This is a genomic window from Mycolicibacterium vulneris (assembly GCF_002104765.1).
GTDB classification, from domain to species: domain Bacteria; phylum Actinomycetota; class Actinomycetes; order Mycobacteriales; family Mycobacteriaceae; genus Mycobacterium; species Mycobacterium vulneris.
Map to the genome: position 1 here is coordinate 57,672 of NZ_NCXM01000005.1, position 57,671 is coordinate 115,342.

A 57,671-nucleotide genomic window follows, 5' to 3' on the forward strand; every position below is an offset into this window, starting at 1 on the left:
CTCGTTGTCGCTCCGACTTTTCGGCAATATCTTCGCCGGCGGCATCCTGGTCGCGCTGATCGCGATGTTCCCGCCGTACATCATGTGGGCGCCGAACGCGATCTGGAAGGCCTTCGACCTGTTCGTCGGCGCGATCCAGGCGTTCATCTTCTCGATCCTGACCATCTTGTACTTCAGCCAAGCCATGGAGATCGAGGATCACCATGACTGAGACCGCCACGAAGTGTTCTGTCCCACGCACCATTACAAAGGCCTGGTAGACCCCTACCAGATATCAAGGAGGAAAAGAATGGCAGCCCTGGACCCTCAAATCGCTGCCGCCGCTCTCATCGGCGGTGGCCTGATCATGGGTGGCGGCGCGATCGGCGCCGGCATCGGTGACGGTATCGCCGGTAATGCGCTGGTTTCGGGTATCGCCCGGCAACCCGAGGCGCAGGGCCGGCTGTTCACGCCGTTCTTCATCACGGTCGGTCTGGTCGAGGCGGCCTACTTCATCAACCTCGCATTCATGGCGTTGTTCGTCTTCGCTACCCCGGTCAAGTAATTCGCTGCAATGGGTGACGCGAACCTGAGCATTCTGGCATCCAGCCAGGTCGTGGCCGAGGGAGGCAACAACTTCCTCGTGCCCAACGGCACCTTCTTCTTCGTGCTGGCCATCTTCCTGATCGTGCTAGCCGTCATCGGCACATTCGTTGTGCCGCCGATCATGAAAGTGTTGCATGAGCGCGACGCCATGGTCGCCAAGACGGCTGCCGACAACAAGAAGGCGGCCGAGCAGTTCGACGCGGCCAAGGCCGACTACGAAGAAGCGCTGACCGAGGCGCGGGTTCAGGCGTCATCGTTGCGTGACAACGCCCGCGCCGAAGGTCGTAAGGTGGTCGAAGACGCGCGCGCCCGTGCCGAACAACAGGTGATGTCGACGTTGCAAATGGCATCCGAGCAATTGAAGCGGGAGAGGGACGCCGTGGAACTGGATCTGCGTGCCAACGTGGCGTCCATGTCAGCGACGTTGGCCAGTCGAATCCTCGGCGTCGACGTCGCCCCCGCCGCCGCGACCTCATCCGCAACCAAGACATCCGGACGGTAATTACGTATGTCGACTTTCATCGGCCAGTTGGTGGGCTTTGCGGCCATCGTGTTCCTGGTGGTGCGTTATGTGGTGCCGCCAGTGCGTCGGCTGATGGCCGCGCGGCAAGACGCCGTGCGCCAGCTGCTGAAAGATGCTGCGACGGCGAGTGCTCGGCTGACCGAGTCGACCACGGCGCACAGCAAAGCCGTGGAAGCCGCGAAGACGGAGGGCGAACGGATCGTCGAGGAGGCTCAGACTGACGCGCGTCGCATCGTCGAGCAGATGCGGGCCCAGGCGGATGTCGAGTCCGAACGCATCAACGTACAGGGCAGCCGCCAGGTCGACCTCTTGCTTACCCAACTGAGTCGACAGCTGCGTCTGGAACTCGGCCACGAAGCGGTGCGTCAGGCGGGGGAGCTGGTGCGCAACTACGTCGCCGACTCCGCACAGCAGTCGGCCACCGTCGACCGGTTCCTCGACGAGCTCGACGAGATGGCGCCCGCGTCGGCCGACGTGCAGTACCCGTTGATGACCAAGATGCGCTCGTCGAGTCGCGTCGCACTGGGTAACCTTTTGGACAAGTTCAGTACGATAGCCAAAGACCTTGACAACAAGGGCCTTTTGGCTCTTTCCAGTGAGCTGGTAGATGTGGCCCAGATGCTGGATCGTGAGATCGTGGTCACGAGGTATCTGACCGTCCCGGCCGAGGACGCGGCGCCCCGGGTCCGGCTGATCGAGCGGCTGGTCTCCGGCAAGGTCGGTGACGCCACGCTCGAGGTGCTGCGCTCGGCGGTCTCGGAACGGTGGTCGGCCAACTCCGACCTGATCGACGCCATCGAACACGTGTCGCGGCAGGCGTTGCTCGAAGTCGCCGAACGCGAGGACAAAGTCGACGAGGTCGAAGAACAGCTGTTCCTGTTCTCCCGCATCCTCGACGCGCAGCCGCAGCTTTCCATCCTGCTAAGCGACTACGCCGTTCCGGTCGAAGGCCGAGTCGCGTTGTTGCGCAAGGTGCTTGACAGTGCAAGCGGCAAGGTCCACCCGATCGTGGCTGCGCTCCTGACCCAGACGGTCGAACTGCTCAGAGGTCAACCGGCCCAGGACGCCGTTCAGTTCCTGACGGAAGTCGCCGTGGCGCGCCGCGGCGAGATCGTCGCCGCGGTCAGTGCGGCGGCCGAACTCAGCGACGGCCAGCGGTCTCGTCTCACCGACGTGCTCGGCCGCATATACGGTCACGCGGTGGCGGTGCAGCTGCAGATCGATGCCGAACTACTGGGCGGCCTGCTCATCTCCGTGGCCGATGAAGTGATCGACGGGACACTCGCTTCTCGCCTTGCCGCGGCCGAGGCTCAATTGCCCGACTGACACCAACCATTCATCACAATCGCACGCGAACCAAGATCAAGTAGGAAGACGAAAAGCCATGGCCGAGTTGACAATCTCCGCTGATGACATCCAGAGCGCCATCGAGGAGTACGTAGGCTCTTTTACGTCCGACACCTCCCGGGAAGAGGTCGGTACCGTCGTCGACGCTGGGGACGGCATCGCGCACGTCGAAGGTCTGCCCTCGGTCATGACCCAGGAGCTGCTCGAGTTCCCCGGCGGGGTCCTCGGCGTCGCGCTCAACCTCGACGAGCACAGCGTCGGTGCGGTGATCCTGGGTGACTTCGAGAAGATCGAAGAGGGTCAGCAAGTCAAGCGCACCGGCGAAGTCCTGTCGGTCCCCGTCGGCGATGGGTTCCTGGGGCGCGTCGTCAATCCGCTCGGCCAGCCGATCGACGGCCGCGGCGACATCGACACCGATATTCGTCGCGCGCTGGAGATCCAGGCGCCGTCGGTGGTGCAGCGGCAGAGCGTGAGCGAGCCGCTGCAGACCGGTATCAAGGCCATCGACGCCATGACCCCGATCGGTCGTGGCCAGCGGCAGCTGATCATCGGCGACCGCAAGACAGGTAAGACCGCGGTGTGCGTGGACACCATCCTGAACCAGCGGGAGAACTGGGAGAGCGGCGACGAGCGCAAGCAGGTGCGCTGCGTGTACGTGGCGATCGGCCAGAAGGGCACCACGATCGCCTCCGTCCGGCGCGCGCTGGAAGAGGGCGGCGCGATGGATTACACCACCATCGTCGCGGCGCCGGCATCCGACTCCGCCGGCTTCAAATGGCTTGCGCCGTACACGGGTTCGGCGATCGCACAGCACTGGATGTACGACGGCAAGCACGTGCTGATCGTCTTCGACGACCTGAGCAAGCAGGCTGAGGCGTACCGGGCGATCTCTCTCCTGCTGCGCCGTCCGCCGGGTCGCGAGGCGTACCCGGGTGACGTGTTCTACCTGCACTCGCGGCTGTTGGAGCGCTGCGCGAAGCTGTCCGACGAACTCGGTGGTGGCTCGCTGACCGGCCTTCCGATCATCGAGACCAAGGCCAACGACATCTCCGCCTACATCCCGACCAACGTCATCTCCATCACCGACGGGCAGTGCTTCCTGGAGTCCGACCTGTTCAACCAGGGTGTGCGGCCCGCCATCAACGTCGGTGTGTCGGTCTCCCGCGTGGGTGGTGCGGCACAGATCAAGGCCATGAAGGAAGTCGCCGGCTCGCTGCGACTGGACCTGTCGCAGTACCGCGAACTGGAGTCGTTCGCCGCCTTCGCCTCGGACCTGGACGCGACGTCCAAGGCCCAGCTGGAGCGCGGTGAACGCCTGGTCGAACTGCTCAAGCAGCCGCAGTACCAGCCCATGCCGGTTGAGGAGCAGGTGGTTTCGATCTTCCTGGGCACCGGCGGTCATCTGGACTCGGTGCCCGTCGAGGACGTCCGGCGTTTCGAGACCGAGCTGCTGGACCACATGCGGGCCTCGGAAGAGAAGTTCCTGACCGGTGTGCGCGACAGCGGAAAGCTTTCGGAAGAGGGCGAGAACCAGCTCATCGAGATCATCAACAACTTCAAGAAGGGCTTCGCGGCCACCGGCGGTGGATCGGTCGTGCCCGACGAGCACGTCGAGGCCCTGGACGAAGGGGACTTGGAGAAGGAGTCCGTACAGGTCAAGAAGGACAAGCCGAAGGACAAGAAGGAATCCAAGGATTCCAAGGCCTCCGGCAAGGACAAGAAGTAGCGACGGATGGCTGCCACACTTCGCGAATTACGCGGCCGGATTCGTTCGGCCGGGTCGATCAAGAAGATCACCAAGGCTCAGGAGATGATCGCGACCTCGCGCATCGGCAAGGCGCAGGCCCGGTTGGAATCCGCACGACCATACGCGTTCCAGATCACCTCGATGCTGACCACGCTCTCCTCGGAAGCCGCGTTGGACCACCCCTTGCTGGTCGAACGAGACGAGCCGAAGCGGGCCGGCGTCCTGGTGGTGTCCTCGGACCGTGGTTTGTGCGGCGCGTACAACTCGAGCATCTTCCGTCGCTCCGAGGAGCTGTTCTCCCTGCTGAGGCAGGAAGGCAAGACGCCGGTTGTCTACACGGTAGGCCGAAAGGCGCTGAACTACTTCAAGTTCCGCAACTGGGACATCACGGAGTCGTGGACGGGCTTCTCCGAGCAACCCTCATACGAAAGCGCGGCGGAGATCGCGTCCACCTTGGTCGACACCTTCATGGCCGGCACGGGTGACGACGAGTCGCAGGACGGCCAGGGCGTCGACGAGCTGCACATCGTCTACTCGGAGTTCAAGTCGATGATGTCGCAGGCCGCGGTTGCCCACCGCATCGCGCCGCTGGTGGTGGAATACGTCGAGGACACCGACGAACTCCACACCTTGTACTCGTTCGAGCCCGACGCGACAACGCTTTTCGAGGCGCTACTGCCGCGGTACGTGACCACCCGGGTTTACGCGGCGCTACTCGAATCGGCGGCATCGGAGCTCGCGTCGCGGCAGCGAGCGATGAAGTCGGCGACCGACAACGCGGACGACCTGATCAAAGAGCTCACGCTGATGGCGAACCGCGAGCGGCAGGCTCAGATCACCCAAGAGATCAGCGAAATCGTCGGCGGCGCAAACGCGCTGGCCGACGCTAAGTAGCACACGAGGAAGAAGAAAATGACTGCTACTGACGAAAAGACCACCAACTCCGAGACCAGCGGCCGCGTGGTGCGAATCACTGGCCCGGTGGTCGACATCGAGTTCCCGCGCGGGTCCGTGCCGGAGTTGTTCAACGCGCTCAACGCCGAGATCACGTTCGAGGAACTCAAGAAGACCCTGACGCTGGAGGTCGCGCAACACCTCGGCGACAACCTCGTGCGCACCATCTCGATGCAGCCCACCGACGGTCTGGTGCGGGGGGTCGAGGTGACGGACAGTGGCAAGCCGATCTCGGTGCCGGTCGGCCAAGAGGTCAAGGGCCACGTCTTCAACGCGCTGGGTGACTGCCTGGACAAGCCCGGTTACGGAGAAGAGTTCGAGCACTGGTCGATTCACCGCAAGCCGCCGCCGTTCGAGGAGCTCGAGCCCCGCACCGAGATGCTCGAGACGGGTCTGAAGGTTGTCGACCTGCTCACTCCGTACGTGCGTGGTGGCAAGATCGCGCTGTTCGGCGGTGCCGGCGTCGGCAAGACGGTGCTGATCCAGGAGATGATCAACCGTATTGCCCGAAACTTCGGTGGCACTTCGGTTTTCGCTGGCGTCGGTGAGCGCACCCGCGAGGGCAACGACCTGTGGGTCGAGCTCAAGGAAGCCGACGTGCTCAAGGACACCGCGCTGGTCTTCGGTCAGATGGACGAGCCGCCCGGCACCCGTATGCGGGTGGCCCTGTCCGCACTGACCATGGCCGAGTGGTTCCGTGACGAGGCCGGCCAGGACGTGCTGCTGTTCATCGACAACATCTTCCGGTTCACCCAGGCCGGATCCGAAGTGTCGACCCTGCTCGGTCGTATGCCGTCGGCCGTCGGTTACCAGCCCACCCTGGCCGACGAGATGGGCGAGCTGCAGGAGCGCATCACCTCGACGCGAGGCAAATCAATTACCTCCATGCAGGCCGTGTACGTGCCCGCCGACGACTACACCGACCCGGCGCCGGCGACGACGTTCGCCCACCTCGACGCCACCACCGAGCTGTCGCGTTCGGTGTTCTCCAAGGGCATCTTCCCCGCGGTGGACCCGCTGGCATCAAGCTCGACCATCCTCGACCCGAGCGTCGTCGGTGACGAGCACTACCGGGTGGCGCAGGAAGTCATCCGAATCTTGCAGCGGTACAAGGACCTGCAGGACATCATCGCGATCCTCGGTATCGACGAGTTGTCCGAAGAGGACAAGCAGCTGGTTCAGCGCGCACGACGGATCGAGCGGTTCCTGTCGCAGAACATGATGGCGGCCGAGCAGTTCACCGGTCAGCCTGGGTCGACGGTGCCGCTGAAGGAGACCATCGAGGCGTTCGACCGCCTGACCAAGGGCGATTTCGACCACATCCCGGAGCAGGCGTTCTTCTTGATCGGTGGCCTCGACGACCTGGCGAAGAAGGCCGAAGGTTTTGGCGCCAAACTGGAATCCTGAGGCGTGAGCGAAAAGGCCCTGAAAGGCTCTTGGCATGGCTGAATTGAACGTTGAGATAGTCGCCGTCGACCGCAAGATCTGGTCGGGTGAAGCAACGTTTCTGTTCACCCGCACCACCGTCGGTGAGATCGGCATCATGCCGCGGCACATCCCGCTGGTGGGGCAGTTGGTCGACGACGCAATGGTGCGCGTCGAACGAGAGGGCGAAGACGATCTGCGGATCGCGGTCGACGGCGGATTCCTGTCCGTCACCGAGGAATCGGTGACGATCCTCGCCGAATCCGCCGAGTTCGAGTCGGAGATCGACGAGAGCGCCGCCAGAGAGGCTGCTGAGTCTGACGATCCGCGTATCGCCGCCAGAGGGCGCGCGAGATTGCGCGCCGTCGGCGCGATCGACTAACCGCCGATGAGCGCGCCCATGGTCGGCATGGTCGTGCTCGTCGTCGTGCTGGCGAGCGCCGTCATCGGGCTGAGTTATCGGCTGTGGAAGCTGCGTCAGGGCGGCACGGCCGGGATCATGCGAGACATTCCCGCGGTCGGAGGCCACGGCTGGCGGCACGGCGTAATCCGTTACCGCGGTGGTGAAGCCGCGTTCTACCGGCTCTCCAGCCTGCGACTGTGGCCGGACCGGCGGCTGAGCCGGCGCGGCGTGGAGATCGTGTCCCGGCGCGCGCCGCGCGGCGATGAGTTCGACATCATGACCGACGAGATCGTCGTCATCGAGCTGCGCGACACGACCCAGGACCGCAGGACTGGCTACGAGATCGCCTTCGACAAGGGCGCGTTGACCGCGTTCCTGTCCTGGCTGGAATCGCGTCCGTCACCCCGCTCCCGTCGCCGCAGCCTGTAGTCGAGCAGGACTGCCGGCTGACTACGTGCCGGCGTTCTCGCCGCCGGGTTTCCACAGCACGTCACCGTCGGGGTTGGCCACCCGCGACAGGATGAACAGCAGATCCGACAGGCGGTTCAGATATTTCGCCGGCAGGACGTTGACCTGTCCCGGCGCGGCGTCGATGGCAGCCCACGCCGACCGCTCGGCTCGACGTACCACGGTGCGTGCGACGTGCAGCAACGCCGAAAACGGCGAACCACCGGGCAGCACAAACGAATTCAGTTTCGGCAGCGGCTCGTTATATGTGTCACACCACTTTTCGAGCCGATCGATGTAGGGCTGGGTGACCCGCAGCGGCGGATATTCGGGGTTTTCGACCACGGGAGTCGACAGATCCGCGCCGGCATCGAACAAATCGTTCTGGATCTGCCGCAACACACCCGTGAGCGTCTCGTCCGGCTGACCCACGGCGACGGCGACGCCGATCGCCGAGTTGGCTTCGTCACAATCGGCATACGCCACCAGGCGAGGGTCGTTCTTGGAGACACGCGAGAAATCACTCAATCCCGTGGTGCCGTCATCGCCGGTTCGTGTGTAGATGCGAGTCAGGTGTACAGCCATGAGCAAACCGTACTCGGGTGTGGGTTGGCCGACTGACAAGCCGATACCGCTTCACTAGACTGACGCGGGTGGCTGAGCGATTCGTGGTGACCGGCGGCAACCGCTTGTCAGGCGAAGTCGCTGTAGGGGGCGCAAAGAACAGCGTGCTCAAGCTGATGGCCGCGACGCTGTTGGCCGAAGGCACCAGCACGATCACCAACTGCCCCGACATCCTGGACGTGCCGCTGATGGCGGAGGTGCTGCGCGGCCTGGGTGCGACCGTCGAACTGGACGGCGACGTCGCACGAATCACCTCTCCGGATGAGCCGAAGTACGACGCCGACTTCGCCGCGGTGCGACAGTTCCGCGCGTCGGTGTGTGTGCTGGGACCGCTGGTCGGGCGATGCAAGCGCGCCCGTGTCGCGCTGCCGGGCGGCGACGCGATCGGATCGCGCCCGCTCGATATGCATCAGGCCGGACTGCGCCAACTCGGTGCGCAGTGCAACATCGAGCACGGATGCGTGGTGGCCCAAGCCGATACGTTGCGCGGCGCGGAGATTCAGCTGGAGTTCCCCTCGGTGGGAGCCACCGAGAACATCCTGATGGCCGCGGTCGTGGCCGAGGGCGTGACCACCATCCACAACGCGGCGCGCGAGCCCGACGTCGTGGATCTGTGCACGATGCTGAACCAGATGGGCGCGCAGATCGAGGGCGCGGGTTCGCCGACGATGACCATCACCGGCGTCCCCAAGCTGCACCCGACCGAGCACCGAGTCATCGGGGATCGCATCGTCGCCGCCACCTGGGGGATCGCCGCTGCGATAACCCGCGGAGACATCACGGTGACGGGCATTGACCCGGCGCACCTGCAGGTGGTGCTGCACAAGCTGCACGACGCCGGCGCCACCGTCACCCAAACCGACGACAGCTTCCGGGTGGCGCAATACGAACGACCGAAGGCCGTGAACGTGGCGACCCTGCCGTTCCCCGGATTCCCGACGGACCTGCAGCCGATGGCGATCGCGCTGGCTTCGATCGCCGACGGCACGTCGATGATCACCGAGAACGTATTCGAGGCGCGCTTTCGATTCGTCGAAGAAATGATCCGCCTTGGCGCCGACGCCCGAACCGACGGGCATCACGCCGTCGTTCGGGGGTTGCCGCAATTGTCGAGCGCACCGGTGTGGTGTTCGGACATTCGGGCCGGCGCCGGCCTGGTGTTGGCCGGACTTGTCGCCGACGGAGACACCGAGGTCCACGACGTCTTCCACATCGATCGCGGCTACCCGTTGTTCGTGGAAAACCTGGCGATTTTGGGAGCGGAGATCGAGCGGGTACAGTAACCAAAGTCAGTGCCCCACAAGCGCGGTCACCAACGCGAAGGTGGACGAGAGCGGGGCCCTTGACTCCCTCGCTGGATTGGTACTAACCTGGCACGGCTGCTCCTGAGACGGTCTCTAGAAGATCAAAATTGGGAGTTGACTTACCTGCCGGATCTGTATTAAGCTGGCAGGGTTGCCCCAAAACGGGCGAAACAAGTGTTGTTTGAGAACTCAATAGTGTGTTTGGTCTTTTTATTTGTTGTTGTTTTTTGGCCATACCTAAACACTCCCCGTGTGTCGGTATGGCCGTATTTTGATGCCAGTTTTTGGTGTCTTTTTGTTAGGTCAGATTTTCTCTGATTTGAATTCACCTCGTCCTGCGAGGAGTTTTTGTTTGGAGAGTTTGATCCTGGCTCAGGACGAACGCTGGCGGCGTGCTTAACACATGCAAGTCGAACGGAAAGGCCTCTTCGGAGGTACTCGAGTGGCGAACGGGTGAGTAACACGTGGGCAATCTGCCCTGCACTTCGGGATAAGCCTGGGAAACTGGGTCTAATACCGGATAGGACCTTTAGACGCATGTCTTTTGGTGGAAAGCTTTTGCGGTGTGGGATGGGCCCGCGGCCTATCAGCTTGTTGGTGGGGTGACGGCCTACCAAGGCGACGACGGGTAGCCGGCCTGAGAGGGTGTCCGGCCACACTGGGACTGAGATACGGCCCAGACTCCTACGGGAGGCAGCAGTGGGGAATATTGCACAATGGGCGCAAGCCTGATGCAGCGACGCCGCGTGGGGGATGACGGCCTTCGGGTTGTAAACCTCTTTCACCATCGACGAAGGTTCGGGTTTTCTCGGATTGACGGTAGGTGGAGAAGAAGCACCGGCCAACTACGTGCCAGCAGCCGCGGTAATACGTAGGGTGCGAGCGTTGTCCGGAATTACTGGGCGTAAAGAGCTCGTAGGTGGTTTGTCGCGTTGTTCGTGAAATCTCACGGCTTAACTGTGAGCGTGCGGGCGATACGGGCAGACTAGAGTACTGCAGGGGAGACTGGAATTCCTGGTGTAGCGGTGGAATGCGCAGATATCAGGAGGAACACCGGTGGCGAAGGCGGGTCTCTGGGCAGTAACTGACGCTGAGGAGCGAAAGCGTGGGGAGCGAACAGGATTAGATACCCTGGTAGTCCACGCCGTAAACGGTGGGTACTAGGTGTGGGTTTCCTTCCTTGGGATCCGTGCCGTAGCTAACGCATTAAGTACCCCGCCTGGGGAGTACGGCCGCAAGGCTAAAACTCAAAGGAATTGACGGGGGCCCGCACAAGCGGCGGAGCATGTGGATTAATTCGATGCAACGCGAAGAACCTTACCTGGGTTTGACATGCACAGGACGCGTCTAGAGATAGGCGTTCCCTTGTGGCCTGTGTGCAGGTGGTGCATGGCTGTCGTCAGCTCGTGTCGTGAGATGTTGGGTTAAGTCCCGCAACGAGCGCAACCCTTGTCTCATGTTGCCAGCGGGTAATGCCGGGGACTCGTGAGAGACTGCCGGGGTCAACTCGGAGGAAGGTGGGGATGACGTCAAGTCATCATGCCCCTTATGTCCAGGGCTTCACACATGCTACAATGGCCGGTACAAAGGGCTGCGATGCCGCAAGGTTAAGCGAATCCTTTTAAAGCCGGTCTCAGTTCGGATTGGGGTCTGCAACTCGACCCCATGAAGTCGGAGTCGCTAGTAATCGCAGATCAGCAACGCTGCGGTGAATACGTTCCCGGGCCTTGTACACACCGCCCGTCACGTCATGAAAGTCGGTAACACCCGAAGCCAGTGGCCTAACCTTTTGGAGGGAGCTGTCGAAGGTGGGATCGGCGATTGGGACGAAGTCGTAACAAGGTAGCCGTACCGGAAGGTGCGGCTGGATCACCTCCTTTCTAAGGAGCACCACGAAAAGCACTTCAATTGGTGGAGTGCGAGCCGTGAGGGGTTCTCGTCTGTAGTGGACGAAAACCGGGTGCACAACAGCAAATAATTGCCAGACACACTATTGGGCCCTGAGACAACACTCGGTCGAACCGTGTGGAGTCCCTCCATCTTGGTGGTGGGGTGTGGTGTTTGAGTATTGGATAGTGGTTGCGAGCATCTAGATGAACGCGTGGTCCTTCGTGGCCGGCGTGTTCATCGAAATGTGTAATTTCTTCTTTGGTTTTTGTGTGTAAGTAAGTGTTTAAGGGCGCATGGTGGATGCCTTGGCATCGAGAGCCGATGAAGGACGTGGGAGGCTGCGATATGCCTCGGGGAGCTGTCAACCGAGCATTGATCCGAGGATTTCCGAATGGGGAAACCCAGCACGAGTGATGTCGTGTTACCCGTATCTGAATATATAGGGTGCGGGAGGTAACGCGGGGAAGTGAAACATCTCAGTACCCGTAGGAGAAGAAAACAATTGTGATTCCGTCAGTAGTGGCGAGCGAACGCGGAACAGGCTAAACCGCACGCATGTATAACCGGGTAGGGGTTGTGTGCGCGGTGTTGTGGGATTGATATGTCTCAGCTCTACCTGGCTGAGGGGTAGTCAGAAAGTGTCGTGGTTAGCAGAAATGGCCTGGGATGGCCTGCCGTAGACGGTGAGAGCCCGGTACGCGAAAACCCGTCACCTACCTTGTATCAACTCCCGAGTAGCAGCGGGCCCGTGGAATCTGCTGTGAATCTGCCGGGACCACCCGGTAAGCCTAAATACTTCTCGATGACCGATAGCGGATTAGTACCGTGAGGGAATGGTGAAAAGTACCCCGGGAGGGGAGTGAAATAGTACCTGAAACCGTGTGCCTACAATCCGTCAAAGCCTCTTCGTGGGGTGATGGCGTGCCTTTTGAAGAATGAGCCTGCGAGTCAGGGACACGTCGCGAGGTTAACCCGTGCGGGGTAGCCGCAGCGAAAGCGAGTCTGAATAGGGCGCATCCCCTTTGGGGTGTAGTGGCGTGTTCTGGACCCGAAGCGGAGTGATCTACCCATGGCCAGGGTGAAGCGCGGGTAAGACCGCGTGGAGGCCCGAACCCACTTAGGTTGAAGACTGAGGGGATGAGCTGTGGGTAGGGGTGAAAGGCCAATCAAACTCCGTGATAGCTGGTTCTCCCCGAAATGCATTTAGGTGCAGCGTTGCGTGGTTCACCACGGAGGTAGAGCTACTGGATGGCCGATGGGCCCTACTAGGTTACTGACGTCAGCCAAACTCCGAATGCCGTGGTGTAAAGCGTGGCAGTGAGACGGCGGGGGATAAGCTCCGTACGTCGAAAGGGAAACAGCCCAGATCGCCGGCTAAGGCCCCTAAGCGTGTGCTAAGTGGAAAAGGATGTGTAGTCGCAGAGACAACCAGGAGGTTGGCTTAGAAGCAGCCACCCTTGAAAGAGTGCGTAATAGCTCACTGGTCAAGTGATTATGCGCCGATAATGTAGCGGGGCTCAAGCACACCGCCGAAGCCGCGGCACATTCACCGTACGGTGAATGTGGGTAGGGGAGCGTCCCTCATTCAGCGAAGCCATCGGGTGACCGGTGGTGGAGGATGGGGGAGTGAGAATGCAGGCATGAGTAGCGATAAGGCAAGTGAGAACCTTGCCCGCCGTAAGACCAAGGGTTCCTGGGCCAGGCCAGTCCGCCCAGGGTGAGTCGGGACCTAAGGCGAGGCCGACAGGCGTAGTCGATGGACAACGGGTTGATATTCCCGTACCCGTGTATAGGCGTCCCTGATGAATCAGCGGTACTAACCACCCAAAACCGGATCGACCATTCCCCTTCGGGGGTATGGAGTTTCGGGGCTGCGTGGGACCTTCGCTGGTAGTAGTCAAGCGATGGGGTGACGCAGGAAGGTAGCCGTACCAGTCAGTGGTAATACTGGGGCAAGCCTGTAGGGAGAGCGATAGGTAAATCCGTCGCTCATTAATCCCGAGAGGTGATGCATAGCCGATTGAGGCGAATTCGGTGATCCTCTGCTGCCAAGAAAAGCCTCTAGCGAGCACATACACGGCCCGTACCCCAAACCAACACAGGTGGTCAGGTAGAGAATACCAAGGCGTACGAGATAACTATGGTTAAGGAACTCGGCAAAATGCCCCCGTAACTTCGGGAGAAGGGGGGCCGGAATACCGTGAACACCCTTGCGGTGGGAGCGGGATTCGGCCGCAGAAACCAGTGGGTAGCGACTGTTTACTAAAAACACAGGTCCGTGCGAAGTCGCAAGACGATGTATACGGACTGACGCCTGCCCGGTGCTGGAAGGTTAAGAGGACCCGTTAACCGTAAGGTGAAGCGGAGAATTTAAGCCCCAGTAAACGGCGGTGGTAACTATAACCATCCTAAGGTAGCGAAATTCCTTGTCGGGTAAGTTCCGACCTGCACGAATGGCGTAACGACTTCCCAACTGTCTCAACCATAGACTCGGCGAAATTGCACTACGAGTAAAGATGCTCGTTACGCGCGGCAGGACGAAAAGACCCCGGGACCTTCACTACAACTTGGTATTGGTGTTCGGTACGGTTTGTGTAGGATAGGTGGGAGACTGTGAAGTACAGACGCCAGTTTGTATGGAGTCGTTGTTGAAATACCACTCTGATCGTATTGGACACCTAACGTCGAACCCTTATCGGGTTCACGGACAGTGCCTGGCGGGTAGTTTAACTGGGGCGGTTGCCTCCTAAAATGTAACGGAGGCGCCCAAAGGTTCCCTCAACCTGGACGGCAATCAGGTGTTGAGTGTAAGTGCACAAGGGAGCTTGACTGCGAGACTTACAAGTCAAGCAGGGACGAAAGTCGGGACTAGTGATCCGGCACCTCTGAGTGGAAGGGGTGTCGCTCAACGGATAAAAGGTACCCCGGGGATAACAGGCTGATCTTCCCCAAGAGTCCATATCGACGGGATGGTTTGGCACCTCGATGTCGGCTCGTCGCATCCTGGGGCTGGAGCAGGTCCCAAGGGTTGGGCTGTTCGCCCATTAAAGCGGCACGCGAGCTGGGTTTAGAACGTCGTGAGACAGTTCGGTCTCTATCCGCCGCGCGCGTCAGAAACTTGAGGAAACCTGTCCCTAGTACGAGAGGACCGGGACGGACGAACCTCTGGTATACCAGTTGTCCCACCAGGGGCACGGCTGGATAGCCACGTTCGGACAGGATAACCGCTGAAAGCATCTAAGCGGGAAACCTTCTCCAAGATCAGGTTTCTCACCCTTTTAGAGGGATAAGGCCCCCCGCAGACTACGGGTTCGATAGGCCAGACCTGGAAGCCCAGTAATGGGTGCAGGGAACTGGCACTAACCGGCCGAAAACTTACCAACACACAATCGCAACCACAGTCCAATTCACGGCAGTAATGCCGCGGAATGCCACACCCCCCACCAAACAAATTTAAATAGAGTTACGGCGGCCACAGCGACAGGGAAACGCCCGGTCCCATTCCGAACCCGGAAGCTAAGCCTGTCAGCGCCGATGATACTGCCCATACGGGTGGAAAAGTAGGACACCGCCGAACATACACAAAAACACCCCCGGCAACGGGGGTGTTTTTGCATTTGCAATTAATCGAATAGTGTCAAATTCTCCCGTTGTTTTTCCAACTCGAGCAATGTGCGCTTTCGGCCGAGCCCACCGCCGAAGCCGGTGAGACTTCCATTGGCCCCGATGACGCGATGGCAGGGAACGACGATCGCGATCGGGTTGTGGCCGTTGGCCCACCCGACGGCGCGGGCGGCGCCCGGCGCTGCGATCTGCTCGGCGATTTCGCCGTACGAGCGGGTTTCGCCGTACGGAATGGTCAGCAGCGCCCGCCATACTCGGCGCTGAAATTCGGTGCCTCCCAGGTCGAGCTCGACATCGAAATCCGTCAGCTCGCCGGCGAAATACGCGCCGAGTTGTTCGACGGCTTCGCCGAACGCCCGCGGGTTCGGCGACCAACCGGTGCGGCTCGGTTCGTAGGTCTGGTCGACCATTCGGAGATTCGTCAGCACCGAGCCGTGACCGGCCAGGGTCAGCAGCCCGATCGGGCTGTCGATGGTGCGGTACTCGGTCATGCGACCTCCTGTGGCGGCCAATGGTTTACCGGATGCTCGAGGGTGGTCCAAAGGTATTGGGTGGCGTAGGAACGCCAAGGCCGCCACTGCGCACTGCGCGCGATGAGAGAGCGCTCGTCGGACGGGAAGCCCAGCTGTTCGGCGGCTAGGCGCAGGCCCAGATCGGTGGCGGGGAACGCGTCGGGATCGCCAAGGCCGCGCATTGCGATCACCTCCGCGGTCCAGGGGCCCACGCCGGGCAAGGCGAGTAATTGCATTCGGGCACTTTCCCAGTCGCAGCCGGCGCTCAGCACGACACTGCCGTCGGCGAGGCCGGCGACCAGAGCGCTCAGCGTCCGTTGCCGGGACTTGGGTACCGCCAAATGGATGGGGTCGATGACCGCGAGCTGCTCAACGGACGGGAAGGTGTGCGTCAGAGTTCCGTCGGGATCGTTGATCGGCTGCCCATAGGCGGCGACCAGGCGGCCGGCGTGGGTGCTCGCTGCCTTGGTGGACACCTGCTGGCCCAGCACCGCGCGCACCGCGAGTTCGGCTTCATCGACGGTGCGGGGAATTCGCTGCCCCGGCGCCTTGGCCACGACGGCGCAGAACTCCGCGTCCCCACCCAGCGCCTCGTCGACCGCTTCCGGATCGGCATCGAGGTCCAGCAGCCGACGGCAGCGCGCGATAGCCGTTGTCAGATCACGGAAGTCGTCGAGCACGAGCACACACCGGACGTGATCGACAGCGGGGGTCAGGCTGACGATCGCGTTGCCGAACGGGAGGCGCAGGCTGCGCCGGTACGCGCCGTCGCGGACCTCCTCGCAACCGGGCACCGTGCCCGCCGCCAGGTGACCGAACACGCCGGCATAGGCGAACGGCGTGCGCACCGGGAGTCGAAGACACACGGTGCCAGGTGAATTCGGGGCCGATGCGGAACGTGTCGCCGCGCATTGGCGCAGCGCGCTCGGCGTGTTCTCGAATACCGAGCGAACGGTGTCGTTGAACTGGCGGATGCTGGCAAAGCCGGCGGCGAATGCGACGTCGCCGAATGGCAGATCCGTGGTCTCAATCAACACCCGGGCGGTCTGTGCCCGTTGCGCGCGGGCCAGTGCGAGTGGGCCGGCGCCGACTTCGGCCTGTAACAGCCGCTCCAGCTGCCGGGTCGTGTAACCGAGGCGGGCGGCCAGGCCACCGACACCTTCACGATCCACGGTCCCGTCGGCGATCAGGCGCATCGTTCGCGCCACGACGTCGCCGCGCACATTCCATTCCGGGGATCCCGGGCTTGCGTCGGGGCGGCACCGCTTGCAGGCTCGAAAACCGGCCCGCTGAGCGGCGGCCGCGGTCGGGTAGAACCGCACGTTACGGGCGAACGGTGGCCGCACCGGACAGCTGGGCCGGCAGTAGATGCGGGTGGTCAGCACCGCGGTGACGAACCAGCCGTCAAACCGCGCGTCCTTGGACTGGACGGCGCGGTAGCAGCGTTCGAAGTCGTCGTGCACGGTTCCAGACTTACACCTGTCCACCGACAAAACTGGCGGAAAAGCGACATCGTCGTGGGAAGGGACTGAGGCGAGGAATCGGCCATGGCGGGGGCTCGCCATCCGGCGCGGATTTCTCGTCGATTCCAGATTTTTACCGCGCTCAATAGTATTAACTGTGATCCGGCTCGCAGACTCTGGTGGTGTGACTCGACGGGGTGAGCGAGTTCGGGGAAAGGCGAACGAACGACGTGGCTGGCGACGTGGTGGAGCCAAGACGACCATTTCGACTGGCTGACAGGCTATTTGCAGGCCCACGGGCTCAGCACCGCCAGCCGCAGGGTTCTGGCCGTGGTGGCGGCCTCCCTGGTGCTGGTGCCGGTCAACGTGTTGTACGGACCCGTCCCGATGTATCCGCTTGTGGCCCTGACGGTTTCGGTCGTCGCCGCAATCCTGGGCCTGGGCATGGCGGCGCTGTGGTTGAGCGGGTGGCCCACCCGGCGGCAGTCCGTTTTCTACATCATGACCGGCGCCGTATCCATCGGCGGCGGTTGCCTGTGGCAACCCCAGCCGCTCGTCGGGCTGATGGCGTGTTCGGCGATGGCGGTGACGGGTGGCTACATCGCGTTCTTCCACACGCCCAGGCTCATGGCAGGGACTTCTTCATGGCCTGCGCGATCGCGGCCTGGCAATCGGTGCGCCTGGCCGCTACCGGACAAGCGGTGCTGGCCTTCACCGGTTACTTCCTGGTGCTGGAACTCAACGTGGTCGTCCCGCTCGCCATCCAGGTCGTGGTGCGCGCACTGTGGCTCGACCTCCTACGCGCCAACCGCGACCCACTGACGGGGCTGCTGAATCGGAGGGCCTGCGACCGGGCGATCGTGGGCCGGATGCTCGCCGGCGCCCATCACATGCATCTGGCGGTGGCCATGGTTGATCTGGACCGCTTCAAAGAGCTCAACGACACCCGCGGGCACGCTGCCGGCGATGAGGCGCTCATCGCGGTGGCGGGCACCCTGACCACTGCATGCGGCGAGACCTCCGTCGTCGGACGCGTCGGCGGGGAGGAATTCCTGGTCGCTGACATCGTGACGACCGAACAGCTGCTGTCCTGGGGCCGACAGCTCTGTGACGCCGTGGCCGCGGTGAACGCGGCCGTGACCGCCAGCGTCGGAATCGCCACCCTGGCGCTGGGCAGCGTCGTCTCGGAATATGCCGAGCACGCGTTTCACCAGCTGGTCGCCCACGCCGACACCGCGATGTACGAAGCTAAGCGGTGTGGGGGTAACCGGACCCGCCACCACGAGATGGCCGTCTGAGCCGAAACGGCGCCGGTTCTGCTGGTCGCCGCGTTGCCGATCACCGTGACCGGCCTGCTGCTCACCGTCCCGCATGCACTGGTCGTGATCGTCATCGGTGTGGGCGTGTTCACCGGTGGATTCTTTGCCGCGCACACCGTTGCCAGTGGCTGGGTGGGCGCGGTGGCGTGCCGGGATCGCGCCGAGGCGTCCGCGCTGTACCTGATCAGTTGCTACCAGGGCGCGTCGGTGGCCGGCGCGCTCGGAGGTCTCGTCTTCGGCGTTGGCGGCTGGCCGGCGACGGCGTGGTTCGTCGGCGGGCTGCTTGTGGCCGGCTCGTTGCTCGTCGCACTATTGGTGCGGGAGAACGGATCCCGCACCAATAGCTTCGCCGGATCGATGCCACCGCTCAGTGACTCACCCGGTGCACTAGCCCCGGAATCAGCCGGGAGGCGTCCCCACGCACACGCCGCCGGCACATGCACCCGCGCCGCCCGGGCCGGCGGAAGCCCCAGCGCCCGGCACGCCCGCGCTGGCCCCACCGGGTCCGGCACCGGCGCCCGATCCGCCCGGGCCGGCGGTGGTGGCGCCACCCGGTCCGACATCGGGACCGCCACCCGGACCGCCGGGTGCCGGTGCCGCCGGCGCGGTGGTCGTGACGCTCGCCGGCGTCGTGACGGTGGTCGTGACGGTCGAAGTGCTGGGGCTCTTGTTGTTGTTGCTCGAGCATCCCGCGGACAACGAACTCAGGGCGATCGCCACGGCGATTCCCGCGGCGACCGAAACACGGCGGGCGGTCCCACTACCGGTCATGTCAAAGCCAATCTCTGAGGGGTCAAGTTCTTTGCAGCTGTACCCATTTCGACTCGAGATCAATCATTCAGCGGGTCGACCGGCGACGCCAGCCGGGTGGGACGCTCGTGCCCGCGCAGGGTCACGGTGTCGCCCAAAGACCAACGCGCCCGCTCGTTTTCACTTGCACGCTCGATGGCGTCGGCCGTCGCGAGCAGCCGGCTCGAGTGCGACTTGGCCAGCTCGCACAGTCGGGCCGCCTCGTTGACCGGTTCACCGATCACCGTGTACTCGAAACGCTCCCTGGCGCCGACGTTTCCGGCGACGGCTTGACCAGCCGCCACACCGATGCCGGCCGAGAGCTCGGACATTTCATTGGCCAGTCGGTCGGTAATGCAGCGGGCGGCGGCCAGCGCCTCGTCCTCCGGAGAATCTAGACGGTTCGGCGCGCCGAAGATGGCCAGCGACGCATCGCCTTCGAACTTGTTGACCAGTCCGTGATGTCGATCCACTTCCTCGACGACGATGGCGAAGAACTGGTTGAGCACACTGACGACTTCGGCCGGGGGTTTGTTGGTCACCAACTGCGTGGACCCGACGATGTCGATGAATACGACGGCCACATGGCGTTCCTCGCCACCCAGCTTCGGCATCTCGCGTTCGGCGGCCAGCGCCACCTCGCGGCCGACATGGCGGCCGAACAGATCCCGTACCCGTTCGCGCTCCCGCAGGCCGTCGACCATGGCGTTGAAACCGCGTTGCAGTTCACCGAGTTCGGTGCCGTCGAATACCACCAAGTCGCCGCGCAGGTCGCCCTTCTCGACTCGCTGAAGCGCCGCCCGGACCACTCGCACCGGTGTCGCCGTCAGCCAGGCCAGGATCCACATCAGGATGCACCCGAAAATCAGTGCGGCCGACGACACGATCAGCACACCGACGGCGAACTGGGTTTCGGTGAGATTGTTCAGCCATATCTCGAAAAACGCCAGGAGCGCGATGCCGATGACGGGAACACCCGAACCGAGAAACCACACCGTCATGGTTCGGCCCATGATCCCGGACGCCAGGCGCTTGGGCGGCGGGCCCGCCTCGAGCGCCTGGGCCGCCACCGGACGCAATGCGAACTCGGCGAGCAGATAACTGCCGGTGGCCACCAGAACACCGCAAAAGCTCACTCCGACCAGGAAACGTGGGATGAAGATCGTGTTGACCTGGCCGTAGAGCACCGTGAAAAACACCGCTCCGGTTCCCCACAAGACGAGGTCGACCAAGGCGATCCGCCACGGGGCGATGAACGTGTTGCGCTCGTCCTCCGGAGTCGGAGTGCGCTCCTCGATCGCCCAGCGCAACGCGAGGACAGTTCTGCGGGTGATCCAAAAGGTGCCCAGCGTCAGCGCCAGGACGATGTAGGCCGGAGCGGCCCCGAAGGTGATCCACGCCGGGGCGTCATCGAAAATGCTCGGTGCCGGGATGGCGACTGTCACCAACACCAGCCCCGCGCCGATCCCGAGCAGGTTCGCTCCCAGGACCAGAACGGTCATGATGATCTGGATGCGTACCCGGCGACGACCTTGGCTCTCCGATACCCGGCCGAGCAGCAGGGAGCCGTATGCGGGCGTCGCCGGCAGACGGCCGCTCTGACGGGTGACCCGCTCGAGCACCCGGCCTATTCGCTGTGCCACGGAACGGTCGGCCGACATGGTGGCGTCAGCCTATGTCGTCGGCCACGCTCTAAGGTGAATCGGGTGCGCCTAGTGATCGCTCAATGCACCGTTGACTATGTCGGCCGGCTCACCGCGCATCTGCCCTCCGCCCGCAGGTTGCTGCTGTTTAAGGCCGATGGATCGGTCAGTGTGCACGCCGACGACCGCGCCTACAAGCCGCTGAACTGGATGAGCCCACCGTGCTGGCTGACCGAGGAGGCCGGTGCTCAGGCCCCGGTGTGGGTGGTCGAGAACAAGGCCGGCGAACAGCTGCGCATCACCGTCGAGGAGATCGAACACGACTCCAGCCACGAGCTCGGCGTCGATCCCGGGCTGGTCAAGGACGGCGTCGAGGCGCACCTGCAGGCGCTGCTCGCCGAACACGTGCAGCTGCTCGGTGAGGGATACACGCTGGTTCGCCGCGAGTACATGACCGCCATCGGGCCCGTCGACCTGCTCTGCCGTGACGAACGAGGTGGCTCGGTGGCGGTGGAGATCAAGCGCCGCGGCGAGATCGACGGCGTCGAACAGCTCACCCGGTATCTGGAGCTGCTCAACCGCGACACCGTGCTCGCGCCGGTAAAAGGTGTGTTCGCCGCGCAACAGATCAAACCGCAGGCCCGCACGCTGGCCATCGATCGCGGGATCCGTTGTCTGACATTGGATTACGACAAGATGCGCGGGATGGACAGCGACGAATACCGGCTGTTCTGACGGTCCGCCACTAAGCTGATCGCATGGCTCCGCGCCGTATCCCGCCACGCCGGCCGCGGCCCTTGGCACCATCGCCGGCACTGCGCCGGGTGGAGCGCGGGCCCGATGGTCACGAGTACGAAGTCCGGGCGGTCCCGGCGGCCCGCGCGGTCAAGACCTATCGGTGCCCTGGCTGCGATCACGAAATACGTTCCGGCTCAGCACATCTGGTGGTGTGGCCGATCGATTCGACGCTCGCGGGAGGGCCCGGTCAGATCGAGGACCGCCGGCATTGGCATACGCCGTGCTGGACGCACCGCGCTACCCGCGGTCCGACCAGGAAGTGGTCGTGAATTACCGGTCTCAGGCGGCCGGTTCGACGAGTTCGATCAGAACTCCGCCGCCGTCCTTGGGGTGGATGAAGTTGATCCGGGAGTTTGCCGTGCCGCGACGGGGTGCGTCGTAGATCAGGCGCACACCCTGCTCGCGGAGTTGCTCGACCAAGCCGTCGAGGTCACTCACCCGAACGGCCATCTGCTGGATGCCCGGACCGCGCTTGTCGAGGAACTTCGCGATCGTCGAGGACTCGTCGATCGGGGCCATCAACTGGATCTGTGCGGTGCCCGCCGGGGCGCCGCGCACGGCCAGCATGGCTTCGCGGATTCCCTGCTCCTGGTTGACTTCCTCGTGCACCAGGATCATGCCGAGGGTGTCGTGGTACCAGGCGATGGCGGCGTCCAGGTCGGCGACTGCAATGCCGACGTGATCGATCGCCGTCACCAGTGAGGTGGCCAGGATCTGACGGGCGTCAACTTGATCGGTCGTCATCACATAACGGTAACCTGGCGGCAAAGATTGCGCTTCCCCGGGAGGCCGGACCGGCCGTCGGCGCAGGGTTAGGAGATAGTCATGACGACGTCGGTGATCGTTGCTGGAGCACGAACCCCCATCGGCAAGCTGATGGGTTCGCTGAAGGACTTTTCCGCCAGCGATCTGGGGGCCATCGCGATCGCGGGCGCGCTGGAGAAGGCCAACGTGCCGGCCGCCGCGGTCGACTACGTGATCATGGGCCAGGTGCTGACCGCCGGGGCCGGCCAGATGCCGGCGCGCCAGGCGGCCGTCGCGGCCGGCATCGGCTGGGACGTTCCGGCACTGACCATCAACAAGATGTGTCTGTCCGGCATTGACTCCATCGCGCTGGCTGACCAGCTCATTCGCGCCGGGGAGTTCGACGTGGTGGTGGCCGGCGGCCAGGAATCCATGACCAAGGCGCCGCACCTGCTGATGGACAGCCGCTCGGGCTACAAGTACGGGGACGTGACGGTGCTGGACCACATGGCCTACGACGGCCTGCACGACGTGTTCACCGACCAGCCGATGGGCGCGCTCACCGAGCAGCGCAACGACGTCGACAAATTCACCCGGCAAGAGCAGGACGAGTTCGCTGCGCGGTCCCACCAGAAGGCGGCCGCGGCCTGGAAGGACGGCGTCTTCACCGACGAAGTGGTGCCGGTCAACATCCCGCAGCGCAAAGGTGATCCGCTGCAGTTCGCCGAGGACGAGGGCATCCGGGCCAACACCACCGCCGAGTCGCTGGCCGGCCTCAAGCCGGCATTCCGCCGCGACGGCACCATCACCGCCGGTTCGGCCTCCCAGATCTCCGATGGCGCGGCCGCCGTCGTGGTGATGAGCAAGGCCAAGGCGCAGGAAATGGGGCTGACCTGGCTGGCCGAGATCGGCGCGCACGGCGTGGTGGCCGGGCCGGACTCCACCCTGCAGTCGCAGCCGGCGAACGCGATCAAGAAGGCGCTCGGCCGTGAGGGCATCTCCGTCGACCAGCTCGACGTCATCGAGATCAACGAGGCGTTTTCCGCGGTGGCGCTGGCGTCGACGCGCGAACTGGGCGTGAACCCCGACCTCGTCAACGTCAACGGCGGCGCGATCGCCGTCGGGCACCCCATCGGGATGTCGGGGGCGCGGATCACGCTGCATGCCGCCCTGGAGTTGTCGCGACGTGGCTCCGGGTACGCCGTGGCCGCGCTCTGCGGGGCCGGCGGGCAGGGCGACGCCCTGATTCTGCGCGCGGGTTAGGCCCGAGTTCGAGTCTGTCGCCGACGTTGCTGGCGCGGCGCGTCTATGACGAATTGTGATCTTCGTCATATTTGCCGATCATGACCCCTTTCCGTTGCGCTTTGTCGCCGGGCGGAGTCGCCGTCTGAGCGCCGCCGCGACCGGGTGGATGAGTAGCCCATCCGCATGACAAACTTGACGGCGTGACACGTCCGCGACCTTCTATCGGCCCCGCCCTGGCTGGTGCGGTCGACCTCTCCGCTCTCAAGCAGCGGCCCCAGCCCGCGGGCCCTCCCGGAGGGTCCGCGCCGTCGGCGGCCGAGGGTGACGCCGGAATCATCGCGGTCACCGAGGCCAACTTCGAGGCCGAGGTGCTGCTGCGGTCCGAGGAAGTGCCCGTCGTCGTGCTGCTGTGGTCGCCGCGCAGCGACGCGTGTGTCCAGCTGCTCGACACGTTCGCCGGCCTGGCCGCCCAGGACAACGGCAAGTGGTCGTTGACGACGGTCAACGTCGATGTCGCACCCAGGGTCGCGCAGATCTTCGGCGTCGACGCGGTCCCGACCGTGGTGGCGCTGGCCGCCGGTCAGCCGATATCGAGTTTCCAGGGAATGCAGCCGGCTGAGCAGCTGCGCGGCTGGCTGGATCAGATCCTCTCGGCGACCGCCGGAAAGCTCAGGGGCGCAACGGGTTCCGTTGAGCCCGAGGAGGTCGATCCTGAGCTGGCGGCGGCCCGTCAACAGCTGGAAGACGGCGACTTCGAGGCGGCCAAGGTGTCATACCAGTCGATCCTGGACGCCAACCCGGCCAACGCCGAAGCCAAGGGCGCGATTCGCCAGATCGAATTCCTCACGCGCGCAACCGGGCAACGCCCGGACGCCGTCGCCGTCGCCGACGCCGCGCCCGGTGATATCCAAGCCGCCCTGGCGGCGGCCGACGTGCAGATCCTCAATCAGGATGTCGGGGCCGCCTTCGATCGCCTGATTGCCTTGGTGCGCAACACATCCGGGGACGACCGCACTTTGGTGCGCACCCGGCTGGTCGACCTCTTCGAGCTGTTCGATCCGGCCGATCCCGAGGTTGTCGCCGGACGGCGCAACCTCGCCAACGCGCTGTACTGACCCGGCGTTACTCGGGCTCGAGCCACAGCGCCGACGTGGGCGGCAGCACCAGCAGCGCCGAGGCCGGCCGGCCGTGCCACGGGTCCTCGGTGGCGTCCACGCCGCCCATGTTGCCGATCCCCGAACCGTTGTAGGCGGTCGCGTCGGTGTTGAGCACCTCGCGCCAGCGACCGGCCGACGGCAGTCCCAGTCGGTATCCGTCGTGCTCGGCGCCGGCGAAGTTGAACACGCACGCCATCACCGAGCCGTCCTTGCCGTAGCGCAGGAAGCTCAACACGTTGTTGCCCGAGTCGTTGGCGTCGATCCAGGAGTATCCGTCGGGCACGGTGTCCTGGCTCCACAGCGCCGGGTGACTGCGATAGATGTCGTTGATGTCGCGGACCAGGCGCAGGACCCCGTTGGAGAACCCCTGCTCGTCGAGCTGCCACCAATCCAGTCCGCGTTCCTCGGACCACTCGGCACGCTGCCCGAATTCCTGTCCCATGAACAGCAATTGCTTGCCCGGGTGCGCCCACTGGTAGGCGAGCAGGCTGCGCAGACCGGCCGCCTTGACGTGATTGTTGCCCGGCATCCGGCCCCACAGCGTGCCCTTGCCGTGCACCACCTCGTCATGGCTGATCGGCAGCACGTAGTTCTCGCTGAACGCGTAGAGCATCGAGAACGTCATCTCGTGGTGGTGGTAACTGCGATGAATCGGATCGCGGCTGATGTAGTCGAGCGTGTCGTGCATCCAGCCCATGTTCCACTTCATCGAAAAGCCCAGGCCGCCAAGGTTGGTCGGCCGCGTCACCCCGGGCCACGAGGTCGACTCCTCGGCGATGGTGACGATGCCCGGTGCGGTCTTGTGCACCGTCGCGTTCATCTCTTGCAGGAACTGCACCGCCTCCAGGTTCTCCCGGCCGCCGTAGATGTTGGGGGTCCAGCCGCCTTCGGGGCGTGAGTAATCCAGGTAGAGCATCGAGGCGACCGCGTCGACCCGCAGGCCGTCGATGTGGAACTCTTCGAGCCAGAACAGCGCGTTGGCCACCAGGAAGTTACGGACCTCCCGGCGACCGAAGTCGAATACGTAGGTGCCCCAATCGAGTTGCTCTCCGCGCTTCGGGTCGGAGTGCTCGTAGAGCGGCGTGCCGTCGAACCGGCCCAGCGCCCATGCGTCCTTGGGGAAGTGCGCCGGCACCCAGTCCACCAGCACGCCGATGCCGGCCTGGTGCAAGGCGTCGACCAGGGCGCGGAACTCGTCCGGTGTACCGAACCGGGACGTCGGCGCGTAGTACGACGTCACCTGATAGCCCCACGATCCGGCGAACGGGTGCTCGGCGACCGGCAGCAGCTCGACGTGGGTGAAGCCGTGTTCCACCACGTAATCCGTCAGTTCACGGGCCAACTGCCGGTAGTTGAGCCCGGGGCGCCAGGAACCCAGGTGAACCTCGTAGGTGCTCATCGGCTCGAACACCGGGTTGCGCTGCGCGCGTTCGGTCATCCACGCGGCGTCTTCCCAGGTGTACCTGCTGTGCGTGACCCGCGAGGCGGTGTGCGGCGGCACCTCGGTGGCGAACGCCATCGGGTCGGCCCGCTCGGTCACCACGCCGTCGGCGCCGTGCACGCGGAACTTGTACAGCCCGTCAAGGGGGAATCCCGGCCAGAACAGCTCCCAGACACCCGATGACCCCAGGGCCCGCATCGGGGCTTCGCTGCCGGTCCAGCCGTTGAACTCACCGATCAGGTTGATGCCCTTGGCGTTTGGCGCCCACACCGCAAATGACACGCCGGTGACCACACCGTCGGCCGTGGTGAACGAGCGGGGATGTGCGCCAAGGACTTCCCAGAGCCGCTCGTGGCGTCCCTCCCCGAACAGGTGCAGGTCGACCTCGCCCAGCGTCGGCAGGAAGCGGTATGCGTCGGCGACGACGTACGGCTCGGCACCCTCGTAGGTGATCTGCAGCCGGTAGTCGATCAGATTGACGAACGGCAACACGACGCCGAAGAGGCCGGATTCGAGGTGCTGCATCGGAAATCGGTCCTCACCGACCAGCGCGACGACTTCGGCCGCATGCGGCCGGTACGCCCGAATCACCGTGTGACCGCCATATTCGTGGGCGCCCAGAATGCTGTGCGGGTTGTAGTGGGTGCCAGCGACCAGGCGCGACAGGTCGGCCGGATCGGGCGCCAAGTGCGTCCGAGCGAGTTGGTCGGCTTGGCTCATGTCCATTTCACCTCCGGTCCGTTTCATCGCCTGCGTAGCAGTGTCATTCGTGATTCGTGCGGTATGAGTGGCATGTTGATGATGTGTGCGACCGCCTGCCCGGGGTCGAGCCGGACGTAATTGGCCTGGCCCCATTGGAATTCCTGGCCGGTGATCTCGTCGCGCACCCAAAAACGCTCGTAGGGCTCCATACCCAAAGCCTCCATATCTAAAAACAGCGTCGCTTCCTCGACGCCGTACGCGTTGAGCGTCACCACCACCAACACGCAGTCGCCGGTCGCCGGGTCGAACTTGGAGTAGGCGATCAAGGCATCGTTGTCCACGTTGTGGAAATGGATCGTGCGCAGCTGCTCCAGCGCGGGGTGCAGTCGGCGAATTGCGTTGAGCTGGGTGATGAAAGGCTCGAGCGACCGGCCCTCGGCAAGCGCACCGACGAAGTCGCGGGGCCGCAACTCATACTTCTCGGAGTCCAGGTACTCCTCGCTGCCCTCCCGGATCGCGCGATGCTCGAACAATTCGTAGCCGGAATACACGCCCCACGCCGGCCCCATGGTCGCTGCCAGCACCGCGCGGATGGCGAACATCCCGGGCCCGTTGTGCTGCAAGATGGCGTGCAGGATGTCGGGGGTGTTGACGAACAGGTTGGGGCGGCGGAAGTCGGCGAGGTTGGCGATGTCATTGCCGAACTCGGTCAGCTCCCACTTCGCCGTCCGCCAGGTGAAGTAGCTGTAGGACTGGGTGAACCCCAGTTTGGCCAGGCCGTACTGCCGGACCGGCGGCGTGAACGCCTCGGACAGGAACAGCACGTCGGGATCGATGGCCTTGACCGTGGCGATCAGCCAGGCCCAGAAATCCGGCGGCTTGGTGTGCGGGTTGTCGACGCGAAAGAACTTGACGCCGTGGTCCATCCAGTGCCGGACCACCCGAAGCACCTCGTCGTAGAGGCCGGCCGGGTCCTTGTCGAAATTGATCGGATAGATGTCCTGGTATTTCTTCGGCGGGTTTTCCGCGTAAGCGATGGTGCCGTCGGGTAATTCGGTGAACCAGTTGCGATGGTCGCGCGCCCAGGGGTGATCGGGCGCGCACTGCAGCGCCAGGTCCAGCGCCACCTCCATGCCCAGCTCACGCGTCGCGGCGACGAAGGCGTCGAAGTCGTCGATGGTGCCCAGATCCGGGTGCACCGCGTCATGGCCGCCCTCGTCGCTGCCGATCGCCCAGGGGGATCCCACATCTCCGGGGGCGGCGGTCGGAGAGTTGTTGCGGCCCTTGCGATGTACCTTGCCGATCGGGTGGATTGGCGGCAGGTAGACGACGTCGAATCCCATGGCCGCGATGCGCGGAAGCTGTGCGGCGGCCGTGGCGAAGGTGCCGTGCACGGGGTTGCCCTCGGCGTCCCACCCGCCGGTCGAGCGGGGGAACATCTCGTACCAGGAGCCGAACCGGGCCAGTGGCCGGTCCACCCAGACGCCGTACTGCTCGCCGCGGGTGACCAGGTCACGCAATGGGTAGTCCGCCAGGGTTTCCTCGATCCCCGGATCGAGCGCCAGCGCGGTCCGGGTCACCGGGTCGCCGGGCTTGCGCAATGCGGTGGCGGCGGCCAGCAGCGGTTCGCGCAGTGCGCGCGGCACGCCCGTCGCCGCGCGCTCGAACAGCCCCGCACCGACCAGAAGATCGTTGGACAGTTCGGTCTCGCCCTGACCGGCGTCCAATTTGGCGACCACCCCGTGGCGCCACGAGTGAATCGGGTCGCCCCACCCGTCGACCCGAAATGTCCACAACCCGACCTGATCGGGGGTGAACTGACCGTGGAAAACGTAGGGCTCCAGGCCCATGGTCATCGGCAACAGCAGCGGTTTGATCCGTTGCTGGTCCACCTTGCCGTCGCGTTCGGCCACCGGTTTTTCCGGGGCCTGAACCGCCTTGACCCGACGGGTCTCGGCTACCTGCGGATAGCCGGGCCCGAGGTAGCGCACGACCAGGGTCGCCGCGACGGCCTCGTGGCCTTCCCGCCATACCGCGGCGCTGACCGGCACGACCTCGCCAACCACGGCTTTGGCGGGATACTTGCCACAGGAAACGACTGGCTGGACGTTATCGATCTCGACACGACCGGGCACCACCACTCCGTTCCGATTGTGTGCGGCCGATCCCGCGGTGTGCTGCGTGCGGAATGCCGCTCGTCGGGAAACTTCCTGTCGTGGGGAAATTTTCTGTGCGGGGAGGCATCGTTGCGCCCCCGGTAACTACCCGATACCCACCCTAGTCTTCGGTCACACGCCGACGCGGAAAAGCGACCCTTCCCGCCGCAGTGCGCGGGCCGGGAACCTCAGTAAGGTAGGAACGCGTGAAAGCCCTCCGCCGGTTTACCGTCCGTGCTCACCTTCCGGAGCGCCTGACCGCGCTGGACCAGCTGTCGACCAACCTGCGTTGGTCGTGGGACAAACCCACCCAGGAGCTCTTCGCGACCATCGACCCCGAGCTCTGGGAGCGGTGCGCGAGCGATCCGGTGGCGTTGCTGGGCGCGGTGAACCCCGCGCGGCTCGACGAGCTGGCGATCGATGAGGCGTTCCTGGGCCGGCTCGACGCGCTGACCGCCGATCTGAACGATTACCTGACCCGCCCGCTCTGGTACCAGCGGCGGCAGGAGCAGGGCGCCGAAATGCCGGCCGCGATCGCTTACTTCTCGATGGAGTTCGGCATCGCCGAAGTGTTGCCCAACTACTCCGGTGGCTTGGGAATCCTTGCCGGTGACCACCTGAAGTCCGCGTCGGATCTGGGCGTGCCGCTGGTGGCGGTGGGGCTCTACTACCGATCCGGCTACTTCCGTCAGTCGCTGACCGCCGACGGCTGGCAGAACGAGACCTACCCGTCGCTGGACCCGCAGGGTCTGCCGTTGCGCCTGTTGACCGATGCGACGGGCGAGCCGGCCCTGGTCGAGCTGATGCTGCCCGACTCCGCGCAGCTGCGCGCCCGGATCTGGGTCGCCCAGGTGGGCCGGGTTCCGCTGTTGTTGCTGGATTCCGACGTCCCGGAGAACGAGCACGACCTGCGCAGCGTCACCGACCGCCTGTACGGGGGTGACCAGGAACACCGGATGAGGCAGGAAATCCTGGCCGGCATCGGCGGGGTGCGAGCGATCCGTGCCTTCACCGACATTCACGGCCTGCCCGCACCCGAGGTGTTCCACATGAACGAGGGCCACGCGGGTTTCCTCGGAGCGGAACGCATCCGCGAGCTGATGACCGGTCCGGGATTGGACTTCGACACCGCGCTGACCGTGGTGCGCTCCAGCACCGTGTTCACCACCCACACCCCGGTGCCGGCCGGCATCGACCGGTTCCCCATCGAGATGGTGCGGCTTTACTTCGACGACCACGCCGGCGACGAGGGGGAACCCCGCGAGAAGGCTGCGACATTCGATGGCGCGCCCGTGTTGCTGCCCGGGGTGCCGACGGCGCGCATCCTGGCGCTCGGCGCCGAAGAAGACCCCACCAAGTTCAACATGGCGCATATGGGTCTGCGGCTGGCCCAGCGCGCCAACGGTGTGTCGTCGCTGCACGGCCGGGTGAGTCGGTCGATGTTCAACGAACTGTGGCGCGGCTTCGACGCGAGCGAGGTGCCGATCGGCTCGATTACCAACGGAGTTCACGCGCGCACGTGGGCGGCGCCGCAGTGGCTGCAGCTGGGTCATGAGCTGGCCGGGTCGGATTCGTTCAGCGATCCGGGGGTTTGGCTGCGCCTCAAGCAGGTTGACGCGGGCCACCTGTGGTGGATCCGCTCGCAGCTGAGGTCCCTGCTCGTGGACGACGTCCGGCGGCGGCTACGTCGCTCCTGGCTGGAACGGGGTGCATCGGACGCCGAATTGGGTTGGATCGCAACGGCATTCGACCCAGAGGTGCTGACCATCGGGTTCGCTCGGCGGGTGCCGACCTACAAGCGGCTGACGCTGATGTTGCGTGATCCGGATCGGCTGGAACAGCTGCTACTCGACTCGGAACGGCCGATCCAGTTGATCGTGGCGGGCAAGTCGCACCCGGCAGACGACGGCGGCAAGGCGCTGATCCAGCAGGTGGTGCGCTTCGCCGACCGGCCCGAGGTGCGCCACCGCATCGCGTTTCTGCCCGACTACGACATGTCCATGGCGCGGCTGCTGTATTGGGGCTGCGACGTCTGGCTGAACAATCCGCTGCGGCCGTTGGAGGCTTGTGGCACTTCGGGAATGAAGAGCGCACTCAACGGTGGGCTGAACCTGTCCATCCGCGATGGCTGGTGGGACGAATGGTACGACGGCGAAAACGGTTGGGAGATACCGTCTGCCGACGGCGTGGCCGACGAGGACCGGCGCGACGACCTGGAGTCCAGCGGGCTCTACACGTTGCTGGAAGAGGCTGTGGCGCCGAAATTCTACGAACGCGACGAACACGGCGTGCCGCCCCGCTGGATCGAAATGGTGCGCCACACGGTGCAGACGCTCGGTCCGAAAGTATTGGCGTCGCGCATGGTGCGCGATTACGTCGAGCAGTACTACACGCCCGCCGCGCAGTCGCTGCGCAAGACAATCGCGCCTGCCGACGACGCGGCGGGCGGCGGCGAGTTCGGCGCGGCCCGTGAGCTGGCCGCCTACCGTCGGCGCGCCCAGCAGGCCTGGCCGAAGATCGTCATCACCGACGTGGACAGCACCGGCCTACCGGACAGCCCTGTGCTCGGCTCCAAGCTGACCTTGACCGCCACCGTGCAGCTCGCCGGCCTGGCGCCTGACGAGGTCACCGTCCAGGCGGTGGTGGGCCGCGTCGACTCCAGCGACGCGCTGCTGGAGCCGATCACCGTCGAGATGTCCTACACCGGCACCGCCGAGGGCGGTAACCAGGTCTTCTCGACGACGACCCCGTTGCCGCTGGCGGGATCGGTCGGCTACACCGTGCGCGTGCTGCCACATAACCCGATGCTGGCGGCCAGCAACGAGCTCGGCCTGGTCACGCTGGCCTAGGTGCTCGACAACGAGCCAAAACGGGTGAAGCGCTGTCAACGTAATGTATTGAACTCGCGCGCAATGGTTTTCGCGGCCAGCCCGCGGCCCGCGCTGTTCGGCGGCTTGGAAGCGACGTGAGGTAGCCAGTGGTGCCGGCCGGACCGTTGCCGTGCTCAGCCACGGATCGGGAGCCGCTCGCTAATTTTCACAACAGTAATTAGTAGGTTTTTGAACCCAGCACGGGCGGTTGAGCGACAATTGCGACGCGGTCAGAGTCGCAACAGCCCCACAGCGGAGGTGCGCCATGACGCACAGAATAGCTGTCACAGCCCGGACTACCCCGAGGCGCGCAGCCGAGCGCGCGACGACGAACGGGCATGGCCGGGCCAGCAGGGTCGTCGACGGAGACACGGGCTTGAGCGGCAGACGCCTCCGGACGGGCCGGCCCCCCGCCCCGCTTACGCGACGCCGACAGCCCTCCCCGACGGCGGTGTTGCTGGTCGCGGCTTTCGGCGCCTTTCTCGCATTCCTCGACTCCACGATCGTCAACATCGCCTTCCCGGCCATCCAGCGGTACTTCCACAGCAGCGACATCAGCAGCCTGTCGTGGGTGCTCAACGCGTACAACATCGCCTTCGCTGCGTTCCTGGTGGCCGGCGGCAGGATTGCTGACCTGCTTGGCCGCAAGCGGATGTTTATCTGCGGCGTGGTGTTGTTCACCGTCGCGTCAGCCTTGTGCGCGGCCGCCGACACCGTCGGCCAGCTCGTCGCATTCCGGGTACTGCAAGGCATCGGCGCGGCGGTCCTGGTTCCGGCGTCCCTGGCGCTCGTAGTCGAAAGCTTCGACGAAGCGCGCCGCGCACATGGCGTCGGCCTCTGGGGCGCGGCGGCGGCCATCGCATCGGGTCTCGGGCCGCCAATCGGTGGTGCTCTCGTGGAGGCGTCGAGTTGGCGCTGGGTTTTCTTGGTCAATCTGCCGCTCGGCGTTGTGGCCGTCGTGGTGGCTCGACGAGGACTGGTCGAGAGCCGTGCCTCGGGACGACGGCGCGTGCCCGACCTACGCGGCGCGGCGTTGCTGGCTATCGGGCTCGGGTGCTTGACTCTCGGCTTGGTCAAGGGGCCGGACTGGAGCTGGGTCAGCCCGGCGACCATCGGGTCATTCCTGGCCGCAGTGGTGGCGATGCTCGGATTCGCGATGAGTTCGCGGAGGCATCCGACCCCGTTGATAGAGCCTGCGTTTCTGCGCATCCGGTCGTTCACGGCGGGCAATACCCTGACGCTGATCGCCAGCGCCGGGTTCTACGCCTACCTGCTGACCCACGTTCTGTTCCTCAACTACGTGTGGGGTTACAACTTGTTGCGCGCGGGCCTGGCGGTGGCACCCGCAGCATTCGTCGCGGCTGTCGTCGCCGCAGTACTGGGCCGCGTCGCCGACCGGCATGGTTATCGCCTCATCATCATCGCCGGCGCGCTGATCTGGACAGGCAGCCTGGTGTGGTACATCGAGCGTGTCGGGTCCAAACCTGATTTCCTCGGGCAGTGGCTGCCCGGGCAAATTCTGCAGGGCATCGGGGTCGGGGCAACGCTGCCCATGCTCGGCAGCGCCGCGCTGGCCGGGCTGGCCGCAGGTGGCAGTTATGCCACCGCATCGGCGGTGGTCAGCAGCACCCGCCAGCTCGGTGCCGTAATCGGCATCGCGTTGCTTGTGATTGTGGTCGGAACGCCGGCGCACGGCGCCACCGAAGGGTCGCTGCGGCGGGGTTGGGTCCTGGCAGCGGTCTGCTTTGCGTTGGTGGCTATCGCCGGAGTGTTGCTCGGCCGCACTCGTCACATTGCTGCGACGGCAGGGGAGTCAGAACTGCCCCCGCCACTGGACTTGCCGGGATCGCGGTCGGCGCCGGGGCTTGTGTCACTGTCCGCCGAGTCCCGGCCGGCCTCGGACGGCGAGATCGATCCGCTCGGTGGTCTGCCGCTGTTTGCCGGGCTGGATTCTGTAACCCGGGCAGAGCTGCGAGATCATGCCGAGCAGGTTGACCTGGAGGCGGGGTCGTATCTTTTTCACGCGGGCGATGCGCCGGATTCTTTGTACGTCGTGCGAAACGGCCGCCTGCAGGTGCTCCAGAATGACGTCGTAATAACGGAATTGGGCCGCGGCGAGGTCGTCGGCGAGCTCGGACTGCTGATCGATGCGCCCCGTTCCGCGTCGATTCGCGCGGTGCGGGACTCGACGCTGGTGCGGCTCACCAAAACCCAATTTCAAAGCATTGCCGATTCAGGCGTCCTGGGAGCGATGGTCCGGGTGCTGGCCACGCGGCTACACCAGGCTCCGCCGCCCGCGGTGCCGCGGGCGGCGACGCCGGAGGCGGTCATTGCGATCGTCGGCGTCGACGCCGGTGCGCCCGTGTCGCTGGTGGCCGCCGAATTGGTCACCGCACTATCGGGCCGGCTACAGGTGGCGAACCCGGGCCGTGTGGACCGCGACGGATTGGACCGCGCTGAGCGGGTGGCGGACAAGGTGGTGTTGCACGCGGCAGCCAATGATGCGGACTGGCGCGACTTCTGCTTGCGGTCGGCCGATCGCGTCGTGCTGGTGGTGTCGCATCCGGCACCGCCGGTGGCACCGCTGCCGGCGCGTGCGGTGGGAGCCGACCTAGTCCTCGCAGGAGCACCCGCGGCCCGGGAACACCGGCACCTGTGGGAGGAATTGATCACGCCGCGCTCGGTACACACGGTCCGCGCCGGGCACGCGACCGCCGATCTGCGACCGCTTGCCGCGCGGATCGCGGGACGCTCCGTCGGGCTGGTCCTCAGCGGCGGGGCCGCGCGAGCTTTTGCGCACCTTGGGGTGCTGGACGAGCTGGAAGCGGCCGGGGTGGCCGTCGACCGTTATGCCGGAACCAGCATGGGGGCGATCATTGCGGCACTCGCAGCAACCGGTAAGGATGCGGCTGCCGTCGACGCGAACATCTATGAGTACTTCATCCGCAGCAACCCGACAAGCGATTACACCCTGCCGAGCAAGGGACTTATCCGGGGGCGGCGCACCTTAGGCGCCCTGGACAGCGTCTTCGGGGGACAGCTAGTCGAGGAATTGCCGAAGGAATTCCGCTGTGTCAGCGTCGATCTGCTGGCACGCCGAGCCGTCGTGCACCGAAGAGGTCCGCTCGCCGACGTCGTCGGTTGTTCCCTACGGGTCCCGGGTTTGTATGCACCGATCGTCTACGACGGTGCGCTACACGTCGACGGCGGTGTGCTCGACAACCTGCCGGTAACGACGCTGGCGCGCCACGAGGGCCCACTGATCGCAGTGAGCATCGGCACCGGTCAGCAAGCAACCCCCGCCTCCGCTACGAGACTGCCGCACTCGCCCCGGGTGCCCAACGTCGTCGACACGCTCATGCGCACGATGACGATCGGTAGCGCCATGGCATCAACGGCGGTTCTGGAGCGGGCCGATCTGGCGATCCACCCCGACACCAGCAGTATCGGTTTCCTCGAGTGGCATCAGATCGACCGCGCCCGCGAGGCGGGCCGGATCGCGACGCGCGAAGCCTTGCCGCGGATCATGGAGGTGGTTTGTGGCTGACGTCGCGGTGGTTACCGACAGCACCGCCTGCCTGCCGCGGGCGCTCGCAGCCACTTTGGACATCACCGTCGTTTCGCTCTACTACGACCTGGGTGGCGGCTGGCTGCGCGAGTCGGAATTCGATGGGGATTTCGGGACGTTCTTCGCGGAACTCGACGCGTCGAAAAGCGTCGCGAAAACGTCGCCGCCGCGCGTCGAGGATTTCGTCGCGGTCTTTGAGCGGCTGCTGCAGCAGCACAGCGCTATTGTCGCCGTCCTGATCTCGTCGGGCCTTTCCGAGACCTGCTCGATGACTCGGCAGGCGGCCGCACGGCTGGAATCCGAAGGCCGCGGTGGCGAGCGGGTGATGGTGATCGACTCCGCCGGTGCGGCCGGCCAGTTGGGTCTTCAGGCGCTCGCAGCCGCGCGGGCGGCCGCCGCCGGGGAAAACGCCACGGGGGTCACCGCGGTGACGCGCCGGGCGCGCCAGGAGGTCAGGCAGTGGGTGGTTCTGGACACGCTCGAGTATCTGCGCCGCGGCGGCCGGATCGGCGGCGGCGCCGCATGGCTCGGATCGGCGCTCGACCTCAAGCCGATCTTGGTGCTCGAATCACAATTCAGGGCTGTCGAACGCGTGCGCACGCGCAAACGCGCTGTCGAACGGTTGGTCGAGTTGATGCGACAGCGGCGCGGGGTGGGCGCCGATCGATGGTTCGTCCAGCACGCGGACGCGCGTGAAGATGCCGAGCGGTTGGCCGAGCGACTCGCCGAAATGTTCGGCACCGAGCCGGAGTTCATCTCGGAGCTCAGCCCGGTGCTCGCAACTCACACAGGTCCAGGGACGTTGGTGGCCGGAGGTCTTTCCAGTGCGGCGTTGGAGGGCGCATATGGCTGATGTTGCGGTGGTCACGGACAGCACCTGCGCGTTGCCGCGGGCGCTCGTCGAGAGCCTGGACATCACGGTGGTGTCGCTGTATTACGACATCACCGGCGCCGCGTCGCCCACCGGCGGTCACGAGCTGCCTGGCCGGGGGGAGCGCGAGTCGGACTTCGACGGCGATTGGGCACGGTTCTTTGCCGAGCTGGACGCGTCGAAGACCGTCGCGACCACCGGGCCGCCCAAGATCGAAGATTTCGTCGAAGCCTATGAACGCCTGCTGCAGCAACACAGCGCCGTGGTCGCCGTCATGCTTGGCTCAAACCTCTCCCCGACGTGCGAGTTCGCACGGGAAGCCGCGGCGCGGGTGGACCGCGAGCGGATTGTGGTCTTCGATTCGGCCGGCGTGGCCGGCCACCTGGGTTGTCAGGCGCTGGCGGCGGCGCGTGCCGCGGCGGGAGGAGCCGACCTACAGGGCGTGACCGAGCAGGCGCGCCGGGCGCGCCAGGAGATCAGGCAATGGGTCCTTGTCGACACGCTCGAGTATCTGAGGCGCGGCGGCCGCGTCGGCACCGCGGCCGCATGGATCGGCTCGGCCCTCGACCTCAAGCCGATCTTGATGATCGAATCCGAGATGAAGGCCGTCGAACGCGTGCGCACGTTCAAGCGCGGGGTCGAGCGGTTGATTGAGCTGATGCGACAGCGCCGCGCGGTGGGCGCCGATCGATGGTTCGTCCAACACGCCTATGCGCACGAGGACGCGCAGCGACTGGCCGAGCGTCTCACCGGGCTGTTCGGCACCCAACCGGAGTTCATCTCCGAGGTCGGGCCGGTACTGGCAACTCATACCGGTCCGGGGATGGTGACGGTCGGTGGTCTTCCCGGCGCGGCGTTGGAGGGTGCGTATGGCTAATGTCGCGGTGGTCACCGACAGCACCGGCTACCTGCCGCGTGCGCTCGTCGACCAGTTCGAAATTACGGTTGTCTCACAGTATTACGACGTCGGTAGCGGCCTGCTGCGCGAGTTGGACTTCGATGGTGATTTCGCACGGTTCTACGCCGCACTGGACGCGTCGAAGACCGTCGCGACGACTTCGCCGCCCACCGTCGAGGATTTCGCGGTGGTCTTTGAACGGCTGCTGGAGCAGCACAGTGCAGTCGTTGCGGTGCTGATCTCGTCGGGCGTTTCCGACACCTGCTCGGTGGCGCGGCAGGCGGCCGCGCAGTTGGAGTCGGGGGGCGATTGTGCGGCGCGGGTCACGGTGATCGACTCGGCCGGTTTCGGCGGCCACCTTGGGTTCCAGGCCCTGGTGGCAGCGCGTGCCGCCGCCGGGGGAGCCGACCCGGAGGGTGTTATCGAGCGGGTGCGCCAGGCCCGTAAGGAAGTCAAGGGCTGGGCGCTGGTGGATTCGCTCGAGTACCTCCGCCGAAGCAACAGGGTGGGCGCTGTGGCCGCATGGGTCGGATCGGCGCTCGACCTCAAACCGATCCTGACGATCGAATCAGAGCTCAAGGCCGTCGAGCGCGTGCGCACGCGTAGGCGCGGGACCGAGCGGCTGATCGAACTGATGCGCCAGCACCGCGCGGCGGGTGCCGACCGGTGGTTCCTGCAACAGGCGTATGCGCACGATGACGCGAAACAGCTGGCTGAGCGTCTCGCCGAACTGCTCGGCACCGAGCCCGAATTCGTCTCCGAGGTCGGGCCGGTGGTCGCAACGCACGTCGGACCGGGCACGCTGGTGGTCGGCGGACTTCCAGGGGCGGCGTTGAGGTAACCGAGATGAGCACCGCCGCGAGTGTCGAATGCAGCAAATGCGGGGCCGGGAACCGGCCTCGGGCCAAGTTTTGCAACAGCTGTGGTGCCCCGATCGTGGTCGAGGTCGCGTGTCCCGGCTGCGGCGCGCGCCAACCGGGCTCGCAGCGCTTCTGCGACGAGTGCGGCACCATGCTGGGTGCCCAGTCCGTGCCGGCGCAGCCGGCGGCACCGCCCGTCCCCAAGACACTTGCGGACGGGCGTTACACGCTGGGCCGCCTGCTCGGCGAAGGGGCCGGCAAGCGGGTGTACCTGGCCACCGATACCCGCCTGCAGCGCGAGGTGGCCGCAGCAGTGTTCAAGGCCGGCGGCACGGACGCGGCCGCCATGCGCCGCGCGCGCCGGGAAGCGGAGGCGATGGCGAAACTCGGGGAGCACCCGAACATCGTCAACGTGTACGACTTCGGCGAGGAGGCGGGGCAGTTATACCTGATCAGCCAGTACATGGCGGGCGGGGACCTTTACAGCCTGTTGTCAGACGCAGTCGATCACCGACTCGCCGTCGAAGAGGTCGTCCGGATCGGGCAGGACATCGCCAGTGGGCTGGCGCACGCGCACGGTCAGGGCGTGGTGCATCGCGACGTCAAACCCCAGAATGTGTGGCTGGCGCCCGACGGCACCGCGAAGATCGGAGATTTCGGACTCGCGGTCGCGGAAGGCTCAACGCGCGTGACGGCCGTGGGGACGGTGATCGGAACGGTCGCCTATATGCCGCCCGAACAGGCTCTCGGTCGCGGCTCCGACGCCCGTTCGGACATCTATTCCCTTGGCGCTTTGCTGTACGAATTACTCTGCGGGATAACGCCTTTCGCAGGCGAGTCGCCGGCTGCCATTGTCTCCCAGCATGTTTCGACCGCTCCAGTCGCGCCAAGCGGGCATCGTTCCGGCATTCCAGCACCGCTCGACCACTTGCTGCTGAGGATGCTGGCGAAGTCGCCGGAGGCGCGTCCCCAACAAGCAACCGAGGTTCGCGACGTGCTTGGAACGATCGCCGCCGCGGTCACGAGTGGCGATGGCGCGACTCGGGATATGGCGGCGCTCGACCGGATCACCGACAGCACGTTCCTCGGGCGAGAACGAGAAACGCACGAGCTCCGCGCCGCGATCGATGACGCCATGGGCCGCCGCGGCCGCACCGTGCTGATAAGTGGAGAGTCGGGAATCGGCAAGACACGCCTTGCGTCGGAGGCAGCGGCATACGCTGCCCTTCGGGGCGCGCAGGTTCTGTGGGGCCGCTGCTATGCGGGCGCGGGTGCTCCTGCCTATTGGCCGTGGGTGCAGGTGATCCGCGACTATGCGCGTAGTCGCGATGCCGAGACGGTGGCTTCTGACCTGGGCTCAGGCGCGTTTGAGATCGCTCAGATCGTCTCTGAGATACGCGAGCGTATGCCGGAGATCCCCGAATCGCCGCCGCTGGACGCCGAGCAGGCGCGCTTTCGGTTGTTCGACTCGGTGTCGCGGTTTCTGATCGGCGCCTCCGACCGCCAGCCACTCGCGATCTTCCTCGAAGACCTGCAACAGGCCGACCACCCGTCATTGATGCTGTTGGAGTTCGTCGTGCGCGAGTTGGCCCACTCGCGCGTGTTCGTGCTGGGCACATATCGAGACGACGAGCTTCCCGACGACCATTACTTGAAACAGGTACTCACCGGGCTCAGCAAGGAACGTGGATACGCACGCATCAAGCTGCGGGGGCTCTCCGATCAACATGTCAAGGCGATGCTCGAAGCGGTACTGCAGCAACCGCTGGAGCGACGAAGTGAACTCGCACTTGCCGACGCCGTGTGCCGCGAGTCTGAGGGCAACCCGTACTTCACCGAAGAGATCGTCCGCCATCTGATCGACTCTGAAGTGCTCGACTGGCGTGACGATCGGTGGGTCACCAACATCCGGGACGGCGAGGAGCTCGGCATCCCCCGGGGTGTCCACGAAGTGGTCTCCCGTCGGTTGGAGAAGCTGCCGGCTGAAACACTCGAGCTGCTGTCGACCGCGGCGGTGATCGGCCGCGAGTTCGATCTGTCGATCCTGACGCACGTCAGCGGGCTGGAGGCAGACGTCGCGTTTGCGCGGATTCAGCCGGCTCTGGACGGGGCGATCGTGCGGCAGGCTGCCGGCGAGCCGGGCCGGTACGGCTTCGCGCACGGCGCGACTCGCGACGCGCTGTATGACGACCTGCCCGCGCTACGGCGCTCCCAGCTGCACATCGCCGCCGGCGAGGCGATCGAGGAGCTCTACGAGGACCGGATCGAGTCTCATCTGTCCGCAATCGCATTCCACTTCGCGAAGGCGGCTCCATACGGTGACGCCGCGAAGGCAGCCGACTATGCCTGGTGGGCGGGGGAACGCGCGGCGGCGACGTATGCCTACGAAGACGCGGTCAGCCTTTACGCGACGGCGCTGCGGCTCTTCGACACGATCTCGGAGGTGGTACCGCAGCGCCGGTGCGATCTGCTGCTGGCGTTGGGGGATGCGCGGTGGCGGGCCGGCGAAGCCGAGGGCGCTCGGAACACATTCGGCGAGGCTGCGACCATTGCGCGCGAGCTGGCGCTCAACGACCACTTTGCCCGCGCCGCGCTCGGATACGGCGGCGGCCCGGGCGGCTTCTCGATCACCGATCGTGCCGATGAACAACTGGTGGCGTTGTTGGATGAGGCGCTCGAGGTACTGCCGGCACGTGACAGCGCGCTGAGGGTGACGGTGCTTGCCCGGCTGGCCCTCGAGCTTCGCCGCAAGGGCGCGCTGGCGGAAGCCGACCGGACCAGCGCGCAGGCCATCGAGATGGCCGAACGAGTCGGCGACACGAAGATCTTGTTGCTGGCCATGCATAGCCGGCAGTGGTCAACCTTGGGCCCCGACCGCATCGACGAGGCCATCGCGTCCGGCGAGGAGATGGCGCGACTCGCCCGGATCGTCGGTGACCGGGACATGGAGTTCGAGGGCCATCAGCTGCGCCTGATCGCGCTTGCCCAGCTCGGCGACTTCCGGGCGGTAGATCAAGAGATCGCCGCGTGTGACCGGCTGGCCGGCGAGCTACACCAGCCGCGCTACCTGTGGCAGACGGCGGTGTTCCGCACGATGCGGGCGTTGATGCAGGGTCGCTACAAGGAGTCGGAGCGTCTTGCGCAGACGGCGCTGTCGATCGGGCAGCGTGCCGAGCCGGAGGTAGCGGCAGTGGTCTACGGCGCGCACTCGTTTCTGACCCGGCTCGCGGATGGCACTCTGGAACAGCTGCGCGACGTCGGCCGCGAAGCCGCCGCGCGCTACGGGCAGGCGTGGCCGGCATCGTACGTGTGGCTGCTGACCGAGATCGGCCAGCTCGATGAGGCTCGCGCCAGGTTCGCGGAGCTCACGGCCGACGGCTTCGAGACGCTCCGGCGCGGCAGTGACTGGTTGACTTCGGTCTGCGTTCTCTCGATGGCGTCGATCCCGATCGGTGATCGAGAAGCCGCAAGCGCACTCTACGAGCTGCTGGTGCCCTACGAAGACCGCTGCACGCTGTTTCTGGCCGGCGCCGGGTGCCTCGGCTCCAACCACACGTTCCTCGCCTTCGCCGCCGTGGCGGCGGAACGCCATGAGGACGCCGTGCATCACTTCGACCTGGCCCTCGCGCGCAATGCGGAGATCGGCAGCGATTACGTGACGCCTCGGGTCTGCTACGAGTACGCGCGCATGCTGCTCGGCAATTCTGAGCCGGCGGATCGGGACAAGGCGATGGGCCTGATCGACCGGGGACTTGATTTCGCGCAGCGCAACAGCATGCGCGTCGAGGTCGAGCGACTCGTGCAGCTGCGCAGAGGGAGCGAGCAGAGCCGGGAACAGCAGCTCGGGTGGTCGGTGATGGACGACGTCGCCGAGTCCGTCGGGGCGGACCGGCCCGACCTCAGCAGGGTGGCCGCCCCCGACGGAACGGTCACGATCATGTTCTCCGACATCGAAGGCTCGACGGTGCTCGCCGAGCAGCTCGGCGACGAGCGCTGGTTGAAGCTTCTGCATCGCCACAACGCGGTCATCCGTCGCCAGCTGGCCGCGCACAGCGGCTTCGAGGTCAAATCACAGGGCGACGGATTCATGGTCGCGTTCGCCAGTGCCCGTAACGCGCTGCGCTGCGCGATCGCTATCCAGCGTGACTTGGCGGCGTATCGCGACCAGTCGGGTAGCCAGGTGCTGCGCGTCCGGATCGGACTGCACACCGGAGAGGTGATCCGCGAGCAGGAGGACTTCTTCGGGCACACCGTGATCCTCGCGGCGCGGATCGGCGCCAAAGCGGACGGGAACGGAATCCTCGTCTCGGCGGTACTGCGCGGGCTGGTTGCCGGCAGTCACGAGTTTCGATTCGGCGGAACCCGGGAGGAACAACTCAAGGGGCTGCAGGATCCCCAGCGCGTCTATGAGGTCTGCTGGGAATAGCGCTCAGGCCGACAGGCCCTCCTGCGAATCCGACGCGGTGCGCAATCGCTGCAGCGCCTGGCGCACCTGCTCCCCGTTGGTGGTCTGCCAGAACGGCGGCAACGACGCCCGCAGGTAGCCGCCGTAGCCGGCGGTGACCATGCGCGAGTCGAGCACTGCGACCACTCCGCGATCGGTGACGCGGCGCAACAGCCGCCCGGATCCCTGCGCCAGCAGCAGCGCCGCGTGGTTGGCCGCGACGGCCATGAAGCCGTTGCCGCCGCGCGCGGCGACTGCCCGCTGCCGCGCACCTAGCAGTGGATCGTCGGGCCGGGGGAACGGGATCCGGTCGATCAGCACCAACGACAGCGACGGCCCGGGCACATCGACGCCCTGCCACAGCGACAGCGTGCCGAACAGCGACGTCTGCGGGTCGGCGCTGAACTGCTCGACGAGCGCCGATGTGCTGTCGTCGCCCTGGCACAGCACCGGCGTCGAGAGGCGTTCGCGCATCGCCTCGGCGGCCGCCCGGGCCGCCCGCATCGACGAGAACAAGCCCAGGGTGCGCCCGTCGGCGGCGGCGATGAGTTCGGCGATCTCGCTCAGCTGCTCGGCCGAGCCGGTGCCGTCGCGGCCGGGTGGCGGCAGGTGCGCGGCCACATACAGGATCCCGGCTTTGGCGTGCTGGAACGGCGAACCGACGTCCAGGCCGCGCCACCGGGCGTCGTCGTCCTCGGCGGTCAGTCCCCACGCCGCGGCCATGGCGTCGAACGAGCCGCCGATGGTCAGCGTCGCCGACGTCAGCACCACCGTCGAACGCGAGAACACCCGCGACCGCAGCAGCCCCGCGACCGACAGCGGCGCCACCCGCAGCACCGGACGCGACGAACCCCTGATCTCCTCGTGCTCCAGCCACACCACGTCGGTGCGGTCGGGGATGGCCGGGCCGAACGATTCCAGCACCCGCGACGCAGTGTCCGAGATCTCGCTCAGTGCCGCAACGGCTTCGGCGCGCGCCGACGCCGCCTTGGGGTCGTTGGTGGTGTCGATCGCCGAGCGCGCCGCGGTCGACACGTCGCGCAGCGCGGTCAGGTAGGTCGCCAGCTCGTCGTCGAGGCGGTCGATGCGGCCCGGCGCGCCGTCGTGGATGACCGAGGCGAAGTTCGCCGTCGTCGCCTCCAGACGCTGGACCAGTTCCGGGTCCACCACTCGGGCGATCCGCCGGGCGGCCACCCCGAGGGAGGCCGACGTCAGCTCCGCGGTGGCCACCGACGTCACCCGGTCCACCAGCTCGTGTGCTTCGTCGACGACCAGCAGCGCATGCTCGGGCAGCACCGCCGATTCGGCGACCGCGTCGATGGCCAGCAGCGCATGGTTGGTGACCACGACGTCGGCGCGGCCGGCCTGCGCCCTGGCGCGTTCGGAGAAACACTCGCTGCCGAACGGGCAACGCGCCACGCCGAGGCATTCCCGCGCGGAAACGCTGACCTGCGACCAGGATCGGTCCGGGACGCCGGGCTTCAGGTCGTCGCGGTCGCCCGATTCGGTGCTCGACGCCCATTCGGTGAGCCGCTGCACGTCGCGGCCCAGGGCGCTGACCGCCATCGGGTTGAAGAGTTCCTCCTGCGGCCGGTCGTCGCCGTCATCGCCGTCGGCGGCAGCACCGTTGTGAACCTTGTTCAAGCACAGATAGTTTCGCCGCCCCTTGAGCAACGCGAACTGCGGGCGGCGCGGCAGGGCATCGGCCAGCGCATCGACCAGGCGGGGCAGATCGCGATCGACGAGCTGGCGCTGCAGAGCGATCGTGGCCGTGGACACGACGACGGGGGAGTCGTCGTCAAGTGCGTGGACGATCGCGGGCACCAGGTATGCGAGCGATTTGCCGGTGCCGGTGCCGGCCTGCACCACCAGGTGCTCCTCGGTCGCGAAGGCCCGCGCCACCGCGGCGGCCATCTCCTGCTGGCCGCCGCGTTCACTACCGCCGAGTGCGGCCACCGCGATGGCCAGCAGCTCGGACACGGAAACGTCGGACGTGGCTACCCTCTTCGCTGTTCAGGGCGGCGCTGGCGCCGCGGCATCTTTCGCGCGCTGCTAGCGCCGGCCCGCGGGAATCTGCGTCGTCGTGACCGCAGGATCGCCGTGCGACAAGTTCAATCCCTCCCACGGCAGACTGCGCAGCCCGGAAGTTACCAGCTCGCGCGCCGCGGCGAGGTTCGGTTTGGACACCAGTTCTCCACCGCGGACCAGCGGGACGGTCAACACCCGGGACGGATCGGAGACGGCGGGCTGTTGGCCGGCGGGATACACGACCTCCTCGGTGATGGTTCCCGATCCGCGCGACAGGCGCAGCGCCTCCTTGCGCCCGCCGTGAGATTCCTTGTGGCTGCTGCGCTTCTGCACCGGCCGGCCGTCCACCTCGACGAGTTTGTACACCATGTTCGCCGTCGGGGCGCCCGAGCCCGTCACCAGCGACGTGCCCACGCCGTAACTGTCCACCGGCTCGGCGGCCAGGGCCGCGATGGAGAACTCGTCCAGGTCACCCGAGACCACGATGCGGGTCCCGCCGGCTCCCAGCCTGTCGAGCTGTTCACGCACCTGGCGGGCCAGCACGCCCAGCTCGCCGGAGTCGATGCGCACCGCACCGAGCCCGGTGCCGGCGGCGGCCACCGCATTGGCCACACCGGTCGTCACGTCATAGGTGTCCACCAGCAGAGTGGTGTCCACGCCGAGCGTGTCGACTTGTGCCCGGAAAGCCGCCAATTCGGTCGATTCCGTGGGGGAGTCGGCGCGGGCAAACAGCATGGTGAACGCGTGCGCGGAGGTGCCCTCGGTGGGTATTCCGTAGCAGCGCTGCGCCTCCAGATTGGACGTCGCCGCGAAGCCGGCGAGGTAGGCGGCGCGCGCCGCGGCGACGGCCGCCTGCTCGTGCGTGCGCCGCGACCCCATCTCGATCAACGGCCGCCCCCGGGCCGCGCTGACCATGCGCGCCGCGGCGGACGCGACCGCGGTGTCGTGATTGAAAATCGACAGCGCCAGCGTCTCGAGCACCACGCATTCGGCGAACGTCCCGCTCACCGACAGCACCGGGGAACCGGGGAAGTACAGCTCGCCCTCGGCGTAGCCGTCGATGTCCCCGCCGAACCGGAATTCGCGCAAGTAGCGCAACGTGTCCGCGTCGAGGAATTGCCCCAGCGATTGGCACGCCTGGTCATCGAAGCTGAACTGCGGCAGCGCTTCGAGCAGCCGGCCAGTCCCGGCGACCACGCCGTAGCGGCGGCCTTCGGGAAGACGTCGGGCGAAAAGCTCGAAAGTTGTCCGCCGATCTGCGCTGCCGTCTCGCAGTGCCGCCGCCAGCATCGTCAGTTCGTACTTGTCGGTCAGCAGCCCAGTAACGACCGGGTCGTTCATTCCATAACGGTATCGGCTGTGATCGGGGCTCGGAAACGACGTCCAACCCTCGGTATCGTGTAGGCCATGGTTGTTATGTCAGCGCCCACTAAGCCGGGCACTACAGGACAACGAGAGTCCGCTCCGGTAGAGGCCACGTCGAGTCCGTGGGTCACGATCGTCTGGGACGACCCGGTCAATCTGATGACCTACGTGACGTATGTGTTCCAGAAGTTGTTCGGCTACAGCGAGCCGCACGCCACCAAGCTGATGCTGCAGGTGCACAACGAAGGAAAGGCCGTGGTGTCCGCCGGCAGCCGCGAGTCCATGGAAGTCGATGTGTCCAAGCTGCACGCCGCCGGTTTGTGGGCGACCATGCAGCAGGACCGCTGAAACTCGAGGCGCTGGCGATTCCCTGTGCGCAAATGGAAGCGGGTCGAGACCGCGAGCGGTCCCTGTTTTCGCTCGTCCCTGGCTCCGCATGAGGCCACGCTGCTCAAGAACCTGGCCACCGCGATGATCGGCCTGCTCGACGAGCGTGAATCTTCCTCGCCCGCAGACGAACTCGAGGAGATCACCGGGATCAAGACCGGCAACGCCGACCCGCCGAAAGATCCCACGTTGCGTCGGCTGCTTCCCGACTTCTACCGGCACGAAGACGAGGACACCGCGCCGCCCGACGACGCGGACAGCCTCAACGCCGCGCTGCGCAGCCTGCACGAGCCGGACATTGTCAACGCCAAACGCGTTGCCGCACAGCGGGTACTGAGCACGATCCCCGAGGACGGCGGTCGCTTCGAGCTGACCGAGGACGACGCGAACTCCTGGGTCGCGGCGGTCAACGACATCCGGCTGACTCTGGGAGTCATGCTCGAGGTCGGGCCCGAAGGCCCGGAGCGCCTACCGGCCGACCATCCGCTGGCCGTGCACTTCGACGTGTACCAGTGGCTGACGGTGTTGCAGGAGTACCTGGTCCTGGTGCTGATGGGGCACCGATGATCGGCGACAGATGAACGCCATCACCGACGTCGGCGGCATCCGCGTCGGCCACTACCAACGACTGGATCCCGACGCATCCCTGGGCGCCGGCTGGGCCTGTGGCGTCACCGTCGTGCTCACCCCGCCGGGCACCGTCGGCGCCGTCGATTGCCGCGGCGGTGCGCCCGGTACCCGCGAGACCGACCTGCTGGACCCGGCCAACACCGTGCGGTTCGTGGACGCGGTGTTGCTCGCGGGAGGCAGCGCCTACGGTCTGGCCGCCGCGGACGGTGTCATGCGCTGGCTGGAGGAACGCGAACGTGGCGTGGCGATGGACGGCGGGGTGGTGCCCATCGTGCCGGGGGCGGTGATCTTCGATCTGCCGGTCGGCGGCTGGGAGTGCCGGCCGACTTCCGAGTTCGGCTACGCCGCCTGCGCCGCCGCCGAGGACGGCGCGGCGATGGGTGTCGGGAACGTCGGCGCGGGGGTGGGGGCGCGCGCCGGCGCGCTCAAGGGCGGCGTCGGGACCGCGTCGAGGATGCTGCCGTCCGGGGTGACCGTCGGGGTGGTGGCCGTGGTGAACTCGGCGGGCGAGGTCGTCGACCGGGGCACCGGCTTGCCGTGGATGGCGGACCTGACCCGGGAGTTCGGCCTGCGGCCGCCGCCGGCCGAGCAGGTCGACGCCTTCGCCCGGTTGCCGTCCCCGTCGAATCCGGTGGACAACCCGCTCAACACCGTCATCGCGGTGGTGGCCACCGACGCCGCCCTGAGCTCGGCGGCGTGCCGGCGGGTGGCGATCGCCGCTCACGACGGCCTGGCGCGCAGCATCCGGCCGGCGCACACGCCGGTCGACGGTGACACGGTGTTCGTGCTGGCCACCGGCGCGGTCGAGGTGGACGCGGGGGCCAGTTCCAAACCACCGCCCGCCGCCTTCTCCCCGGAGACCCCGTTGGCCACCGAGGTGGGCATCGCCGCCGCCGATTGCCTGGCGGACGCGGTCTTGGGCGGTGTGCTGGCCGCGGAGTCGATCGCAGGCATACCGAGCTACCGCGACGTGCTGCCCGGGGCCTTCGGTCGATGAGATCGACCGGCCGGCGCCGGTAGCCTTGACATGCTGGAAACACGCTGGAAGGGCAGCCATGGGTAAGACCACCACCGCGCCGCGACGATGCAGAGCGGAGCGATGAGGAGGAGTGGCGCTCGTGGCTCCACGGGACGCCCCGACGCGCGCGCCGACCAGCGGACGAAGCGGTCCACCGCGGCGGTGGGCGCCGTAACGATCCTCACCTTCGTGGCGTTGCTCTATCTCGTCGAGCTGATCGACCAGCTGTCCCGGCATTCGCTGGACGCCAACGGCATCAGGCCGCTGCAGGCCGATGGTTTGTGGGGCATCGTTTTCGCGCCAGTGTTGCACGAGAGCTGGCAGCACCTGGCAGCCAATACCGTTCCGCTGCTGGTCCTGGGATTCCTGATGACCCTGGCCGGCCTGTCCCGGTTCGTCTGGGCGACCGCCATCGTGTGGATCCTGGGCGGCTTCGGCACCTGGCTCATCGGCGACGTCGGCAGCAGCTGCCGCCCCACCGACCACCTCGGCGCCTCCGGCCTGATCTTCGGCTGGCTGGCCTTTTTGCTGGTGTTCGGGATCTTCGTGCGCCGGATGCGCGACATCATCATCGGGCTGATCGTGATGTTCGCCTACGGCGGCGTCCTGCTCGGAGCCATGCCCGTGCTCGGCAGATGTGGTGGGGTGTCATGGCAGGCCCACCTGTGTGGGGCGATCGCCGGCGTCGTGGCCGCCTACATGCTGTCGGCGCCGGAACGTAAGGGCCGGACGTCGAGGAACGCCGGCACCGTTTCGCGGCCCAAGACATGAGCTCGCCATTGGCACCCATCGGGGTCTTCGACTCCGGTGTCGGGGGACTCACCGTCGCGCGGGCGATCATCGACCAGCTGCCCGACGAGGACATCATCTATGTCGGCGATACCGGCCACGGTCCGTACGGCCCGCTGTCCATCCCCGAGGTCCGCGCGCACGCGCTGGCCATCGGTGACGACCTCGTCGGCCGCGGCGTCAAGGTGTTGGTCATCGCCTGCAACACGGCGTCCGCGGCGTGCCTGCGGGACGCGCGCGAACGCTACGACGTGCCCGTCGTCGAGGTGATCCTGCCTGCGGTGCGTCGCGCCGTCGCCACCACGCGCAACGGCCGCATCGGCGTCATCGGCACCCAGGCGACCATCAACTCGCACGCCTATCAGGACGCGTTCGCCGCCGCCCGCGACACCGAGATCACCGCGGTGGCCTGCCCGCGCTTCGTCGACTTCGTGGAGCGCGGCGTGACGAGTGGCCGTCAGGTGCTCGGGCTGGCCGAGGGTTATCTGGAGCCGCTGCAGCGCGCGCAGGTGGACACGCTGGTGCTCGGCTGCACGCACTACCCGTTGCTGTCCGGGCTCATCCAGTTGGCGATGGGTGACAACGTGACGTTGGTCTCCAGCGCCGAGGAAACCGCCAAGGAAGTGCTCCGGGTGCTGACCGAACGGGACCTGCTCCGGCCCCACGACGCACCCCCCGCGACACGGGTTTTCGAAGCCACCGGCGACCCCGCGGCATTCACCGCGTTGGCGGCGCGCTTCCTGGGTCCGGCGGTCACCGGCGTCCAGCCCGTTCATCAGGTGCACATTGATTGACCTGCGGACGAGATTCTCGTCACACCAATGCGGCGATGTTTTCGGCACGGTCCTATCGGGCATGGCACAGTAGTGTCCGTGCGAATAACCGTGCTCGGCTGCTCGGGCAGCGTGGTGGGTCCGGACTCGCCCGCGTCGGGTTATCTGCTCCGGGCACCGGACACTCCGCCGTTGGTCATCGACTTCGGCGGGGGCGTTCTGGGCGCACTACAGCGCTATGCCGATCCCGGTTCCGTGCACGTGCTGCTGTCCCATTTGCACGCCGACCACTGTCTGGATTTGCCCGGACTTTTCGTGTGGCGTCGCTACCACCCGACGCGTCCGCTGGGGAAGGCGTTGCTCTACGGCCCGGGGGACACCTGGTCGCGGTTGGGTGCGGCGTCGTCGCCTTACGGCGGTGAGATCGACGACTGTTCGGACATTTTCGACGTTCGGCATTGGGTCGAAGGGGAGCCGGTGACGATCGGCGCGCTGACGGTGACGCCGCGAGTGGTGGCTCATCCGACCGAGTCCTACGGCTTGAAGATCACCGACCCCTCCGGCGCCTCGTTCGTCTACAGCGGTGACACCGGCTTCTGCGATCAGCTCGTCGAGTTGGCTCGCGGCGCCGACGTCTTTCTCTGCGAGGCCTCATGGACGCACTCGCCGGACCGCCCGCCCGCGTTGCACCTGTCGGGCACCGAGGCAGGCCGGGCCGCGGCCGAGGCGGGCGTGCACGAACTCCTGCTCACCCACATCCCGCCATGGACCTCGCGCGAGGACGTCATCAGCGAGGCCAAGGCCGAGTTCGATGGACCCGTGCATGCGGTGGTGTGCGGCGAGACGTTCGATATCCGCCGCTCCGAGCGGGTCTGAGCCACCCGCGGCGCCGCCGAATTGCCCGCTAGTGTTGGCGGCGTGACGAGACGAGAAGACGGCCGCCTTGACGACGAGCTCCGGCCCGTGGTCATCACCCGCGGTTTCACTGACCACCCCGCCGGTTCGGTATTGATCGAATTCGGCCACACCAAGGTCATGTGCACCGCCAGCGTGACCGACGGGGTGCCGCGCTGGCGCAAGGGATCGGGCCTGGGGTGGTTGACCGCCGAGTACGCGATGTTGCCGTCGGCGACCCACACCCGCTCGGACCGCGAGTCGGTGAAGGGCCGCCTGTCCGGGCGCACCCAGGAGATCAGCCGGCTGATCGGGCGGTCGCTGCGGGCGTGCATCGACCTGGCGGCGCTGGGGGAGAACACTATCGCCGTCGACTGCGATGTCTTGCAGGCCGACGGCGGCACCCGCACCGCGGCCATCACGGGCGCCTTCGTGGCGTTGTCCGACGCGGTGACCTATCTCGCGGCGGCGGGCAAGCTGTCGGATCCGCGGCCGTTGTCGTGTGCGATCGCGGCGGTCAGCGTCGGCGTGGTCGACGGGCGGATCCGGGTCGACCTGCCCTACGAGGAGGACTCCCGCGCCGAGGTCGACATGAACGTCGTCGCCACCGACACCGGGACCCTCGTCGAGGTTCAGGGGACCGGCGAGGGGGCGACGTTCCCGCGCTCGACGCTGGACAAGCTGCTCGATGTGGCGCTGGCCGCCTGCGACAAGCTGTTCACCGCGCAGCGCGAGGCGCTGCAGCAGCCATACCCCGGTGTGCTCCCCGAGGGCGCCCCGGCGCCGAAGGCGTTCGGCAGCTGACCCGGCTGCTGGTCGCCAGCCGCAACCCGAAGAAGCTGGCGGAGTTGCGTCGGGTGCTCGACGCGGCCGGCCTGACGGGATTGGCCTTGGTGTCGCTTGACGACGTGGCGCCCTTCGAGGAGGCGCCCGAGACCGGCGCGATTTTCGAGGACAACGCGTTGGCCAAGGCGCGAGATGCCTTCGCCGCGAGCGGGCTGGCAAGTGTGGCCGACGATTCCGGGCTGGAGGTCGCCGCGCTCAACGGCATGCCCGGTGTGCTGTCGGCTCGCTGGTCGGGTCGGCACGGCGATGACGCGGGCAATACCGCGTTGCTGCTGGCGCAGCTGCGCGACGTGCCCGACGCACGGCGCGGTGCGGCGTTCGTGTCCGCCTGTGCGCTCGTCTCGGCCGCCGGCGAGGTCGTCGTCCGCGGCGAGTGGCCCGGCAGCATTGCCCGCGAACCGCGTGGCGACGGCGGCTTCGGCTACGACCCGGTCTTCGTTCCCCACGGGCATGACCGCACGGCAGCACAGCTGAGCGCCGCGGAGAAGGACGCCGTCTCGCATCGCGGTCGCGCGCTGCGGCTACTATTGCCGGCGCTGGAAACGCTGGCCCGATCCGGGGGCTAGGGCGCCCGGCGCCAGGCGGGAGCTGCTCGGGCTCACAACCCGAAACGCGCCTTGACGTCCTTGCTTTGGAAGTGCTCGACGATGATGCCGAGCAGCGGGATGGTCCCGGACAGCAGCACGCCGACCGTCTTGCCGAGCGGCCAGCGCACCTTGACCGCCAGATTGAAGGCGGTCAGCACGTAGATGAAGTACACCCAGCCGTGGACCACTTCGATCCACCGGATCTCGTGGCCGAAGGCGAGGTGCGAGACGATCTCGTAGCACAGTGCGATGAGCCACAGACCCGTCGTCCACGCCATGATCCGGTAGCCGAGCAGCGCGGTGCGGATCTTGTCGACGGGCACTGCGGGCACAGATGTTCCGGGCGTCTCCGGTGTGGTCATGCGGTTGTCCTCTTCTGCTTTTCGGCGTCTTGCGCCGCGAGCTCGGCCAGGTAGGTGTTGTACTCGCGCAGCGCGGGGTCGTCGGGTGCCTGTGACGTGGGCTTGGGTCGCTCGGGCAGCAGCCCGGCGGGTATCTCCGTCATCGCGTCTGTGCTCCGTGGCTGTGGTGGTTCCTCTTCATAGCGAACGAATTTGCGGTAGGCGTACACGCAGAATCCGGCGAACAGCGGCCACTGCAACGCATAGCCGAGGTTCTGAAAGGAGCCGGAGACGGAATTGAACCTGGTCCACTGCCACCAGCCCAGGGCCAGGCAGCCGCACGCCGCGACGATCACCAGCGCGATGAGCGCGGGCCTGCGACGATGCGTAGTGGACACCCCTTGACCGTACCGCTCACGATCTGGGCCCGGCGAATTCGTCGGGCCGCTCACCGACGATCTCTGAAGCCTTCAAGGCTGTACGATCGGCACGCCGCGGGCGTGATGGAATTGGCAGACATGCCGGCTTTAGGTGCCGGTGCTCGAGAGAGCGTGAGGGTTCGAGTCCCTCCGCCCGCACTGGAATGTGAGCAGCTCAGATGGTGTTTTGGGTGCCTAATTCAGTCCCCGTGAACACATTTTGAGCACACTTCAATGTGAGCCTTGCAGCCACCAATATGAGCGACATACGGTGCCAGGCGTGTTCTACACACCAGGTTGGCAGGCCATCCTCAGCGCCACCGGCGTCGGCACACTCGCAGGCGTGATTGTGACGCAGGTGTTTAACGTATGGACGAGGCACATCGATGCGAAAATCCGGGACGCGGATCGACAGCAGGAACGGGAAATCCGGGACGCGGATCGGCAGCATGAACGAGCAGTGGCCTACCAGCAGCGGATATGGCAGGCAAAGCATGATGCGCTCACACGCCTGATATCCGCGTGCCGGTTCGTCAAATGGCAGGCGCAGCTCACCGGTGCCGAGAACACCGACGAAAAGCGCAGGCGCGCAATGACAATCAGAGCGCTGGACCTATTTAGGGACAAGATCGGCAACGAGGACGGCATCAGCGAGATCACGGCATACGCGTCGGAGCCGGTTCGCAAGGCGCTTGACGAAGTGCTGGAAGAAATAAATGAGCAACGGCGCAAACATTTGCCCGCACTATTGAAACTCCGAAGCATCGGCATGCAATGGGACGCGGTGGGCAAGGAGCCACTGACAGACACTTCCGGTGCCCCGGTGGCGCAAGCGCAGCAGCTCCTGCAGCAGCGCTCCTACCTCTTCAGCCAGCGGGAGCAGGCGCATAGTGATATCGGCGGCGCGTCCGACCTCGACGTCGACTGGGTCATCGACTTGTGCGACCGGGTGATCGATGTTGCACGCCAAGACCTAGAAGGCCGTTATTCCGAGTAAGTGTTCCGTCGCGTTACTTCGCGTGCATACCGGCTGTGCAACGTCGCGGCCACCGCATCGAGGTCGGTGTCGAACAGGTCGGCGTACACGCGCAGCGTCACCGATGGATCTTTGTGCCCGAGCATCCGCGCCAGCGCCAGCACGTTGACGCCCGCTGAGACGGCCAGTGAGGCACAGGTGTGCCGCAGGTCATGCGGCGTCACCGATTGCACGCCGGCGGCCCGCACAGCCCGCGTAAACCAGCCATTGCTGCTCTTGGGCCGGGGCAGATACCGACCGTCCGGTGTCGAGAACACGAGATCATTCAGACCCTTGCCGGCGCAGGCCACCGACAACTCGTTGAGCACGAATTGCGGCACCGGTACCGACCGCGCTTCGCGGCCCTTTGTGGGTCCGACCTCATGCCTGACCCCGATCTGCACCGCGTTCGACGAGACCGAGATCCGCCGACGCAGGAATTGCACGTCACGCACCCGCAGGCCAATTGCTTCACCCCATCGCAGACCGCAGTAGGCCAGCACCAGCACCAGGGCGCGGTGCTCACCGGCTTTGTCGGCAAGTAGCGCCACGTCATCAGCGGAGAGGTAAACACGGCGCTTGCCAAGCTTTTTCGGCAGGTTATCGACACCCTTGGCTGGATTAGCTTGCAGGCGTCTGCCTTTCACAGCGTCGGTCAGGATACCGCTCAGCACACCATAGGCGCGTAGCACCACCGTGGGCGACTTGTCGGATAGATCAGTGATCCAATCTTCGACGCCGATCAGATCAACGTCGGCTAGTGGCACATTGCCCCAAGTCGATTCGACGTGGACGCGCCATGCGGTCTCTAGCGTTCGATAGTGACTCGGTGCGCTTGACTTCTTTTTGCGAGCCAGCCAGGCCGGTGCCAGTGAACCGACCGTGACGCGACCCATAGAGGGCGCGACGTAAGTCCCTGACAACTTTTTGACTTCAACGTCATTGGCGAACGTCTGAGCATCACGCTTGCGTGTAAAACCGCGCTTGGTGGTTTGCTTTCCGTTAGGCTGACGGAACCGCACCGCGTAACGTGTTGTACCACTAATGGTTTCGTAGCTCTCGATAGTGGCCATGGTTTTACTTTCCTTTGTTGATAATTCTATGCACGGTGCCGACTGAGCAGCCGACCTCGTTGGCGATGGACCGCATGGACTGCCCGTCGCGGTGCAGTCGGCGGATTTCTTTGTCTCGGTCGGTGGTGTCGACCTGGCGGTTGGGTCGGAGCTTGCCGTCGATTCCTTTGGTCATGTCGACGGTGACCATGCCGTCGCTGTCGGGTTGATAATCGTCGCTGCTCTGGCGACGCCTATGCACTGTCGACTTACTCAGACCCTTCTCGGCAGCGATAGCTCGAATACTTCTGCTCATAAGCGTTCAACTGTACCGCTGGGACGATTGAACACCAAACGGGCAGGCCCAAGCCTTAGTAATAAGTCAAATGACTCAGTGATATTGCACGAGTTCTGAGCCAATGCATCCCAATTTGACAACATGAAATCGCTGGTTATCGTCGGTTTCAAGGCGGTGACGACCACCCGCCACAGATTGGAACTCACAATGCCCACAACAAAACTCAAGACCGACTTGTCAAAGCTTCTCGCTGACAACGGCCTTGACCTCACTGTGCTGCCGCCCGTCATGACACCACCGGAGACCGCGCAGGTTCTACGGACCACCGTCACCTCACTTGCTCAGGATCGGTTTCGGGGCGTCGGTGTCCCATATGTTAAGTACGGCAGCAGGATTCGCTATCTGCGCGCCGACGTGGGCAAGTACCTGCTCGACAATCATGTGACACCAAGCGCATGAGTACTACACCGTTAACGCCAAAGGGCACGCTGGCGAATCGACAAAGCAAGTATCCCAACGAAATTAAGGACACCTGACATGGCCGGAATTGACAACACGACATAGAGAAAGACGAAAGGCTAGGGACGTAACTCCCTAGCCAATCGCTTGAGGTCTCGGACATGACCACCAACAACACCAATAACGATACCAGCGCCAGCGACTCCACGCCAACCGATTGGCAGCCATACAAACCCAGCACCACCATTACACCGTGGCACCCAGATCCGGTGTTACCAGGCTGCGAAGACTGGGACGACGAATATCAATGGGGCCTGGCAATCCAAGATGGCATCTCACTCTACGTGGCACCGGACATTCCCAAGGTTCGTGAGCACAACATAGCTGCACGCAAGCGATGGGATGCCGCCCAAGAGGATAGGCGGCGCGAGAGCGCAAAGCGTCGAGCCAGCATGTCTGACGACGACCGCCACGAACGTGCGCTCAGACTACTTGACTGGCGGTGTTTCACTGGCCAGCGCTGCGGTAAACAAGGCTTCCCGGCGCTGGCGCTGCTAACCGGTGGGGACCATAGTCCGCGAGACGCGGAGACAAATAAGGCTCTTAGGTACCTCGCACCATTGGTCAACGACCAAGATCTCACCCGTGAAGACCTGCGCGATGCGATCATTCGCGCCAACGAACTCAACGGCAGCCTGTCGGACCCCAAAAATAAGAATCGTGCACAAGTCGAGGCTGACATAGACCGCGCCATAAGTAAATTCACTGAACCGTTCGACTGGACAAGGATGGATAGCGAGCGCGGCATACCCGCCGAGATACGAAAGACCAACGGTGCCAGCGTGAACAGAAGCGCTGGGACTGGTGCGGCACTGAGTCAAAAGACTCAAACCAACAGTGCCGCGACGGAGTCAGCGATATCCATGCCGAAACTGTGGAACGCCAGCGACCTGAAACCCGGCAAGCCAGTGGAATGGCTTGCACGGCAACGTATACCACGCAGCGCAGTAAGCCTGTTAGTTGGTGAGGAGGGTATCGGCAAAAGCCTGTTCTGGATCTGGATTGTCGCAGCCATCACGACTGGGGCCGCGCTGCCAGCCTTTGGGATCGAACAAGGTCAGCCCCAGCCCGTCGTTTTGGCTGTGACCGAGGATGATTGGCAAGACACGGTTCGCCCACGCTTGGAGGTGGCCGGGGCCAATCTCGATATGGTGCGGCTTATTTGCATTGACGACGACGGTAGCGGCGCTCCTGTGTTTCCGCGTGATGGACAACTCATCATCGACGCCGATCCGGCCCCGGTTCTGGTGGTTATCGACCCATGGTTAGATACCGTCTCGCCAGACCTCAAGGTGCGCAACACCCAAGACGCTCGACTAGCGCTGCACCCGTTCAAAGAGATTGCGACCAAAACCAAGGCAGCGATACTACTGGTGACCCACACGAATCGACTCGACTCGTCCAACCCGCGTGACCTATACGGGGTCTCGGCAACGCTGCGCCAGAAGGCGCGAATGTCGTTGTTCTGCATAGAGAATGACGAGGGCAATCTAGTTGTCGGACCCGAGAAGGCCAACATGACTCAACTCGTCAATGCGACGATACTGACCAAGCAATCGGTGTGGCACTTCCAAGACAGATTTGAAGATGAGGGCAGCGTTCCCAGGCTTCAATACATCGGACAATCCGATAAAACGATTCGTCAACACGTCGCCGAGATGAGCACACTCAAGCGCGCTGGCGATGATGAAACCGTGAGCGCGCAAGTGTGGCTGGCCGGGTTCCTGCGAGATGGACCCCAGTGGTCCAACACTGTCGTTGAGGCGGCGAAGGAACGCGGTATTAGTAAGGATCGTGTTGACCGGGCCAAGCTCAAAATTCATGCGATATCCAAACGTGTCGACGGCAATGGGGGCTGGTTTATGTGTTTGCCAGAGCATGAGGGAAGGCAACCAGAGACCCCGAGATGACGCCACCAGATCGGGGTGTGGTGTTATCCGTGCGATCTGGGGCCTTGGCTGGTCAGAGCACCCTTCTGGCCAGATCGCATCCCAGATAGCGCGATCTGGTCCAGATAGGTGTGTTAAGTGCGAAGACCCCAGATAGCACTAGTAAGAACATGCGATCTGGGGCAATCTTCGGGGTAGGTCGGTAAAACAACGGAAGGCTTTGCTGGGAAGCTTTGTTTTTGCAGCACCGGTGAACATGCAGCAATGGGTAGCACCGACGTAATCTGGCGACCGTGCAACTGAGATCCACCGACACGATTCGCGGTCAACGGCTATGGTCCGCCCGGGACACGGGGTTGCCGGAGCTCGTTTCGGCATTGAAGGCCACGCCACCACTACCTGACACCCGCTGTGTTGGTCAGCATGAAGCTTTTCGATACCGCCATGGCTGGCACCAGTGCCGAGGTG

The 57,671-nt window shown here is 65.2% G+C and carries 44 protein-coding genes, 1 tRNA gene, 3 rRNA genes and 2 pseudogenes (1 of these 50 only partly in view); 37 read left to right on the top strand and 13 right to left on the bottom strand.

Going from position 1 to position 57,671, the window contains the following annotated elements:
• From atpB to B8W69_RS06365, 9 genes are all read left to right on the top strand, one after another.
• Positions 1-211: the final stretch of a F0F1 ATP synthase subunit A gene (gene atpB, locus B8W69_RS06325; RefSeq protein ID WP_085289062.1), read on the top strand. It extends 545 nt beyond the left edge of the window; 211 of the gene's 756 nt are visible here — the last part of the coding sequence; its start codon lies off the left edge, out of view; its stop codon occupies positions 209-211.
• Positions 212-298: 87 nt separating this feature from the next.
• Positions 299-544 carry a F0F1 ATP synthase subunit C gene (locus tag B8W69_RS06330; protein ID WP_065052998.1) on the top strand — a complete coding sequence of 82 codons (246 nt, stop codon included), beginning with the start codon at positions 299-301 and terminating at the stop codon, positions 542-544.
• 9 nt (positions 545-553) lie between these two features.
• A complete protein-coding gene (locus tag B8W69_RS06335) occupies positions 554-1,087 on the top strand; it encodes a F0F1 ATP synthase subunit B (RefSeq protein WP_085289063.1) in 534 nt (177 codons plus the stop codon).
• 6 nt (positions 1,088-1,093) lie between these two features.
• Positions 1,094-2,434 (top strand): F0F1 ATP synthase subunit B/delta, encoded by a 1,341-nt coding sequence (locus tag B8W69_RS06340; protein WP_085289064.1) that lies wholly within the window; start codon positions 1,094-1,096, stop codon positions 2,432-2,434.
• A 58-nt stretch (positions 2,435-2,492) separates the two neighbouring features.
• Positions 2,493-4,181, top strand: coding sequence for a F0F1 ATP synthase subunit alpha (gene atpA / locus B8W69_RS06345; RefSeq protein ID WP_085289065.1), 1,689 nt, complete (start codon positions 2,493-2,495; stop codon positions 4,179-4,181).
• A gap of 6 nt (positions 4,182-4,187) precedes the next feature.
• On the top strand, positions 4,188-5,096 hold the full coding sequence (locus B8W69_RS06350; RefSeq protein ID WP_085289066.1) for a F0F1 ATP synthase subunit gamma: 909 nt from the start codon (positions 4,188-4,190) through the stop codon (positions 5,094-5,096).
• An 18-nt stretch (positions 5,097-5,114) separates the two neighbouring features.
• Positions 5,115-6,563 carry a F0F1 ATP synthase subunit beta gene (gene atpD / locus B8W69_RS06355; protein ID WP_085289067.1) on the top strand — a complete coding sequence of 483 codons (1,449 nt, stop codon included), beginning with the start codon at positions 5,115-5,117 and terminating at the stop codon, positions 6,561-6,563.
• A gap of 34 nt (positions 6,564-6,597) precedes the next feature.
• The gene (locus B8W69_RS06360; RefSeq protein WP_007773895.1) at positions 6,598-6,963 is read left to right on the top strand and encodes a F0F1 ATP synthase subunit epsilon; all 366 of its coding nucleotides are present in this window, start codon (positions 6,598-6,600) and stop codon (positions 6,961-6,963) included.
• Positions 6,964-6,969: 6 nt separating this feature from the next.
• On the top strand, positions 6,970-7,413 hold the full coding sequence (locus B8W69_RS06365; protein WP_085289068.1) for a DUF2550 domain-containing protein: 444 nt from the start codon (positions 6,970-6,972) through the stop codon (positions 7,411-7,413).
• Positions 7,414-7,434: 21 nt separating this feature from the next.
• Here B8W69_RS06365 and B8W69_RS06370 read toward each other — a convergent pair whose 3' ends face one another.
• Entirely contained in the window at positions 7,435-8,016 is a 582-nt protein-coding gene (locus B8W69_RS06370; RefSeq protein ID WP_085289069.1) for a cob(I)yrinic acid a,c-diamide adenosyltransferase, read from the bottom strand.
• A 68-nt stretch (positions 8,017-8,084) separates the two neighbouring features.
• On the opposite strand from B8W69_RS06370, the gene murA reads away from it, so the two are divergent.
• The 4 genes from murA (at position 8,085) to rrf (ending at position 14,826) form a co-directional block, all read left to right on the top strand.
• Entirely contained in the window at positions 8,085-9,338 is a 1,254-nt protein-coding gene (murA, locus tag B8W69_RS06375) for a UDP-N-acetylglucosamine 1-carboxyvinyltransferase (RefSeq protein ID WP_007773898.1), read from the top strand.
• A 370-nt stretch (positions 9,339-9,708) separates the two neighbouring features.
• Positions 9,709-11,239, top strand: a 16S ribosomal RNA gene (locus tag B8W69_RS06380).
• A gap of 283 nt (positions 11,240-11,522) precedes the next feature.
• A 23S ribosomal RNA gene (locus tag B8W69_RS06385) occupies positions 11,523-14,632 on the top strand.
• Between the two features lie 81 nt (positions 14,633-14,713).
• Positions 14,714-14,826: ribosomal RNA gene (rrf, locus tag B8W69_RS06390) — 5S ribosomal RNA — on the top strand.
• The 16S, 23S and 5S rRNA genes sit together here, the layout of an rRNA operon.
• A gap of 46 nt (positions 14,827-14,872) precedes the next feature.
• Here rrf and B8W69_RS06395 read toward each other — a convergent pair.
• Together B8W69_RS06395 and B8W69_RS06400 are read right to left on the bottom strand one after the other, a co-directional pair.
• Entirely contained in the window at positions 14,873-15,364 is a 492-nt protein-coding gene (locus B8W69_RS06395; RefSeq protein ID WP_085289070.1) for a methylated-DNA--[protein]-cysteine S-methyltransferase, read from the bottom strand.
• Positions 15,361-16,848, bottom strand: a complete 1,488-nt coding sequence (locus B8W69_RS06400; RefSeq protein ID WP_085289071.1) for a DNA-3-methyladenine glycosylase 2 family protein — start codon at positions 16,846-16,848, stop codon at positions 15,361-15,363. The genes B8W69_RS06395 and B8W69_RS06400 overlap by 4 nt, the downstream gene beginning before the upstream one ends.
• 234 nt (positions 16,849-17,082) lie before the next feature.
• Between B8W69_RS06400 and B8W69_RS31950 the strand changes: the two are divergent.
• Positions 17,083-18,146 (top strand): annotated as a pseudogene (locus B8W69_RS31950) (GGDEF domain-containing protein).
• Positions 18,147-18,164: 18 nt separating this feature from the next.
• Positions 18,165-18,494 (top strand): annotated as a pseudogene (locus tag B8W69_RS06410) (MFS transporter); the annotation flags it as partial.
• Between the two features lie 503 nt (positions 18,495-18,997).
• On the opposite strand, the gene B8W69_RS06420 reads toward B8W69_RS06410, so the two are convergent.
• Entirely contained in the window at positions 18,998-20,617 is a 1,620-nt protein-coding gene (locus tag B8W69_RS06420; RefSeq protein ID WP_085289072.1) for an adenylate/guanylate cyclase domain-containing protein, read from the bottom strand.
• Positions 20,618-20,662: 45 nt separating this feature from the next.
• Here B8W69_RS06420 and nucS point away from each other — a divergent pair, with 45 nt between their 5' ends.
• Both nucS and B8W69_RS06430 read left to right on the top strand, forming a co-directional pair.
• Positions 20,663-21,334 carry an endonuclease NucS gene (gene nucS, locus B8W69_RS06425; RefSeq protein WP_085289073.1) on the top strand — a complete coding sequence of 224 codons (672 nt, stop codon included), beginning with the start codon at positions 20,663-20,665 and terminating at the stop codon, positions 21,332-21,334.
• 23 nt (positions 21,335-21,357) lie between these two features.
• Positions 21,358-21,666, top strand: coding sequence for an Rv1322 family protein (locus tag B8W69_RS06430; protein ID WP_085289074.1), 309 nt, complete (start codon positions 21,358-21,360; stop codon positions 21,664-21,666).
• A 10-nt stretch (positions 21,667-21,676) separates the two neighbouring features.
• Here the strand turns inward: B8W69_RS06430 and mce are convergent, their stop codons facing one another.
• Positions 21,677-22,141, bottom strand: a complete 465-nt coding sequence (gene mce / locus B8W69_RS06435; RefSeq protein ID WP_281255215.1) for a methylmalonyl-CoA epimerase — start codon at positions 22,139-22,141, stop codon at positions 21,677-21,679.
• 81 nt (positions 22,142-22,222) lie between these two features.
• Here mce and B8W69_RS06440 point away from each other — a divergent pair, with 81 nt between their 5' ends.
• Positions 22,223-23,404 (top strand): acetyl-CoA C-acetyltransferase, encoded by a 1,182-nt coding sequence (locus B8W69_RS06440; RefSeq protein ID WP_085289076.1) that lies wholly within the window; start codon positions 22,223-22,225, stop codon positions 23,402-23,404.
• A 182-nt stretch (positions 23,405-23,586) separates the two neighbouring features.
• On the top strand, positions 23,587-24,501 hold the full coding sequence (locus tag B8W69_RS06445) for a tetratricopeptide repeat protein (RefSeq protein ID WP_085289077.1): 915 nt from the start codon (positions 23,587-23,589) through the stop codon (positions 24,499-24,501).
• 7 nt (positions 24,502-24,508) lie between these two features.
• Here B8W69_RS06445 and glgB read toward each other — a convergent pair whose 3' ends face one another.
• Together glgB and B8W69_RS06455 are read right to left on the bottom strand one after the other, a co-directional pair.
• On the bottom strand, positions 24,509-26,704 hold the full coding sequence (glgB, locus tag B8W69_RS06450; protein WP_085289209.1) for a 1,4-alpha-glucan branching protein GlgB: 2,196 nt from the start codon (positions 26,702-26,704) through the stop codon (positions 24,509-24,511).
• Positions 26,705-26,727: 23 nt separating this feature from the next.
• On the bottom strand, positions 26,728-28,821 hold the full coding sequence (locus tag B8W69_RS06455; protein ID WP_220084546.1) for an alpha-1,4-glucan--maltose-1-phosphate maltosyltransferase: 2,094 nt from the start codon (positions 28,819-28,821) through the stop codon (positions 26,728-26,730).
• A gap of 227 nt (positions 28,822-29,048) precedes the next feature.
• On the opposite strand from B8W69_RS06455, the gene glgP reads away from it, so the two are divergent.
• From glgP to B8W69_RS06485, 6 genes are all read left to right on the top strand, one after another.
• On the top strand, positions 29,049-31,691 hold the full coding sequence (gene glgP, locus B8W69_RS06460; RefSeq protein ID WP_085289079.1) for an alpha-glucan family phosphorylase: 2,643 nt from the start codon (positions 29,049-29,051) through the stop codon (positions 31,689-31,691).
• Between the two features lie 397 nt (positions 31,692-32,088).
• Positions 32,089-35,259 (top strand): MFS transporter, encoded by a 3,171-nt coding sequence (locus tag B8W69_RS06465; protein ID WP_245843147.1) that lies wholly within the window; start codon positions 32,089-32,091, stop codon positions 35,257-35,259.
• Positions 35,252-36,133 (top strand): DegV family protein, encoded by an 882-nt coding sequence (locus B8W69_RS06470; protein WP_165762560.1) that lies wholly within the window; start codon positions 35,252-35,254, stop codon positions 36,131-36,133. The genes B8W69_RS06465 and B8W69_RS06470 overlap by 8 nt, the downstream gene beginning before the upstream one ends.
• Positions 36,126-37,028: a DegV family protein gene (locus B8W69_RS06475; RefSeq protein ID WP_165762561.1), complete on the top strand. Its 903-nt coding sequence runs from the start codon at positions 36,126-36,128 to the stop codon at positions 37,026-37,028. Before B8W69_RS06470 ends, B8W69_RS06475 begins: the two co-directional genes overlap by 8 nt.
• The gene (locus B8W69_RS06480) at positions 37,021-37,890 is read left to right on the top strand and encodes a DegV family protein (protein ID WP_085289083.1); all 870 of its coding nucleotides are present in this window, start codon (positions 37,021-37,023) and stop codon (positions 37,888-37,890) included. Before B8W69_RS06475 ends, B8W69_RS06480 begins: the two co-directional genes overlap by 8 nt.
• Before the next feature lie 5 nt (positions 37,891-37,895).
• Positions 37,896-42,335, top strand: coding sequence for a protein kinase domain-containing protein (locus tag B8W69_RS06485; RefSeq protein WP_085289084.1), 4,440 nt, complete (start codon positions 37,896-37,898; stop codon positions 42,333-42,335).
• 3 nt (positions 42,336-42,338) lie between these two features.
• On the opposite strand, the gene B8W69_RS06490 is transcribed toward B8W69_RS06485, so the two are convergent.
• Both B8W69_RS06490 and B8W69_RS06495 read right to left on the bottom strand, forming a co-directional pair.
• Positions 42,339-44,333: an ATP-dependent DNA helicase gene (locus tag B8W69_RS06490; protein WP_085289085.1), complete on the bottom strand. Its 1,995-nt coding sequence runs from the start codon at positions 44,331-44,333 to the stop codon at positions 42,339-42,341.
• 72 nt (positions 44,334-44,405) lie between these two features.
• Positions 44,406-45,722 (bottom strand): nicotinate phosphoribosyltransferase, encoded by a 1,317-nt coding sequence (locus B8W69_RS06495; RefSeq protein ID WP_085289086.1) that lies wholly within the window; start codon positions 45,720-45,722, stop codon positions 44,406-44,408.
• Between the two features lie 66 nt (positions 45,723-45,788).
• Here B8W69_RS06495 and clpS point away from each other — a divergent pair, with 66 nt between their 5' ends.
• The 8 genes from clpS to rdgB all read left to right on the top strand — a co-directional run bounded on the left by clpS (position 45,789) and on the right by rdgB (position 51,649).
• On the top strand, positions 45,789-46,094 hold the full coding sequence (gene clpS / locus B8W69_RS06500; RefSeq protein WP_064950340.1) for an ATP-dependent Clp protease adapter ClpS: 306 nt from the start codon (positions 45,789-45,791) through the stop codon (positions 46,092-46,094).
• Between the two features lie 24 nt (positions 46,095-46,118).
• A complete protein-coding gene (gene aosR / locus B8W69_RS06505; RefSeq protein ID WP_085289087.1) occupies positions 46,119-46,700 on the top strand; it encodes an oxidative stress transcriptional regulator AosR in 582 nt (193 codons plus the stop codon).
• A gap of 10 nt (positions 46,701-46,710) precedes the next feature.
• Positions 46,711-47,760, top strand: coding sequence for a P1 family peptidase (locus tag B8W69_RS06510; protein WP_085289088.1), 1,050 nt, complete (start codon positions 46,711-46,713; stop codon positions 47,758-47,760).
• Between the two features lie 102 nt (positions 47,761-47,862).
• Positions 47,863-48,552, top strand: coding sequence for a rhomboid family intramembrane serine protease (locus B8W69_RS06515; protein ID WP_085289089.1), 690 nt, complete (start codon positions 47,863-47,865; stop codon positions 48,550-48,552).
• Entirely contained in the window at positions 48,549-49,364 is an 816-nt protein-coding gene (murI, locus tag B8W69_RS06520) for a glutamate racemase (protein WP_085289090.1), read from the top strand. The genes B8W69_RS06515 and murI overlap by 4 nt, the downstream gene beginning before the upstream one ends.
• Positions 49,365-49,436: 72 nt before the next feature.
• Positions 49,437-50,219, top strand: coding sequence for a cyclic nucleotide-degrading phosphodiesterase (locus B8W69_RS06525; RefSeq protein ID WP_085289091.1), 783 nt, complete (start codon positions 49,437-49,439; stop codon positions 50,217-50,219).
• Positions 50,220-50,261: 42 nt separating this feature from the next.
• Positions 50,262-51,041 (top strand): ribonuclease PH, encoded by a 780-nt coding sequence (gene rph / locus B8W69_RS06530; RefSeq protein WP_085289092.1) that lies wholly within the window; start codon positions 50,262-50,264, stop codon positions 51,039-51,041.
• Positions 51,038-51,649: an RdgB/HAM1 family non-canonical purine NTP pyrophosphatase gene (rdgB, locus tag B8W69_RS06535; protein WP_085289210.1), complete on the top strand. Its 612-nt coding sequence runs from the start codon at positions 51,038-51,040 to the stop codon at positions 51,647-51,649. The genes rph and rdgB overlap by 4 nt, the downstream gene beginning before the upstream one ends.
• A 32-nt stretch (positions 51,650-51,681) precedes the next feature.
• On the opposite strand, the gene B8W69_RS06540 is transcribed toward rdgB, so the two are convergent.
• Entirely contained in the window at positions 51,682-52,032 is a 351-nt protein-coding gene (locus B8W69_RS06540) for a DUF3817 domain-containing protein (protein ID WP_085289093.1), read from the bottom strand.
• On the bottom strand, positions 52,029-52,409 hold the full coding sequence (locus B8W69_RS06545; protein ID WP_085289094.1) for a hypothetical protein: 381 nt from the start codon (positions 52,407-52,409) through the stop codon (positions 52,029-52,031). Before B8W69_RS06545 ends, B8W69_RS06540 begins: the two co-directional genes overlap by 4 nt.
• A gap of 96 nt (positions 52,410-52,505) precedes the next feature.
• Between B8W69_RS06545 and B8W69_RS06550 the strand changes: the two genes are divergently transcribed.
• Positions 52,506-52,589: transfer RNA gene (locus tag B8W69_RS06550), tRNA-Leu, on the top strand.
• A 121-nt stretch (positions 52,590-52,710) separates the two neighbouring features.
• Complete coding sequence (locus tag B8W69_RS06555; protein ID WP_085289095.1) at positions 52,711-53,427, top strand: hypothetical protein; 717 nt, start codon at positions 52,711-52,713, stop codon at positions 53,425-53,427.
• Here B8W69_RS06555 and B8W69_RS06560 read toward each other — a convergent pair.
• Together B8W69_RS06560 and B8W69_RS06565 are read right to left on the bottom strand one after the other, a co-directional pair.
• The gene (locus B8W69_RS06560) at positions 53,415-54,518 is read right to left on the bottom strand and encodes a tyrosine-type recombinase/integrase (RefSeq protein WP_085289096.1); all 1,104 of its coding nucleotides are present in this window, start codon (positions 54,516-54,518) and stop codon (positions 53,415-53,417) included. The two genes, B8W69_RS06555 and B8W69_RS06560, sit on opposite strands and share 13 nt — an antisense overlap.
• 4 nt (positions 54,519-54,522) lie before the next feature.
• Positions 54,523-54,813, bottom strand: a complete 291-nt coding sequence (locus tag B8W69_RS06565) for a helix-turn-helix domain-containing protein (RefSeq protein ID WP_085289097.1) — start codon at positions 54,811-54,813, stop codon at positions 54,523-54,525.
• Between the two features lie 123 nt (positions 54,814-54,936).
• Here B8W69_RS06565 and B8W69_RS31255 point away from each other — a divergent pair, with 123 nt between their 5' ends.
• Both B8W69_RS31255 and B8W69_RS06575 read left to right on the top strand, forming a co-directional pair.
• On the top strand, positions 54,937-55,254 hold the full coding sequence (locus B8W69_RS31255; protein WP_085289098.1) for a hypothetical protein: 318 nt from the start codon (positions 54,937-54,939) through the stop codon (positions 55,252-55,254).
• A gap of 161 nt (positions 55,255-55,415) precedes the next feature.
• Entirely contained in the window at positions 55,416-57,224 is a 1,809-nt protein-coding gene (locus B8W69_RS06575; protein ID WP_085289099.1) for an AAA family ATPase, read from the top strand.
• The last annotated feature ends 447 nt before the right edge of the window (positions 57,225-57,671 follow it).

What these genes read in the sequence shown, in the direction of transcription:
- B8W69_RS06335 (WP_085289063.1), top strand. Translation starts at nt 554, where the DNA reads ATGGGTGACGCGAACCTGAGCATTCTGGCATCCAGCCAGGTCGTGGCC.
- B8W69_RS06340 (WP_085289064.1), top strand. Translation starts at nt 1,094, where the DNA reads ATGTCGACTTTCATCGGCCAGTTGGTGGGCTTTGCGGCCATCGTGTTC.
- atpA (WP_085289065.1), top strand. Translation starts at nt 2,493, where the DNA reads ATGGCCGAGTTGACAATCTCCGCTGATGACATCCAGAGCGCCATCGAG.
- B8W69_RS06350 (WP_085289066.1), top strand. Translation starts at nt 4,188, where the DNA reads ATGGCTGCCACACTTCGCGAATTACGCGGCCGGATTCGTTCGGCCGGG.
- atpD (WP_085289067.1), top strand. Translation starts at nt 5,115, where the DNA reads ATGACTGCTACTGACGAAAAGACCACCAACTCCGAGACCAGCGGCCGC.
- B8W69_RS06360 (WP_007773895.1), top strand. Translation starts at nt 6,598, where the DNA reads ATGGCTGAATTGAACGTTGAGATAGTCGCCGTCGACCGCAAGATCTGG.
- B8W69_RS06365 (WP_085289068.1), top strand. Translation starts at nt 6,970, where the DNA reads ATGAGCGCGCCCATGGTCGGCATGGTCGTGCTCGTCGTCGTGCTGGCG.
- B8W69_RS06370 (WP_085289069.1), bottom strand. Translation starts at nt 8,016, where the DNA reads ATGGCTGTACACCTGACTCGCATCTACACACGAACCGGCGATGACGGC.
- B8W69_RS06395 (WP_085289070.1), bottom strand. Translation starts at nt 15,364, where the DNA reads ATGACCGAGTACCGCACCATCGACAGCCCGATCGGGCTGCTGACCCTG.
- B8W69_RS06420 (WP_085289072.1), bottom strand. Translation starts at nt 20,617, where the DNA reads ATGTCGGCCGACCGTTCCGTGGCACAGCGAATAGGCCGGGTGCTCGAG.
- B8W69_RS06430 (WP_085289074.1), top strand. Translation starts at nt 21,358, where the DNA reads ATGGCTCCGCGCCGTATCCCGCCACGCCGGCCGCGGCCCTTGGCACCA.
- mce (WP_281255215.1), bottom strand. Translation starts at nt 22,141, where the DNA reads ATGACGACCGATCAAGTTGACGCCCGTCAGATCCTGGCCACCTCACTG.
- B8W69_RS06440 (WP_085289076.1), top strand. Translation starts at nt 22,223, where the DNA reads ATGACGACGTCGGTGATCGTTGCTGGAGCACGAACCCCCATCGGCAAG.
- glgB (WP_085289209.1), bottom strand. Translation starts at nt 26,704, where the DNA reads ATGAGCCAAGCCGACCAACTCGCTCGGACGCACTTGGCGCCCGATCCG.
- B8W69_RS06475 (WP_165762561.1), top strand. Translation starts at nt 36,126, where the DNA reads ATGGCTGATGTTGCGGTGGTCACGGACAGCACCTGCGCGTTGCCGCGG.
- B8W69_RS06480 (WP_085289083.1), top strand. Translation starts at nt 37,021, where the DNA reads ATGGCTAATGTCGCGGTGGTCACCGACAGCACCGGCTACCTGCCGCGT.
- B8W69_RS06485 (WP_085289084.1), top strand. Translation starts at nt 37,896, where the DNA reads ATGAGCACCGCCGCGAGTGTCGAATGCAGCAAATGCGGGGCCGGGAAC.
- B8W69_RS06495 (WP_085289086.1), bottom strand. Translation starts at nt 45,722, where the DNA reads ATGAACGACCCGGTCGTTACTGGGCTGCTGACCGACAAGTACGAACTG.
- clpS (WP_064950340.1), top strand. Translation starts at nt 45,789, where the DNA reads ATGGTTGTTATGTCAGCGCCCACTAAGCCGGGCACTACAGGACAACGA.
- B8W69_RS06510 (WP_085289088.1), top strand. Translation starts at nt 46,711, where the DNA reads ATGAACGCCATCACCGACGTCGGCGGCATCCGCGTCGGCCACTACCAA.
- B8W69_RS06515 (WP_085289089.1), top strand. Translation starts at nt 47,863, where the DNA reads ATGAGGAGGAGTGGCGCTCGTGGCTCCACGGGACGCCCCGACGCGCGC.
- murI (WP_085289090.1), top strand. Translation starts at nt 48,549, where the DNA reads ATGAGCTCGCCATTGGCACCCATCGGGGTCTTCGACTCCGGTGTCGGG.
- B8W69_RS06540 (WP_085289093.1), bottom strand. Translation starts at nt 52,032, where the DNA reads ATGACCACACCGGAGACGCCCGGAACATCTGTGCCCGCAGTGCCCGTC.
- B8W69_RS06560 (WP_085289096.1), bottom strand. Translation starts at nt 54,518, where the DNA reads ATGGCCACTATCGAGAGCTACGAAACCATTAGTGGTACAACACGTTAC.
- B8W69_RS06565 (WP_085289097.1), bottom strand. Translation starts at nt 54,813, where the DNA reads ATGAGCAGAAGTATTCGAGCTATCGCTGCCGAGAAGGGTCTGAGTAAG.
- B8W69_RS31255 (WP_085289098.1), top strand. Translation starts at nt 54,937, where the DNA reads ATGAAATCGCTGGTTATCGTCGGTTTCAAGGCGGTGACGACCACCCGC.
- B8W69_RS06575 (WP_085289099.1), top strand. Translation starts at nt 55,416, where the DNA reads ATGACCACCAACAACACCAATAACGATACCAGCGCCAGCGACTCCACG.